At 53.5% G+C, this 47,101-nt stretch carries 45 protein-coding genes, 2 tRNA genes, 1 other RNA gene and 3 pseudogenes; 17 read left to right on the top strand and 34 right to left on the bottom strand.

Annotated features, from left to right (window positions below):
- The 5 genes and pseudogenes from GX147_03890 to GX147_03870 all read right to left on the bottom strand — a co-directional run.
- Positions 1 to 370 (bottom strand): BREX system P-loop protein BrxC (locus tag GX147_03890; protein ID NLN59841.1); only part of this gene is annotated, 370 nt, incomplete at its 3' end.
- Between the two features lie 14 nt (positions 371 to 384).
- Positions 385 to 975 (bottom strand): DUF1788 domain-containing protein, encoded by a 591-nt coding sequence (locus GX147_03885; GenBank protein NLN59840.1) that lies wholly within the window; start codon positions 973 to 975, stop codon positions 385 to 387.
- A gap of 17 nt (positions 976 to 992) precedes the next feature.
- Entirely contained in the window at positions 993 to 1,607 is a 615-nt protein-coding gene (locus GX147_03880; protein NLN59839.1) for a DUF1819 family protein, read from the bottom strand.
- A 6-nt stretch (positions 1,608 to 1,613) separates the two neighbouring features.
- A complete protein-coding gene (locus tag GX147_03875; GenBank protein ID NLN59838.1) occupies positions 1,614 to 1,817 on the bottom strand; it encodes a helix-turn-helix domain-containing protein in 204 nt (67 codons plus the stop codon).
- Between the two features lie 164 nt (positions 1,818 to 1,981).
- Positions 1,982 to 2,299 (bottom strand): annotated as a pseudogene (locus GX147_03870) (gamma-glutamylcyclotransferase).
- On the opposite strand from GX147_03870, the gene GX147_03865 reads away from it, so the two are divergent.
- The gene (locus GX147_03865) at positions 2,283 to 2,615 is read left to right on the top strand and encodes a hypothetical protein (protein ID NLN59837.1); all 333 of its coding nucleotides are present in this window, start codon (positions 2,283 to 2,285) and stop codon (positions 2,613 to 2,615) included. The pseudogene GX147_03870 and the gene GX147_03865 overlap by 17 nt on opposite strands.
- Here GX147_03865 and GX147_03860 read toward each other — a convergent pair.
- The 10 genes and pseudogenes from GX147_03860 to GX147_03815 form a co-directional block, all read right to left on the bottom strand.
- Positions 2,575 to 3,233, bottom strand: a pseudogene (locus GX147_03860) (nucleotidyl transferase AbiEii/AbiGii toxin family protein). The gene GX147_03865 and the pseudogene GX147_03860 overlap by 41 nt on opposite strands.
- Positions 3,230 to 3,823, bottom strand: a complete 594-nt coding sequence (locus tag GX147_03855; GenBank protein NLN59836.1) for a transcriptional regulator — start codon at positions 3,821 to 3,823, stop codon at positions 3,230 to 3,232. The pseudogene GX147_03860 and the gene GX147_03855 overlap by 4 nt, the downstream one beginning before the upstream one ends.
- Positions 3,824 to 4,222: 399 nt before the next feature.
- Positions 4,223 to 4,579: a transfer-messenger RNA gene (ssrA, locus tag GX147_03850) on the bottom strand.
- Between the two features lie 272 nt (positions 4,580 to 4,851).
- Positions 4,852 to 5,319, bottom strand: a complete 468-nt coding sequence (gene smpB / locus GX147_03845; protein ID NLN59835.1) for an SsrA-binding protein SmpB — start codon at positions 5,317 to 5,319, stop codon at positions 4,852 to 4,854.
- Positions 5,320 to 5,340: 21 nt separating this feature from the next.
- Entirely contained in the window at positions 5,341 to 6,102 is a 762-nt protein-coding gene (locus GX147_03840) for a tRNA 2-thiocytidine(32) synthetase TtcA (protein NLN59834.1), read from the bottom strand.
- Between the two features lie 267 nt (positions 6,103 to 6,369).
- Positions 6,370 to 6,456, bottom strand: a tRNA-Leu gene (locus tag GX147_03835).
- A gap of 136 nt (positions 6,457 to 6,592) precedes the next feature.
- A complete protein-coding gene (gene secG, locus GX147_03830) occupies positions 6,593 to 6,967 on the bottom strand; it encodes a preprotein translocase subunit SecG (GenBank protein ID NLN59833.1) in 375 nt (124 codons plus the stop codon).
- Positions 6,968 to 6,987: 20 nt separating this feature from the next.
- Complete coding sequence (locus GX147_03825; GenBank protein NLN59832.1) at positions 6,988 to 7,749, bottom strand: triose-phosphate isomerase; 762 nt, start codon at positions 7,747 to 7,749, stop codon at positions 6,988 to 6,990.
- A 121-nt stretch (positions 7,750 to 7,870) separates the two neighbouring features.
- Entirely contained in the window at positions 7,871 to 8,527 is a 657-nt protein-coding gene (locus GX147_03820) for an endonuclease III (GenBank protein NLN59831.1), read from the bottom strand.
- A gap of 38 nt (positions 8,528 to 8,565) precedes the next feature.
- Entirely contained in the window at positions 8,566 to 9,465 is a 900-nt protein-coding gene (locus GX147_03815) for a formate dehydrogenase accessory protein FdhE (protein NLN59830.1), read from the bottom strand.
- Positions 9,466 to 9,744: 279 nt separating this feature from the next.
- Here GX147_03815 and GX147_03810 point away from each other — a divergent pair, with 279 nt between their 5' ends.
- The 4 genes from GX147_03810 (at position 9,745) to GX147_03795 (ending at position 14,359) form a co-directional block, all read left to right on the top strand.
- On the top strand, positions 9,745 to 11,865 hold the full coding sequence (locus tag GX147_03810) for a DEAD/DEAH box helicase (protein NLN59829.1): 2,121 nt from the start codon (positions 9,745 to 9,747) through the stop codon (positions 11,863 to 11,865).
- 116 nt (positions 11,866 to 11,981) lie between these two features.
- A tRNA-Glu gene (locus GX147_03805) sits at positions 11,982 to 12,057 on the top strand.
- Between the two features lie 385 nt (positions 12,058 to 12,442).
- Positions 12,443 to 13,780: a diguanylate cyclase gene (locus GX147_03800; GenBank protein ID NLN59828.1), complete on the top strand. Its 1,338-nt coding sequence runs from the start codon at positions 12,443 to 12,445 to the stop codon at positions 13,778 to 13,780.
- Positions 13,781 to 13,855: 75 nt separating this feature from the next.
- Complete coding sequence (locus tag GX147_03795) at positions 13,856 to 14,359, top strand: hypothetical protein (protein ID NLN59827.1); 504 nt, start codon at positions 13,856 to 13,858, stop codon at positions 14,357 to 14,359.
- An 85-nt stretch (positions 14,360 to 14,444) separates the two neighbouring features.
- Here GX147_03795 and GX147_03790 read toward each other — a convergent pair whose 3' ends face one another.
- The 7 genes and pseudogenes from GX147_03790 to GX147_03760 all read right to left on the bottom strand — a co-directional run bounded on the left by GX147_03790 (position 14,445) and on the right by GX147_03760 (position 19,473).
- Positions 14,445 to 14,987: an NUDIX hydrolase gene (locus GX147_03790; protein ID NLN59826.1), complete on the bottom strand. Its 543-nt coding sequence runs from the start codon at positions 14,985 to 14,987 to the stop codon at positions 14,445 to 14,447.
- Between the two features lie 36 nt (positions 14,988 to 15,023).
- Positions 15,024 to 15,515, bottom strand: coding sequence for a thioredoxin (gene trxA / locus GX147_03785; protein ID NLN59825.1), 492 nt, complete (start codon positions 15,513 to 15,515; stop codon positions 15,024 to 15,026).
- Positions 15,516 to 15,768: 253 nt separating this feature from the next.
- Entirely contained in the window at positions 15,769 to 16,785 is a 1,017-nt protein-coding gene (gene mutY, locus GX147_03780) for an A/G-specific adenine glycosylase (protein ID NLN59824.1), read from the bottom strand.
- Positions 16,786 to 16,868: 83 nt separating this feature from the next.
- Complete coding sequence (locus GX147_03775) at positions 16,869 to 17,408, bottom strand: peptidylprolyl isomerase (GenBank protein NLN59823.1); 540 nt, start codon at positions 17,406 to 17,408, stop codon at positions 16,869 to 16,871.
- Positions 17,409 to 17,508: 100 nt separating this feature from the next.
- A pseudogene (locus GX147_03770) lies at positions 17,509 to 18,447 on the bottom strand (GGDEF domain-containing protein).
- 2 nt (positions 18,448 to 18,449) lie between these two features.
- A complete protein-coding gene (locus GX147_03765; protein ID NLN59822.1) occupies positions 18,450 to 19,094 on the bottom strand; it encodes a chemotaxis protein CheC in 645 nt (214 codons plus the stop codon).
- Positions 19,095 to 19,104: 10 nt separating this feature from the next.
- Positions 19,105 to 19,473, bottom strand: a complete 369-nt coding sequence (locus tag GX147_03760) for a response regulator (protein ID NLN59821.1) — start codon at positions 19,471 to 19,473, stop codon at positions 19,105 to 19,107.
- 212 nt (positions 19,474 to 19,685) lie between these two features.
- Between GX147_03760 and GX147_03755 the strand changes: the two genes are divergently transcribed.
- Positions 19,686 to 20,141 (top strand): LEA type 2 family protein, encoded by a 456-nt coding sequence (locus GX147_03755; protein NLN59820.1) that lies wholly within the window; start codon positions 19,686 to 19,688, stop codon positions 20,139 to 20,141.
- Positions 20,142 to 20,183: 42 nt separating this feature from the next.
- Here GX147_03755 and GX147_03750 read toward each other — a convergent pair whose 3' ends face one another.
- The 5 genes from GX147_03750 to thiM all read right to left on the bottom strand — a co-directional run bounded on the left by GX147_03750 (position 20,184) and on the right by thiM (position 23,464).
- Positions 20,184 to 20,675, bottom strand: coding sequence for a DMT family transporter (locus GX147_03750; GenBank protein ID NLN59819.1), 492 nt, complete (start codon positions 20,673 to 20,675; stop codon positions 20,184 to 20,186).
- A 27-nt stretch (positions 20,676 to 20,702) separates the two neighbouring features.
- Positions 20,703 to 21,053 carry a hypothetical protein gene (locus GX147_03745; GenBank protein NLN59818.1) on the bottom strand — a complete coding sequence of 117 codons (351 nt, stop codon included), beginning with the start codon at positions 21,051 to 21,053 and terminating at the stop codon, positions 20,703 to 20,705.
- Positions 21,054 to 21,138: 85 nt separating this feature from the next.
- On the bottom strand, positions 21,139 to 22,011 hold the full coding sequence (locus tag GX147_03740; protein ID NLN59817.1) for a hypothetical protein: 873 nt from the start codon (positions 22,009 to 22,011) through the stop codon (positions 21,139 to 21,141).
- A complete protein-coding gene (gene thiE / locus GX147_03735; GenBank protein NLN59816.1) occupies positions 22,008 to 22,661 on the bottom strand; it encodes a thiamine phosphate synthase in 654 nt (217 codons plus the stop codon). The genes GX147_03740 and thiE overlap by 4 nt, the downstream gene beginning before the upstream one ends.
- On the bottom strand, positions 22,661 to 23,464 hold the full coding sequence (thiM, locus tag GX147_03730) for a hydroxyethylthiazole kinase (GenBank protein ID NLN59815.1): 804 nt from the start codon (positions 23,462 to 23,464) through the stop codon (positions 22,661 to 22,663). Before thiM ends, thiE begins: the two co-directional genes overlap by 1 nt.
- 528 nt (positions 23,465 to 23,992) lie before the next feature.
- Between thiM and GX147_03725 the strand changes: the two genes are divergently transcribed.
- Entirely contained in the window at positions 23,993 to 24,157 is a 165-nt protein-coding gene (locus GX147_03725) for a hypothetical protein (protein NLN59814.1), read from the top strand.
- A gap of 60 nt (positions 24,158 to 24,217) precedes the next feature.
- Here GX147_03725 and GX147_03720 read toward each other — a convergent pair whose 3' ends face one another.
- The 3 genes from GX147_03720 to hydE all read right to left on the bottom strand — a co-directional run bounded on the left by GX147_03720 (position 24,218) and on the right by hydE (position 28,362).
- A complete protein-coding gene (locus GX147_03720) occupies positions 24,218 to 25,474 on the bottom strand; it encodes an OFA family MFS transporter (GenBank protein ID NLN59813.1) in 1,257 nt (418 codons plus the stop codon).
- A 315-nt stretch (positions 25,475 to 25,789) separates the two neighbouring features.
- Positions 25,790 to 27,082, bottom strand: coding sequence for an OFA family MFS transporter (locus tag GX147_03715; GenBank protein NLN59812.1), 1,293 nt, complete (start codon positions 27,080 to 27,082; stop codon positions 25,790 to 25,792).
- 260 nt (positions 27,083 to 27,342) lie between these two features.
- Positions 27,343 to 28,362, bottom strand: a complete 1,020-nt coding sequence (hydE, locus tag GX147_03710; GenBank protein NLN59811.1) for a [FeFe] hydrogenase H-cluster radical SAM maturase HydE — start codon at positions 28,360 to 28,362, stop codon at positions 27,343 to 27,345.
- Between the two features lie 247 nt (positions 28,363 to 28,609).
- On the opposite strand from hydE, the gene hydG reads away from it, so the two are divergent.
- The gene (gene hydG, locus GX147_03705; protein NLN59810.1) at positions 28,610 to 30,016 is read left to right on the top strand and encodes a [FeFe] hydrogenase H-cluster radical SAM maturase HydG; all 1,407 of its coding nucleotides are present in this window, start codon (positions 28,610 to 28,612) and stop codon (positions 30,014 to 30,016) included.
- 30 nt (positions 30,017 to 30,046) lie between these two features.
- Positions 30,047 to 31,336, top strand: coding sequence for a [FeFe] hydrogenase H-cluster maturation GTPase HydF (hydF, locus tag GX147_03700; GenBank protein NLN59809.1), 1,290 nt, complete (start codon positions 30,047 to 30,049; stop codon positions 31,334 to 31,336).
- An 85-nt stretch (positions 31,337 to 31,421) separates the two neighbouring features.
- Here the strand turns inward: hydF and GX147_03695 are convergent, their stop codons facing one another.
- Both GX147_03695 and GX147_03690 read right to left on the bottom strand, forming a co-directional pair.
- On the bottom strand, positions 31,422 to 32,882 hold the full coding sequence (locus GX147_03695; GenBank protein NLN59808.1) for a catalase: 1,461 nt from the start codon (positions 32,880 to 32,882) through the stop codon (positions 31,422 to 31,424).
- A 153-nt stretch (positions 32,883 to 33,035) separates the two neighbouring features.
- A complete protein-coding gene (locus GX147_03690) occupies positions 33,036 to 33,476 on the bottom strand; it encodes a transcriptional repressor (protein NLN59807.1) in 441 nt (146 codons plus the stop codon).
- A 233-nt stretch (positions 33,477 to 33,709) separates the two neighbouring features.
- Here GX147_03690 and GX147_03685 point away from each other — a divergent pair, with 233 nt between their 5' ends.
- A complete protein-coding gene (locus tag GX147_03685) occupies positions 33,710 to 34,138 on the top strand; it encodes a peptidylprolyl isomerase (GenBank protein NLN59806.1) in 429 nt (142 codons plus the stop codon).
- Positions 34,139 to 34,184: 46 nt separating this feature from the next.
- On the opposite strand, the gene GX147_03680 is transcribed toward GX147_03685, so the two are convergent.
- Entirely contained in the window at positions 34,185 to 35,165 is a 981-nt protein-coding gene (locus tag GX147_03680; protein ID NLN59805.1) for a hypothetical protein, read from the bottom strand.
- A gap of 11 nt (positions 35,166 to 35,176) precedes the next feature.
- Positions 35,177 to 36,556, bottom strand: coding sequence for a cytochrome ubiquinol oxidase subunit I (locus GX147_03675; protein ID NLN59804.1), 1,380 nt, complete (start codon positions 36,554 to 36,556; stop codon positions 35,177 to 35,179).
- Between the two features lie 158 nt (positions 36,557 to 36,714).
- Here GX147_03675 and uvrB point away from each other — a divergent pair, with 158 nt between their 5' ends.
- The 7 genes from uvrB to GX147_03640 form a co-directional block, all read left to right on the top strand.
- Positions 36,715 to 38,703 (top strand): excinuclease ABC subunit UvrB, encoded by a 1,989-nt coding sequence (gene uvrB, locus GX147_03670; protein ID NLN59803.1) that lies wholly within the window; start codon positions 36,715 to 36,717, stop codon positions 38,701 to 38,703.
- Positions 38,704 to 38,956: 253 nt separating this feature from the next.
- The gene (mutL, locus tag GX147_03665; protein NLN59802.1) at positions 38,957 to 40,762 is read left to right on the top strand and encodes a DNA mismatch repair endonuclease MutL; all 1,806 of its coding nucleotides are present in this window, start codon (positions 38,957 to 38,959) and stop codon (positions 40,760 to 40,762) included.
- Positions 40,759 to 41,688, top strand: a complete 930-nt coding sequence (miaA, locus tag GX147_03660; protein NLN59801.1) for a tRNA (adenosine(37)-N6)-dimethylallyltransferase MiaA — start codon at positions 40,759 to 40,761, stop codon at positions 41,686 to 41,688. The genes mutL and miaA overlap by 4 nt, the downstream gene beginning before the upstream one ends.
- A gap of 124 nt (positions 41,689 to 41,812) precedes the next feature.
- Positions 41,813 to 42,955: a tetratricopeptide repeat protein gene (locus GX147_03655; protein NLN59800.1), complete on the top strand. Its 1,143-nt coding sequence runs from the start codon at positions 41,813 to 41,815 to the stop codon at positions 42,953 to 42,955.
- Positions 42,956 to 43,104: 149 nt separating this feature from the next.
- Positions 43,105 to 45,774, top strand: a complete 2,670-nt coding sequence (locus tag GX147_03650) for a valine--tRNA ligase (protein NLN59799.1) — start codon at positions 43,105 to 43,107, stop codon at positions 45,772 to 45,774.
- A gap of 1 nt (position 45,775) precedes the next feature.
- On the top strand, positions 45,776 to 46,615 hold the full coding sequence (gene nadC / locus GX147_03645; GenBank protein ID NLN59798.1) for a carboxylating nicotinate-nucleotide diphosphorylase: 840 nt from the start codon (positions 45,776 to 45,778) through the stop codon (positions 46,613 to 46,615).
- A 51-nt stretch (positions 46,616 to 46,666) separates the two neighbouring features.
- Positions 46,667 to 47,101, top strand: a 435-nt coding sequence (locus tag GX147_03640) for a type III pantothenate kinase (protein NLN59797.1), incomplete at its 3' end; no start/stop codon positions are given.

The raw sequence follows: 47,101 nt of genomic DNA, 5'->3' as shown, positions 1-47,101 counted from the left end.
TGTTGAACAGAATGCTTTTCGACGGAATGGCGACGGCTCGTTTGAGATCACCGCGCAGGATTTCGTTGTCGCCACACTTGGGCAGGAACAAGTCAAGTGCGGAGGCCCCGTCGATCTGCCGGTTTTCCAGCAAGAGCGCCAGCATCTTCAACAGGTGAGATTTACCGGACCCGAAGAAGCCGGAAACCCAAACGCCATTGGCACCTTCATAGTTGTTGTAGGCGTCCAGAAAGGACTCAAGCCGCTTCTCGACTTCGTTGGTCAGAACGTATTCTTCAATCTCGAGGCGAAGGCTGGCTTCATCGTCAGCTTTGATGACCCCTTCAATCGGGCGATCAACTGGCTTGTTAAAAATGGTCTTAAGAGTCATCACGCTTCCCTCGTTTATGCTTCGCAGTGAAAGATGTTGAATGCCCGGTAGTACTTGTCGTCATGCAGCCTTCCAAAGAGATCGAGCGATGCTCCGGACTCCAGGGAGTGGGTGTAGGCTCCCGGGAAAAACATGACGGTCGGCTTTTCTTTCGCCGTACTCTGCAAATTGTTCAAAACGTTGTGCGAGCGGATGTAGGGGAACACCTCGCCAACACCGGACAAAAAAAGAACCTCGAAATCGGTGCTTGCCAATTTGGCTGCAATGGCCGGAACGAGATGCGCTTCGGAGTCCAGTACGCCTTGCAACAGTTCTTTCAGTTCCTCTTTTGACACTGTATGCTCAATTTCCAGAACCTGCTCCCAGATGCCACGCTCTTTGAGAATTTCAATCGAAAGATCATACAGATTGACTTCAAGAACCTGAACACCTGCCTGCTCAAGGCGATTGACAAGCTGGCGCTGAAGTCGCTCCATTTCAACGTATTCTTCCAGCCTGTAGGGGCATATAAAAAACGGTACCTCATTACCAAGCCCCTGTTTGTTTAGAAAACGCTGACTTGAGATCACAGCAAAGAGATGCTGAAATCTATCCTGCATTGGCATCTTAGCTATATCAGTTATCAAAGCTTTATCCCTTCCACATCGGATTCAAATACAGGGAAGTGCAAAATATCCCTGCGGCTGCCTTGTTGGATCAGGCCCAGCAGTCTCGGACTGAGCATGGCAGCTTGTATCATGTTGTTGGCCGTTAGAAGATCAGCCTCACGAAGTATCTTGAACAGGACCTGCCGCAATTTGCCTCGTGTCGCCGGGGTGATCTCATCCAGTTCCAAATGCCACTCGGATTTCCGGTTGAAGAAGGAATCAAAATCCTCGTGAGTCAGATCACTTTTCAATGTGATGTAGCGCTCTCGCAGCACTTCGACGGCAAAATCAGCAATGAATCTGTACCGGCGGCAAACGGCAAGCCACAGGAGATAAGCCTGCTCTTGGTGGCTGCCCTTAACAAAGAATTCAAGTTCGCCTGGGCTCAACGTCCTGAGTCGAGAGATGACCTCGCGGCAGACTCTTTTGAGCGTATTCAATGTTCTGGTCTGCAGTAAATTTTCTGCGACGACCTTGTCCCGAACAGAGTTCCAGTCGCCAAGATCAAGATACAGCGCGGCCAGTTCCACCGATTCAAGGTGAAATAGACTGCCCGTTGTAAATGACATGCTGTATCTATCGTTACTCATTCTTGGTCAGGATTCCTTTTTATAATGTTCTGCCGCGCCACCGGCCTTCACCCACTCGTCGACCTCGTCTTTCTTGAACTTCCAAAGACGGCCCATGCGATGGGCGGGCAACGTGTGCTTGTCGATCCAGCGGTAAACGGTGTCACTGCTGACACCGAGGTATCTGCCTATCTCTTCTACTGACAACCAGCGATCTTCCATCTCGGTCATATCTCCAACTCCTCAAGGGCGATTGGTTCTCTTTCCACCCCAAAGACGTAACGGGAATGCTGTGCACAGCTTCCTCAAATAAAATATCGTCTAACATACTTTAGGCAGGGGCCGATTGTCAAACGCTTTGGTCCGGATAAGGCCGCAAAAATCGGCTCACGGCGTAACCACTGGCCACTGGCGACTCTCTCTGCGCAAGGCGGGCATGGCAAATAGGTACAGGCTGGTATCGAGGTGCGCCCGCACAGCACCGCCACCATCACCCGCTGGTACATGCTGTGCCCGCCGGGCCGGAAGCCTTCCAGTCGGTCGATGGGCGGCAGGTCGCGTCGCGGGTCGGTGAAGGTCACCAGTTCCCCATGGATCAGATCCCAATCGCCGGTCGGTCGTCCGAAGTGCGGCGTGCCGATCTCCTTCTGTCTGCGGGTGTCGGCCAGCAAATCGGTGGTGCCCCGGGCCACCACGATGTCTTCCTTCACCTCCTTGACCTTGTCCTCGACGTTGAACCTGTCCGTCGGTGCCGTGGGTTTCGACATTGACGTAGAACGGGACCATCAGACCGCTTTTCAAGTCCATCTTGTTGACCATGCCTCGGACCTGTTCGAGTATCCGCTGGTCCGGCATCACCTGGTCCGGCATCACCATTTTAGAGATGGAAGGCGTCGGGAGGAGCAGAATTGGATTGGCAGAGAATTGTTCAGGCCGGGATATGCAAAGCCTCCTCACTTGTCACGATGTGTAGAGGCTTTGCACCGAGTCAGCGCCATGGGCCTGAAGCAGGCCAGCTCAGAGATTTAGGGTTGTCTTGTGATAGCAGGGTCGTGAGTGGTGCAAGGAAATCCTCCACCACAGATACGACATCCTTGAGGGATTCGGGTACATGGTCTTGTTGAAGCCTCTTATGGAAAGCCGACCACTGAATCTGCTTGGCATCGATGAAAGGCTGTTCGAACGCTTCTATTCTCGGAAGAAGCGAAGTTCCTCTTTTCTGGAAGGTCAGACGAATTGTCTCGGCCAATTTGATCCCATCGAAATCGAACCCTGATCCCTTCGTAATCGGCATCTTCGGTAAATCCGTTCGGACTGGATCGATTCGGGATCAAAAGTGAGCCCATCGGGCTCCACATCCACGGCCATGACCTCCCTAATCTGAGCGACAATACTGGCTTCCTCGTTACTGGTTCTTCCCAGCATATCGATATCCATTGTTGGCCGGAATTCCGGTGAACGCCAAACCCTCAACATCAAAGCGCCTTTGAGGATGAAACGGTTCGCATGCTCTGACTGGGACAGGCGGAACAGAAACCGTTCCATGGCATAGTACTGGAGGAGTTCGTTGAACGGCCTTTTATCGTTTTTGGCGCGATTGAGAAGGCGTTGCTGGACAGATGCGGGGATATTCTTCGGGGATTTCATATGCTCGCCTCCAGATAGGGATGCATCACCTTTTCAACACGGCAGACTTTCGCGTATTTGAGCAGTGCCTCGAGATTGAATTGCTTGCGGGCTTTGTAGAGTTTCAGTGCCTCCAGTACCACATCCATGCCGATCTTGTTCCGAAATTTGAAACAATCGGCAAGCGTCTTTTCCGGACTGTAGATTTTGACGGGCACTTCGTCGATTTGGTGCTCTTCTATACCTGCACGGAATGCCAGGTCAGAGAACCGGTGAACACTGAGTGGCGGATAACCCAGGGACGGTTGGCGTGATTCCCTTGGAACGGCCACGGAAACACTGTGCGGAATCTGTGTGGTGATTTCGTGATATGCCAGTGCCGATACGAGGCAGATGACTGCATTTGGGAAGCGCAGTCCGACCGTTACCAGGTCGGGATTGCTGATGGGAGGAAGTTCCACCAGGCGGTACACCCCCCTGCTGACTTGCTCTATTACCCCTTTATCCCTAAGAGCATAGAGCATGTAACGGCTGATCCCGCGCTCAATAGCCTCGCTCATTCGTAGTTGGCCACCACATGAACGGAAAATATCTTCTGGCTTTTTCTGCATCTTTGGCTCCAGACAAATTGACTCCACTTATTCACAAGTGGTAACAATATGTCTGATTACGACCAAAAAATCAAGGGGAATCCCGAATCAGATAAAAATCGGATTGGTGAGCAGGGGCTTGAGCGATGACCTAAGACAACTGCCCAAAATGGCAATCAGCCGCAAAGCCATATCAATCAAGGATGCAGCTTTCCGGACGAACTTCGGACTTCGTCCGGAAGAAACAGAGAATCAGGGGCCAAACACAGAATGAAAGGCGGGATGGTGGGTAGAATCGATGGTGCTGAGAGGTGCTTTGAAAAGATATGAAACGGGCACAAACCCTTTAGAAACAAGGGGAAAAAGAAAACCCGTCACCCCGGAGAATGACCCCAGAGAGACGAGTCTGTCTTTTCTAATTGGTGGAGGCGGCGGGAGTCGAACCCGCGTCCGAAAATATTCCACTGCAGTTTCTACGTGCGTATCCTCTGGTTTAATCTCGCCTTTTCAAACCTCCCAGAGTCAGGATGTAAGGAAGGCCAGCCCGTAAGATTTCACCCCTTTACCCCCGGGCCTGGGTAAAGCGGCAATCCTGCCTGTTTGACGCCCTCATCCGACCCGACAGGCGAAGCCGGGAGAACGTTAGCCGTCTTACGCGGCTAAGGCGTAATCGTAGTTGTCTGCGATTATATTTATCCTACCTGTTTAACGAGGCCTGTAGGAACCTCGGCACGCTTCTACAGCTTCAACTATCCCCGTCGAAACCGTGACGCCCCCAAATTGAGAAAGACCTTGACATGTAAACGGAATATAGTGCCTTCTTCGGGCAAAGTCAAGGCGCAGCCAGAAAGCACAGGCTCCGAACCTTGTCGTTTCAAGGAGTATGATCGACGAAAAATCCCGCGTGAAAAGCCTACGCCAGGATTTCTCCCTTCGGTCGCAATGACAAAGGTGGAAAAGGATACCGGATTGTTTTAAGACGGGGTGGTTAATCCCGGTGGCGGAAACGCGGTGTCTCTCCCGCGCTCACCGACCATTTACGATCCGCGTTACTCCCGCTTACGGAAGTGCCGTTCGATATCCCTTTGATCCTCCCTGCGCTTGAGGTCTTCCCGCTTGTCGAAGAGTTTTTTGCCTCGGGCCAAACCGATTTCGACCTTGATTTTCCCGTTTTTGAAGTACATTTTCGTTGGGATCAGGGAAAAGCCCTTTTCCCGGGTCCGGCCATAGAGCCGCTTGATCTCCCGTTTATGCAACAGAAGCTTGCGCGGCCGGAGCGGATCATGGTTGTAGCGGTTTCCGTGTGTGTAGGGACTGATGTGAAGGTCGTGGAGGAACACCTCCTCATTGTTGACCTGGGCGTAGCTGTCCTTGAGGTTTGACCGGCCTGCACGCAAAGACTTCACCTCGGTGCCGACGAGAACGATACCCGCCTCGAAGGTCTCGGAAATATCATAATTGACCCGCGCCATCTTATTCCGGGCGACGATCTTGACGGGTGAATCCTTCCTCGTCACTTTTATCCTTTTCTGTTCCGCCTATTTGGCGGCCTTGACATATTTTTTGGGAAGATAATCCATCTTGACATGGGTCATCGCCCGAAGGATGTTGTCCCGGACCTTCCGGTTGTCCTTTTCCATCCCGTTCAACAGGTTTTTCACATAAAGCCGCTTTGAATCGTCATTTGAGGGACAGAGATTCTGGAAGACGGGCAAGCCTCTTTCCGCGGCGTATTTTTTGATCACGCCCTCCCGAAGAAAACTCAGGGGCCGGATGATGTGCATCTTCCCCCCGAAAACGGACTGGACGGGCATCATGGTGCTGATTTCACGGCCGTAAAACAGGTTGATCAACAGCGTCTCGACGATGTCGTCCCGGTGGTGCGCCAGGGCGATCTTGTTGCATCCTTTTTCCGCGGCGATTTCAAAAATCCGCTTCCGCCGGAGACGCGAGCAAAGAAAACAGGGGTTTTTCCGGTTGTAATCGCTCTGCGCCAGGGGACCGATGTCGCTTTTCTCGATCGTGTAATCGCAGCCTCTCTCTTCGAAATGGGTTTTCAGGGCATCATGGCATCCATAGGCCGGATCAAAGCCCATATCGATGTGCACCGCCGCCAGGGAAAAGGAAGGCACGAAGAGCATGGGCGTAGCGAGCAGGTCCAGCAACACCATGCTGTCCTTCCCGCCCGAAACGCCGACGAGGACCCGATCCCCTTCCGCTATCATGCCGTACTCCATGACAGCTTTTTCCAGCCATTTTTTCAGGTGCAGAAACAGTTTCGATCTCGCAGGTTTTTCCATCCGTCCGGCTCCGATTGCAGGGCGCCCATCCTATGCGAAATCCTCTTTTATGGCAAGTCCTTTACCTGATCGATACGCGAGAAGTACGACGCCTACATTCGGCATTATCAAGGGGATGAGGGTAACGTTTTCAGGGAAAGGGTCTTCAACCCGATAGCCGGTAAGTCAGATGGTGTAGTGACTTTGTGAAAGTGGACCCAAAAGACGATGGGGATTTAGAAGCGATTTCTAAACCCCCATAATCATTATAAATTACTTTTGTAAAAATGGTGCCGAAGCCGGGACTTGAACCCGGACGGGCGTGGCCCACTACCCCCTCAAGATAGCGTGTCTACCAAGTTCCACCACTTCGGCATCCTTATGAAAGATCCGTCCTCAGGGCTCGGTTCTTCGAGTTCACCACCTCATAATGCGGGAAGCACTCTACATTTTGAGCGGTTCCTTGTCAACACGAAATCAGGTTGACGGCCGTACCTTTCCCGCTGCGTTCCTATTCGACCGGCGTAGTCTGAGGCACCTGGGTATCAGACGCGGCAGGCGCCACGGGGGCAGCGCCCCGCACAGGAGACGGACCCTGTTTCGGCAGGGCCTGTTCCGTGGCCTGCGGAACCTTGTAACCCTTCACCACCGAAGAAGATTTTTCGGAAGTGAAATAGGACAAAGACAGGGTCGTCAGCATGAAAATAACCGCGACGACCGTCGTCATTTTGCCAAGAAAGGTTCCAGCGCCGGTGGAACCGAAAAGAGTCTGGCTCGCGCCGCCGAAAGCGGCTCCCATGCTGGCGCCCCGCCCGGCCTGGAGCAGAACCACCATAATCAGGATAAAGCAAATTACCACATGCAGGACAACAAACAAGGACCTCATCGTTTCAACACCCCTTTTTTTCAATCTAGTCTATCGAACATCACCATCTGAGAGAAGGAATCGAATTCGAGGCTGGCCCCGCCAATCAGGCCGCCGTCCACATTGGGCTGCGCCATCAGCTCGGCCATGTTATCCGGTTTGACACTCCCTCCGTAAAGAATCGGCAGGGAATTTGCTGTGTCTTCATTGTAAAGCCGGCTCATCAAACCTCGTATGAACGCGTGAACCTCCTCCGCCTGGGCGGGTGTCGCTGTTTTACCCGTTCCGATGGCCCAGACGGGCTCGTAGGCGATCACGAGGCGCCTTATATCATCGTTCCGGAGCGCCTTCAACCCTTCTTTGATCTGTCTTTCCACGACCTTGGTGGTTAATCCAGCCTCCCGCTCCTCCAGCGTTTCACCGATGCAGAAGATCACCTTCAGGCCATTTTCCAGTGCGGCGACGATTTTTCGGTTGATCCGGGTGTCGTCTTCCCCAAATAGCGTCCGCCGCTCCGAATGGCCGATAATCACGTAATCACACCCGGCCTCGGCAAGCATCGCCGCCGAAACCTCTCCCGTAAAAGCCCCCCGGGGCGCTTCGTGCATGTTCTGGGCGGCGATGTGAACCCCTGTTCCCCGAAGCGTCTCCGACATAGCGGAAAGAGCGGTAAAGGGCGGTGCGACAAGAACATCCCGGTCGGTACACCGCGGCGCCAGTTCCTTCAGCCGACGGGCAAAGGTCACGGCTTCCTCAATGGTTTTGTGCATTTTCCAGTTTCCGGCGATAAACGGTTTTCTCATATAATTTCCATCCTATCGAATATTCTCATGAACAGACAGACGGCATCTGCATTACGTTTTCTTTCGTGGTCGCAGTTAACGAAAGCCTGAGGCACTTTCAATCAAGTTCGGCATCGAGCCCCTATCTGCTGTATTGTACCCCCACCCGGTCGCAATCATTGTAAATCACGCATCGGCTGCAGAATGGAGAGACGGGACGGCAAACCGTCCGGCCAAAAGCCACCATCAGGGTATTATAACGGATCCAGTAAGGCCGGGGCAGTTTTTTTCTCAGGGCGAATTCCGTTTCATCGGGTGTCCGGGTCGCCACATAACCCAGCCGGTTGGAAATACGGTGCACATGCGTGTCCACGCATATCCCTTCTTTTCCATAACCCAGGGTCACCACGAGATTTGCCGTTTTCCGGCCGACCCCTTTCAGGGTGAGCAATTCCTCGATCGTATCGGGAACACGGGACTGGAAACGCACGATCAGATCACGGCATACCTCAAGAATCGTCCTGGCCTTGTTGCGGTAAAAACCAACGGGATAGATGGCCTTTATGATGGCCTCCTCCGGAAGCAAAACCATCGATTCCGGAGAATCCGCAAGCAGAAACAGCCGTTCCGACGCTTCCTCCGTTACCTCGTCTTTGGTGCGGAGGCTCAAGAGCGTCGAAATCAGAATGGCAAAGGGACTCCTCCGGTCATCGGCATACTGCGTGACAATGGGTACCTCCCATTTCCTGGCCTCATTCTCCAGCAGGGCAATGGCCTGCTCTATTCGGTCATCCTTCATGAAACGGAACCGCGGCGGCGTCTGACAGACCCAAGCGGCTAATTATATCCTTCTTCATAGGCCAGCATGTCCAAATGCAGGGTGGCGATATCCTCCACATCCAAATTGGCCTCCTCTTTCGTCTCCCTGAAATCGATGATCTTGATATAACGCTTGCACTCGTTACAAACATCGACACGGTAGCGGTCATCGCCCTCGACAGTAAAAAATGCCAGCGACTGCTGCTCTTCATTACCACAGAATGGACATTTAATCCGAACAAAATCCCATTCGTAGCCGCATTGATTGCAGAAAAGGTAACGCCGTTCCTCCTCTTCCCTAAGTTCGCCGATTTTTGGCTCCTTACCGCAAATCGGACAGTAACCTTCCAACCAATCGGACCGGTCAACGACCGGGCCGTATTTTTCGGCGATCAATTCGAGGTCGGGCCGCAGGCTCTCTTCGAGGAACAACTCAATCAAATCAAAGGATTCTTCAATTTCATCGTCTTCGTTCGTATCCCCCGGCGATGTCTCACAGGCTCCCTTCCCCTCCCTCTCCGGGTGTTCTTCTCCGTGTTCTTCACATTCGGCGCATCCATCGATGATATCACGAATCATATCCTCGTACACAACCGTTCCGTCTTCAAGATCCTTCAACAGAATCTGTGCTTCCACGGGCATGCGTTCCTCCGCGATCGTCAAAAGGGAGTGAAAATATTCCTTCGGCCCCGTCAGATTATACTGGCCGCCGCTCAGATCCACCAGCGGAAGACCCCCTTTGATTTTCTGAGGAATGAGCGCCTCATCGACGGAAAAAACGGGGGGATGTTTCTTCTTTTTGTACGCCTCACGCAGGATCAAAATCGCTTCCAGAATATCAAGGAGATCGACATAATGGGGATTGACCGCCTTGTAACTCTCTATGGTTTTCAGTGTTTCGTTCAGTTTTTTTGCCATCGGGCGGAAGCTCCTTACGTCATTTACTGAATGTTGCTGTCGCAGAGGCCGGAATCCTCCATCGGAACAGTCGCGTCTGTATATCCGCTTTTATCGCTGACTTCAAGTATTATTTGAATTTACAGAAGGTTGCGTTTACCTGATACTTTCCAGTCTCACTGTCATATTGTACTCGACGGAACAAGGGCAGGATCGATCGGCCACAGCCATTCTCCTTTACGCCTCGTTTGATATATGATAGCGTTTCCTAAGACAGATCGTCTTGACTCAGGAATTTTGATGGAACCAAGCTTGAAAACTCATCATCGCCGGAAGTATTGGCACCGCTCCCGTCCAGCGCCAAAAACCAGAACACAATCGGAGGCTGAGCGGCCGGAAAAGCATCGCCCCAAAAGAGAGGGCAGGCCCCACCGTCGAATGAAACCGGAAATGGACCCTGCCCTGCAATCCGTGTTCAAAAAAATCGGCAAACCCGTTAAGACGGACTTTGTACCGGACGCCTTCCAACTGGAGGCTATCGAAGCCGTCAAAAATGCTGACTGCCTGGTTACCGCCCCCACGGGTTCGGGAAAGACCTGGATTGCCCAGCAAGCCATCCTCTCCGTGTTCGAACAGGGAGGACGCAGCTGGTACGCTTCTCCACTCAAAGCCCTCAGCAACTCGAAATGGGTCGAATTCGGCGCCTGTTTTGATGAAGTCAACGTGGGCATTCTGACAGGAGACACGAAGGAAAACACAAACGCTCCCATCATCGTAGGCACAACGGAAATCCTCCGTAACCAACTCTACGATTCTATGCATCGAGGGGAAGATTTTCCCTGTGATCTTGTGGTTATCGACGAGGCACACTACCTGGGTGACCCAGACCGGGGAGTTGTGTGGGAGGAAATCATGATCTACCTGCCCTCCCGAGTCAATCTCCTCCTGTTATCGGCTACGATCGGCAACGATGAAGAGCTGGCAGGCTGGCTCTCCGGCCTCAGGGGAAAACCATGCACCGTGATCAGGGAGCGAAAGCGCTCGGTTCCGCTTTATCCGCTGTTTCTCCACCCATCGGGGCGGATCATGCCCTACCTGAAAAACAAAAAACTCTTCCATGGACTGGATGAGTACATGGAACAGGCTGAGCGGGAAAGACGTCTCCGCTTTTATTCACCCCATCTGGGCGAGATTATTCATGCCCTGGAACAATTTCATCTGACTCCGGCCATTTTCTTTTTGAAATCACGGGCTGAATGTGACAGCGCCCTCGCCCATTGTCACCCACCCACGCCGTCGACCGTCGATGAAGACTTCGACAAAGACCTGGCGGAGTTTTTGGAGCGCTTTCCCTATTTACGAAACCATCGCCACCTCTCCTCTCTCCAGAGGTGCCGCGTCGGTTCTCACCATGGAGGACAACTGCCGGCGTGGAAGTTCCTGATCGAAGCCATGATGAACAAAGGGTATCTGCGTGCAATTTTCGCAACCTCCACTGTCGCCGCCGGCGTAAATTATCCAGCCCGCACGATCGTACTGTTCAACTCCGATCGCTACAATGGCCATGAGTTCAGCCCCATGAACAGCATCGATTTTCACCAGATGACGGGCAGGGCAGGCAGGCGCGGCCAGGACAAAATCGGCTTCATGCTGGCCGTTGCGGGACGCTTTATGGACCTTCACCATATTAGAAAGCTCCTTTTTAAGAGACCCGAAGCCATTGAAAGCCAATTGAAAAGCGACTTTTCCATGATTCTGAATCTCCTGTTGTCACAGACAACGGACGATATCCGCCTGATTTTTGAACGTTCCCTGGCCTCCTTTCAGGAAGGCCCGGACATCGTCGGAAACGACGATCGATGGGAAAACTTCCTCAAACACCTCGTTTTTCTGAAGCAGGAGGGTTTTGTTGATGAACATGACCACCTGACGGAAAACGGTCTCTGGGCTTCGAAACTGAGACTCGATCAACCTCTTTTGATCGCCGAATGCCTGCGTAAGGACTCCTTTCCCCGTTACGACGCGAAAATGCTCGCCGCCCTGGTTGCCATATTTGTTTATGACGGTGATCAAGACATAAAACTGACCCGAAAAATCACCCCGCGAAAATTGACCCGCGGTTTCAACCGAGTTAAAGCAGACCTGGCCGACCTTGCGGAACGAATGATTGAGCATGGGTTTCCCGTCGCCCCCATGTATTTGTGGCCGGCCTGGACCATCTACGCCTGGAGCAGGGGAATGCAATGGGAAGTGATTACGGAACAGGTCGGCATCGCCGACGGCGACTTCGCCATGCTCATCAACCGGACCGGAGACAATCTCCGACAGATCGCCTCGCTCCGAGAGTCCCACCCCGAAGTGGCGTCACTTGCCTTCGATGCCATGGACACGATTCTCAGGGAACCAATCGTATTCGAATAAAAAAATATCCGTGGTGAAATCATTTGTTTCTTGACTTATTTATCGGCAATCATTATAAGCAAGCACCAATTCCATGTCGATGCCTTCCGGTCATTGATGTTGGCTTTGAAATCGCCGTCCCCATCGTCTAGAGGCCTAGGACACCGGCCTTTCACGCCGGTAACCGGGGTTCGAATCCCCGTGGGGACGCCACAATTATATCCATGATGTAAACTGGATATCACGCCCGGTTCTTTCTGCCTCAAACACCTCCCCCCGGATCTTTCCTCACATACAGGCCAAATTGGAAGTGGAACGATGAAAATTGCTCAGTTCATAACGTAGAGGCTTATGGCCAATGCTTTTCCAAAAATAAACCAAGGCCGAGTGATCGCCGGAAGCCGCACAGGGGAACAACCGAAAGCAGGCTTATCCTGTCTTTTCCGAAAGAAAAACCGTGTTGCCCGACCATGCTCCCCCAAAGCCCAGCCCACCCTGAAAAAACTTCTCCGGTATCTTCACTTTCCACTTTGCGGAACAATGACCTGTATGCTAATTTTTCCGATTAGATTAGGTGTGGATGCTAGGGAACCCTGATATGAGACTGACAATCAGCAGAAAATTACTGCTTATTTATTTTTTTATGGCGATGCTGACGGTGCTATCGAGCACCTATGCCATTGTCAGTTTGTACCGCATCAACGATCTGGCTTTTAATCTGGCAAACTGGGATTTTTCGCTTATGAACACCGCCAAACAAATGGCGGGGATTATTCTGGACCTCGAGGGAACGGGCAAGAAATATCTGATTCTAAAAGACCCTTCCATCGAAGCCATTTACTGGGCGAAACAGAAGGAACTGGAGGTTCTGCTTGTCAAAACCCGTCGTTCCTCTCAAGGGGATATCCGTAAAGATCTCGACCGGATTGCCGCGCTCAGCCGTCAGCACGGCGATATTTTTCGCGAACAGGTCGGCCTGATTCGGACAAACGGTCCGGAAGAATCGATGAATCTGTCCCGAGAAAAAGGCGACCGCCTGATGAGTAATTTAACCCAGGCAACAAAAAATCTTCAGAAGGCCGCCGAAGCCGGCATTCGTAGCCGACTGACGTTGATCAACAGGGAAGGTCAAAAATCTACGCGCATGACCATGTTTCTCAGCTCCATCAGCCTGACCGCAGGTCTCATCCTCGCCATCGCGATCACCCTCAACATCTCCCGACCGCTCGTTCAGTTGAAGCGCGCAACCGGGGCCATCGCCGAAGGGCAATTCGACTATCCCGTCAACATCATTCGTCATGACGAGATCGGCAGCCTGGCCAAGGCCTTCCGAATAATGAAAGATCGCTTGAAAATCCTCGAGACAAAGTTACGGGAAGAAAGCCCTCTGACCGGCCTTCCCGGAAACCTGGCTATCGAAGAGGCCATCGAGAGCCGTCTTTCGGCGGGAAAGCGCTTTTCCCTATGCCACGTGGATCTCGACCATTTCAAACCTTTTGCCGACAAGTACGGTTATGCCTGGGGCAGCGAAGTGATCAAGGAAGTCGCCCATATCCTGAGGGACCACAGCAGAACTGGAGGGAACGCGACTGATTTTATCGGCCATGTCGGCGGAGACGATTTCATCATCATTGCGGAACCCGAGCGGGCGGAAGAAATATGCCGTGCCGTCGCCCGTGATTTCGACTCGCGTATTAGCAAATTTTACAGTGGGGGTGATCGGGAAACCGGGTTCATCGTCGGGAAGGACCGACAGGGAATTCTACGCAAATTCCCCCTGATCACGGTGACCATTGCCATCGTCAGCGATGACGGCACCCGTTTTCAGAACTCCCTGGATATGGCGAGGAAGGCGGCGGAATTAAAGGAAATCGTAAAAGCCATGAAGGGGAACAACGTCGTCAAGCTGGAAGAGATAGAAACCCCGACCGGCTAATCGGCGGGAGCCCCTCCCCTTTTCTTGCTTAAGGGCGTGCCACAGGGAAATCTTTCTCGGTGAAAAGGATGAACCATGAAAAAAATCGCCGTGTTATTCACTTGTATCTTCTTGCTTGGTGCCTGCGCGGCAGACAGAACGGCGGTCACCAAAGAACCCGTCACGGAAACGAACAATTTAGATCGGGCGACCACTCCCCTCCCCCCGGCAGAGGACCTGCTGATCGAGGCGGCGACAGCACTCACGCAGCCAAACGGTACAGAAACCGGCAACGGCTTGAAAGCCCGGGCCCTCCTGGCCCGGTTGACTCAGTCTTATCCGGACAGCAAGTGGCTTAACACGGCCGAAGCTCTGATTCTGCTGATGGATCTGCAGCAAGCCTGTGAGGAAAAAATGAAAGGGAGCCTCAGACTCTGCGAGGGCCTTCTGTCCCAAAAGACAAAATGTGAGGAATCCGAAAACCAGTGCCGCCAGGAAACGATACGTCTGCTTCAGGAAAACGAACAATTGAAGAAGGATCTGCAAAATCTGAAAAACCTAGAAATCGAATTGGAAAAGAGGAACAGAGGCTTGCGTTGAACCCCTGCCGAGGATCCTGGAATACAGGTGAAACAGGGGGGTGAACCGGTTCCATACTCCGGCGCCGTCGGAACAGGGAGTGCGTTCATACGAAATGCCCGGCCAGGTATTTCCGGGCCATGCAGATCCCCAAGGCGGTCTTTGCATCAATGATATCGCCTCTTTTGATCATCGCCATCGCCTCCTCCGGTAAAACGGGAAGCACTTCAATACACTCATCATCGTCAGGCGGCAGGGGCGCCGGGAAAAGGCGGGTGGCGAGAAAGAAGTACATGTACTCGTTGCAGTATCCAGGAAGAAGATAACCTTCGAACAGCGGCATCCAGTTTGCGGCGTCGTAACCCGTCTCTTCCGCCAATTCTCTCCGGGCGCTCATCTCCGGCGACTCGCCTCCCTTGTCCATGCTGCCCGCCGGTATTTCCAACAGGTCCTGGTTGACGGCGTAACGGTACTGTTTGATAAGAAGAATCCGGCCCAGGTCATCAACGGGGACAACGGCCACACAGGGTTTATGTTCCACTCGGGTCTGCCGGTTTACGCGCCCGTCGGGCAATCGGTACTCACCCTCATAGACGGAAAAGATCCGGCACTGATACACCTGCTTCTCCTTGATGTGATAATCGGACATTGCCTCCCTCACCTTTTCCGCCAAGGTCTGGACGATTCAATTCATCCGCATAACGGCCAGAATATGGCGCTCGACATCCTCCCTCGGCAGGGCGCCGACCAAGGTATTGACCAGCTTTCCCTCCTTGAAGAGCAGCATGGTCGGGATATTCCGGATATTGTACTGGGAAGCGGTCAGGGGATTTTCATCAACATTGAGTTTCGTCACCTTGATTCCGCCGGCGTATTTGGCCGCCAGTTCCGCCATAATTGGTTCGACGACTCGGCAGGGTCCGCACCAAGGGGCCCAGCAATCCACCAAAACGGATCCCGAGTAGGTCAGAACTTCCCGGAGAAAAGTCGCGTCGGTGATTTCCATTGGTTTCGCCGGTGCGCCCTCCACAACCAACGGGGCGCCACAGCGGCCGCAGATGGGTCTCTCGTTGAAACGATTCTCCGGCATCCGGTTTTTTGCTCCGCATCGGAGACAGCGGATGATCATGTCATCCAGACAGGCCCGACACTTTCCACAGATCGGGCGGTCATTCATCCGCCCCTCCGGTATCCGGTTCTTCGTACCACAGTTAAGACAGCGGATCACCAACGCGTCCTCTTTCATCACCTGAAGCAACCTCTTGTCATCAATCGGTTTTTTTGCCATTCCTCGAGCTGTCGCACAGCCTGAGGCCGGTTCAAGTCGGATTCAGGATAACGGATTTTCCTAAGAAAGTAAAGTTTTCAGATTGGGTGGTATCGAAGCGCCCACCGGTGAAAAGACTTCAGGCACACCCCACCGCGCCTCGTCACGGGAGATGATTTCCGGCCAGTCGGTCGGCCCGGGAGAAGGGTAATTGCCCGATTGCTTTGGGGTCAATCCATCGGCAATCCGCGCACCCCGTCCTTTTGGCTTCCCCCGGGGAGACCTTTCCTGTAAAAATATGCAAGCACAGGCGAAAATGGGTGTAGGCGTGCTTGACCGTCCCCTGAAACGAAGCCTCGATAATGCGCAGGCCAACCTCCTCTGTTACGGTCCGCTTCAAAGCCTGAAATGGCGTCTCCTCCCGTTCCGCAAAACCGCCCGGGAATTTCCAGAGCGACCCGAGGAGGCCGGATGGAGGACGCTTGACCACCAGCACACACCCCCGGTCATCACGGATGAGGGCTGCAACGGCTGTCCGGACAGGGGTGATTTTCTTCTTCGCCGGCATCGGGAAGAAATCGGTCTGGCCGCGCCTCCGGGCCAGACATTGCTCCAGGAGGGGACATAAATCGCACAGGGGTTTTCGGGATCGGCACAGTGTGGCACCGAGTTCCATCAAAGCCTGGTTGAAACACCCGGGCTGAGAAGCCGGGAGGATCCGCATCACCCTGTCCGCCAGGCAGCGATACCCTTTCGGGTCCGCGTTAACACCGGGTAGGGCGTAAAAACGGCATAGTACACGCCGCGCGTTGCCATCGATCGCCGGGACGGTTGCTCCAAAAGCGATACTGAGTATCGCCCCGGCCGTATAGGCGCCGATACCGGGGAGCCGGAGCAAATTATCAAAATCCCGGGGAATTTCACCTCCAAATTTTTCCACAACCATGCGTGCAGCCCGATGCAGTTGCCGGGCTCGGTTGTAATAGCCCAGATTCTCCCAGATCTGGAGCACATCCTCCTCGGTCGCACGGGCCAGATCGCAAAGGGTCGGAAAGCGCTGCAGAAAACGCTCATAGTAAGGGATAACCGTCGCGACCTGAGTCTGTTGCAGCATGATTTCCGATAACCAGATCCGGTAAGGATCCCGTGTCTCCCTCCAGGGAAGGGAACGGCAATTCATCCGGTACCAGGACAGGAGCCTCCACACCGGAAAAGGGGCGCACTCCGGCTCTCGGCTACGAGCGCCATGGGACATGGGTCACGTCAGGTCGGTTTCAGTTTCGGGAAGCATTCGTCCAGGGTCCGGTTCCAGGCATCGAGGTCGCCCTTGATCCGCTCAAACAGGCTTGTACAATCTCCTTCGACCACCATCTGGCGGATTCGGTCACCCTGACGGATGCTGTTGACGACTTCCTGGTCCGCCGGAGATACCACCTCGCCAAACACGGTGTGATGCTGATCCAGCCACGGCGTGGGCACATGGGTGATAAAAAACTGACTTCCATTGGTCCCGGGGCCTGCGTTGGCCATGGAAAGAACACCCGGCCGGTCATGTTTCAGATCGGGCAGGAATTCATCGTCAAAACGGTACCCCGGACCGCCAGTCCCCGTGCCCAAGGGGCAGCCGCCCTGGATCATGAAATCAGCGATAACGCGGTGGAATGTCAGGCCGTCATAGTAGCCCCGTCGGCACAGATTGACAAAATTACCCACCGTCGCTGGAACGCGGTCGGCAAAAAGTTGAAGGCGGATCGTTCCCTTGTCCGTTTCAATCAGCACGAACAGGCTTTCTTCGTTTTCCATAGGCTTTCTCCTCAAGTCAAAAATGTGGTCCTGATCTACCAGATTTCACGGCTCATGTCAAAAAGATAGGGGGAAAAAGGTGAGGGAAAAGTCCGTAATTTCAAACCTGCATCTTGTCGTCCGTATCCTGCTTCTCTTCTAAGGTTCCGGATGGAGCAACCCGGTTACGGCCCCCCCTTTTGGCCGTGTAAAGAGCTTGGTCTGCACGATCAATCAGCTTTTCGGGGGTGTCCATTCCATCAACCATCTGTGTGATACCCAAACTGATGGTAATGCGGGCATCGATTCCCTGAAATCGGAACATGCTTTCTTCAACCGTACGGCGGCATCGCTCGGCTATCACCCTCGCTTGGTCCAGATTCGTCTCCGGCAGGATGCAACAAAACTCCTCTCCCCCATAACGCGCCAGGATATCGCTGTTCCGGATCAGGGTACCGATGAGCACCGTTACGGCCTGGAGAATATGGTCACCGAACGGATGGCCGTGTATGTCATTGACGGCTTTGAAGTGGTCCAGATCGAACATGATGAGACTGAGAGGATTCCCGTAACGAAGGGCCCGGTTGATCTCCTCCCGCAAACGGATATTGAGGAAACGACGGTTATATGTACCTGTCAAGCCGTCCTTCATGTTCATCTCGATCAGCCGTTGTTCATAAACGGCAATATCCGTCACATCCTGGACGGTGATGCAGATGTAGGTAATTTCACCGTTCTCATCCCGGATGGGGCCCATGTTGCATGACTGCTGCATGAAGGGAAAGCGTTTGTCCAGTGTACTGACGGGCTTGAACGGAAAGAGGTAACGATGGAGCTTCTGTGAAAAAAAATAGAGATTCCCCAAACCGACGACGCAACGGCAGCTGCGGAAAAAACGCGGATTATCCAGATCAGGGAAAAAATCAAAAAGGGACTGCCCGATGATACGGTCCGCCGCAATGCCGCTGTGCCGTTCCATCCAGTAATTCCAGCGAAAGACCTTGAGATCCCGATCCAAAATGACAATGCCGGTGTCAAGGATATCGAATACCTGAGAAAAAATCACTCATACTGCTCCATGAATTCTTTCAGGGCTTTTTTCAACCAAGCCACGCTCGTCTGACTGAAGAGCAAAACCAGCATACCGCTCACCGCCCTGTTTTCAAAGCGGAAAAGGGCCTTGAGAATAACGGCGCTGTCCTCGGGATTGAACATTTCGTCGGGAATAATATCTGCGGCGGATTTTTCCAAAAGCACAACCGGAGGTGAATAAACCATGACATCATTAAGAAGTTCCGCAATTTTTCCCACGCACGCCCCGACAACGATGTTGCCGATTTCCATGAGGGCTCCCTTGGCCAGTTCATCGCCGGCTTCATCATGAAACAGATGGGGGTCTTCACAGGACAGGATGGAGATCAGGTCGCTGTCTGCGCCCGAAGCGAAGAGAAGGAGAGCATAACCGCTGAATTTACCCCAGAATTTCTGTTCGACAATGCTGACTCGTTCCTGTCTCCCGATCATTTCCACGAAATAGGACGGAAGCCGGACGGCAGGAATCACCCGGACATCGGGAACACTCAATTTAACATAAATATCAATATGTTCTGCAAGATCAGCACTGGCTTTTCCGAAGGCGATGTTCATCACCTCCTGGAGAATGTCGAGTTCGTCGCTACGGATCACTGTGTTTTGATGGCCGGGCATAGTTGTCAATTCAGGTGGACCGGGACACTTCGTGCAATATTTTCGCAACGGATTCTTTCGAAGGGGGTTTTTTGAGGATATTCACGGCCCCCAGGTTTAAGGCCTGTTTCAGGGATTTGATTTGAATGTCGGCGGTACACATGACAACACGGGCCTGTTTGTCGGTTCTCATAATGAATTCCAGACATTCAAGCCCGTTCATGACCGGCATCGTGATATCCATGAAAGTTAAATCGGGGGCGAATTCCTTGAACGTCTCAAGGCCAGCCTGACCATCCGCCGCTTCAGCGATTTCATATTCCGGTTCTTTGGGTATACAGCTCTTTAGAATTTTTCTGGCCACCGGAGAATCGTCAACGATCAATATTTTTTTAATCATTGCACCCTAAAACCCCAGTTGTTGCGAAATAAAATGAATATTGACGCTTCAGGCGCCCCCCCACACCGGAATCACCTGAAACCTCACTTTCTATACCAGAAAATTCAGCATTCTCAAGCACTTTGTTTTGCGGCAACGGAGGTTTCTTTTTTGGTTTCAGTTCGCTATACTTGACACCGCTACATAACCCCCCGTCAAATGGAGGAAAGAGGATGTCCCGATATTTAAGAATGATATTCGTCCTGGTAATCCTGTGCCTGCACTGCGCATGTCTGGACCGGGTCGTGGAAAAGCCAGCCTTCACCCTGAAGAACGTCTCCCTGACCCTGCACAGCATGAAGGAGTTGAAGGCGCGGTTGACCGTCGAGGTTCAGAATCCCAACGGTTACAGCCTGAGTTTCAGGTCCCTGGAGTACCGGTTTGCCCTCGAGAACCGCGAGGCGGCGCAGGGATGTTATGCCGAGGCTTTCGAGGTCCCGCCGCAATCCACCAGGGAAATCACCATCCCGCTCACCATGGAGCTTGACGGCATGGGGTCGCCCTTGAAATCCTTCATCATGGGCAGGGACATTCCCTACAAAATTGAAGGCACCGTGCACCTCAAAATCCTCTGGGGGAGCCTTGCCCTTCCCTTCCTGAAGGAAGGGGCTTTCAATATCAAATCGTAAGCCGACCGGCAGCTTGTGACCGGGCATTTCGGCGGGGAAACGTCAGGGCTGGCCCATTTTCATCAGAGCGAGGGAGATCACGGTCAGGAGAATGGCCGCCGCTTTCAGCCAGGTCAGTTTTTCTCGGTAGAAGACCGCAGCCAGGATATTGGCGACCACGAAGTTCATCCCGACCACGGGAATGATAATGGACAGGGGGCCCTTTGCCATCGCCTGGAGCAGGGTATAAAAGGCCCCGAAATTGACCAGACCGATGAAAAACCCGATCCACAAAGCCTCGCCATACCGGGTGTTCGCCCCCCCTCTCTCGAAAGGTTTTCGCAATCCCAGGGAAAAGAACATGCTGAGCGTGTAAGTGAGGGCGATGAACGCCATCTGATTCGTGTACAGGGCGGCAAACTTGCTGGAAACGGCCGCCACGGCGCCGGTCAAAACGGCCAGGACAATCAGGAAAAGCCCCTTGCGGAGGTTGCGGTTTTCGTGCCGCTCATCCTCTGTAAAACGTGTCAGGGTCAGGATGACGCCGATGGCCACGATGATGACCGCCGCCTGATACGTGTTCTACCGATCATGGAAATAGAATACGGAAAAGAGGACCACGAGCACGGCGCTCATCCGGGTCAGGGGATAGACGACATTGGTCGGAAGGTACCGGAGTGCCTCGATGGTCACAATTGTGTCGATGAAAAAGGTCAGGCTGTTGATCAGGGAGAGAATCAGGAGCCAGGACGGGTTTTTCAATGTTTCATCGGATGCAAACCAGAGGCATGTGCTCAGCAAGGCCACCGTCCCCATGAAGGACAGGGTCGTCCAGGCGGTGTTGCAGTTACGCTCCGCGGACACCTTGTAAAGGAACCGCTGAATCCCGTAAAAAAACAGGCAGATAACGGTCAGAGAATACCAGTTCATCATTCTTTATCCCGGCTTCTGATGATCTCTACCCGTATCTTTTCCCGCTGGCAGCATCACCCTGCCGGACCACAATCCATCAGGAGGTTCACGCACCCTGCCTGGATGTGAGAAACAACTGGATATGCAATATGGCCCGCGCGATATGGGAACCGTAGAGGCCGTTCTTGTCTGACATATTGGAATGGCTGATTTCCGATCGGTCGATAACAAAGGGATAAATGTCGACCGGTCCGGGGAAAACCTCCCGGAGAACCCTCCCCGTTTCCATCCGGCGGGTCGTCACCCGCGCCGGGTCCCCGTAGGGATCGCTGCTGTCCTCGTTGCCCCCGAAATCGTCCACCAAAAGGATGCGATCCTGGCGACCCGGATCCAGAACCTGGCGGATGCGCTCCCAGTAACGGATATCCGCCTTGTGCCATCCCAGATCAGAGGAATTGGCAACGATGAAGGGATTCTTCATCCCCCGCGCCGCTTCGGAAAGACCAATGGCTTCGATGTTCCAGTCCGCCAAACGCGCCTTGATCAGCGGCGTCGCCTCGGCATAGTGGTCCGTGGCAACCAGAACTTGAACGGCAGGATTTTTCTGCAATTCGCGAAGGAGCGTTCTCCAGCGTCGGTCAATCCGGCACTGGTCGAAATAACGACGCAAGAGGTCCGTCACCGCCTTCTGAATGGAAGCCTCGGAATTGGAATCACCCGGGGCCGGGGCATGAAGGCCCAGTGCGGCGATCCGCTCCACGAGCACCGCCTGGTAGCCCCGCGATGTCGTGCTGCCCTCGCCCCAGGTCGGATAGACGATCTCATCCCAAAAGAATGACTCCGTCGTCACACCCATCGCAAAAAGGCCGCTTGCTTCCAGTGCCGGGACCAGATTCTCTGATCGGCTGAATTCAACAGCGGCGAGACTCAGGGTTCCGGAAAAATCAAATATGACGAATTTTGAAGGGAGTTTGTTCATCGCCGGCCCGTTGCCCATAAAGCCCGTTTTTGCAGGGCCCCATGGATGATTTCATTCAGATCGCCAGCCGCCCGGAACGGGTCTTCGGCAGCACAAATCGCGGACACAACTGCCACGCAGTCCGCTCCCGCCATGATAACCGATTCCACATTGGTCGTATTCAATCCCCCGATGGCAACCAGAGGATGACGGGAGTAGGTCCGGATGCGGGCCAGGCCCTCCAGGCCCCACGCACCCTTCGTGTCGGTTTTCGTCGGCGTGTCGAAAACGGGGCTCACCCCCAGATAATCTACATCAAGGCGCTCGGCGGCCACCACATCCTCCCAGGTTTCTACGGAGAGTCCGATGACAGCGGATGGTCCCAAAAGTCTGCGGGCCGTTTCATAGGGCATATCCTCCTGCCCCACATGGACTCCTTTTGCGCCGGACGCCAAGGCCACATCGACCCGATCGTTAATCAACAGGGACACCCCCATGGGCTCCAGGCGTTTTTTCAGGCGAACGGCCAGTTCAACGAAAGGCCGCGTCGGGAGATCCTTTTCACGGAGCTGCACATACCGGACACCGGCGGCCACAGCTCTTTCCACGACCGTTTCGATGCTTTTCGTCCCGCAGAGCCCGCGGTCCGTCACCAGATAAAGCCCTTCCATTACCCACCCTCCAGCCTGACTCCGCCAAGGTCCTGTTCCTTCATCCGGTACAGGGCATCCAGGAAGCGAACCTGAAAACTGCCGGGGCCGGAACAATCCTCGCCGGCAATTTCTCCGGCAACACCCATAACAGCCATGGCACAAACCGCGGCCGCCAGCCAATCGTTTTCGACGGCGGCAAATGCGCAGCACAGGACCGTTGCGGTACAGCCAAGACCGGTTACCATGGGCATCATGGAATGTCCGTTCCCGACCGCCACCGACTGTTCCAAACGGATGACATAATCCGTCTCGCCGCTGACGCAAACAACCGTCCCCAGATCGCGGCTGAGTAACTGCGCCGCCTGGAAGGCGCGGCGGGAGGTTATCAGACTATCGACACCCCCGGTTGACGTCTTTCCTTCCGCCAAGGCCGTGATTTCCGAGGCATTTCCCCGGATAACGGCGGGCGTGGCCGTCTTGATCAGGTCATGAACGATCCGGGTGCGATACGGGGTCGCCCCCGCTCCAACCGGGTCGAGAATAATCGGAATCCCTCTTTTCTTTGCCGCCTCCATGGCCCGATGCATCCCTTCGACCCAGTCCCGGCTCGGGGTTCCGATATTGATCACGAGACCGGAGGCAATCCCGACCATATCCGCCGCTTCCTCCGGCGCATGGGCCATCACCGGGGAGGCCCCCAGGGCCAGCAGCGCGTTGGCTGTGTTATTCATCACCACATAGTTGGTGATGTTGTGAATCACCGGTTTTGTTTCCCGTATCCGCCGCAAGGCCTGCCAGATGAACCCTTGGTCAATTCCCATTCAATCCTCAACTGATCTGATCATTTTCTTTTCAAACATGCGTAACCGTCACAATGTGACCGTATCACCACTGGTGGAGTCCTCCGTAATACACGCGGTCGGACAGCCCCCGACAGCTGCGAAGGAAACATGTTCCGAATACATGTATCTGCCGGATTTGCAGGAAAAATGCACGCCTCATTCTTCATATCCCAAAAACCCGCCGGCGGTTCCATCGGAATCACGGATTATTCATGATAACGAGGGCAAGAGAAGGAATCCATACGGGGACAACAAACCACAAGAAGAAATCCTTGAGGCGCCCCGAAGGGGCGGGGCAGGATTCCTTAATCAAGTTGTTACTCTTTACGGCACGGACAAATGATTTGTCAACACGAAAGGCTTTGTGTTATAGCGCCATCGATCTTTTGCAGGGTGGCCGCTCTTGTCACGCCGACTACACGGTGAATATTGCGAACGATCACTGGCGGATGAAGCCGTCGATATTTCTGGACAACATATTACACTGAAAGGATAAGCATACCCCACATGATGAATGAGGAAGACCTTGAGGAACTGCAGTCCCTGATGATTCTGGAATCCATTCAACTGGAAGCAATCATCAATCTTCTCGAGAAGAAGGGTGTTTTGACCAGGCAGGAACTGGAGGCGGAAATTCAGCAGCTTGAAGATTCCATGGATGCCCTGGGTTGATCGGAAAGTCTTGTGAAAGGGACAAAACGGGAGAGGCGGGGCAATCCTGTCTTTCCCGTTCTAGGCCCCCTTCACGCTAATAGGGCCCTTATGTTTGGGCGGCCGGCAACCGATCGCGATCAGAAAACCCAGGAACAGGATAGCCGACGTGAGATAAAATGCGAGCGGTTTAATCACCGGCAAGTTAAAAACGACGGGAGCGGCCACGCCGGCGCAGCCCCACGCCGTCAGCATGGTTCCGTAGATCTTTTCGATGTAGCCAGGGCCAAAGCAATCAGCCGCGTAAGCCGCTATTATTGCAAAGCTCCCTCCAAAACAGGAGAACAGAAAGCAAGCGATACCCGCAAATTGCATGAGATGCGACACATAGGGATAAAAAAGGAAAAACATGGATTGCACATAAAACATCGTGATCATGACGCTTCTACGACCGATGTGGTCGGATATGGCCGCCCAGAGCACGGGCCCTAAGGCGATAAAGACGGAGGCCAACCCTATAATCAAACTTTTCTGCCGGACCAGTTCTTCCGGAGTGATGGCGGGCGAGATTTTTTTGAGTGCAAACTGAGCAAAAGGGGAAAGCTGGGATACAAACCCGAGACCCACCATCACACTAAGAAAGAACATCACCCAGAACATCCACCACTGGGGTGTCCTGATTGCTTCACTGAAGCGAAAAGAATCGACGTCGGTCATCCTGGCATCAGTAGAGGCAAACCCTTTCGGCAGCCAATCCGCCGGAGGATTTGCAAACATCCGGGCTGAACCAGTTGCCAAAAACAAGAAAGCGGCCCCCAGGATAAAGCACGTTCTTGCCCCTCCGAAAAAGGTTAACATGGAGGGCTCATAATAACCCATCAGCGCAATACCCGCGCCAAAGCCCATAAACGCTAATCCCATGCTCAACCCGCGCCGGTCCGGGAACCAGCGAACCAGCATCCCAAGAGACGTGACACAACTCCATCCGAAACCACAACCAACAAGAACACCGCAACCGATATACAGCACCCAGAGGTTGCCCTGCGTTGCCGCAAATCCCGTCAGAAGTGTCCCCAGTCCCAAAAGAATGGCTCCAAGCGTGGCTGCCCGCCGCACAGCCCCCTTGTCCGCCCGGCTGCCGCCCACGAAGGCCCCCACACCCATGGACACCATCATGATGACTATCGTTGTCCGGGCGACGGGCTCCGTCCAACCAAGGGACTGAACGAGGGGGATCTGGAATATGACCCATGCATAAGCCGCCCCCAGGCACAGTTGCGTGACAACTGCCGCAGTCGCAATCAGCCATCTCCTTTCTTCCAGATTCTCAAAATCCACCGCTCTTTACCTTTCCAAATGTATTTTTTCTACAGCGATGCACCCGCCTGTCACCCCTTCGGATTCCGGCCTGCCGTTCCTTCTGATCCATTGAAGCTGTCAATCCCCGGTCAACCGTCTCCCCTGTTTGAAAGTCCGGTTTGAACAAGGGCTTTTCTTTTAGACACCGCCGCGTCCTTAATTGATCGAATCCGTCTGTGGCACAGAAAAAAAAAGAAAGTCAACAGGAAAATAAAATTACGACCCGTGCGTAAAAAGCATAAAAAAACCCTCCTGCGATTTTGTAACCGCAGGAGGGTTCAATCTTATACTTCACTATGCATTTTTGCCTCTGGGCGGTTTGTAAGCCATGGTAACAACAAAACCAGCGGTCAGCAAACCAGCGGCGATGAACAGGGCTTGCGATTTGAATGCCTCAAATACGAAAGGCCCAATGATTCCGGCGACGCTCCACGCGGTAAGCATAAACCCATACACCTTGCCAATATTGGCCGGGCCAAACGAATCGGCGGCAAAAGCCGGCATGGTGGCGAAGCCCCCGCCATAGCAGGCCAAAAGGTAGCAGGATACGATCATGAAAAGATAGTAACTGGAAATATAACCTTTGGCAATCAGCACATACAGAACCGCCTGGCTCGCAAACATGATCATAAAAACCATCTTGCGTCCGATATTATCGGATATTTTCGCCCAGAAAAGTCTCCCCAAACCATTGAATATGGCTGCATAAGCCACGACGGCACCACCCGCGGCGGCGACCACCGCGATGTTTTCCGGAGTTAAATCACCGGCCAATCCCATCGTTTTTTTATAAATATCTTGAGCCAATGGAGAGTGCTGTGAAATGAGACCAAGACCAGCGGAGATATTCAGGCACAGCATAGACCAGAGCATCCACCATTGGGGCCTTGATATGGCTTCGCCTAACGTGAACGAATCCGCAGCGGAAACAGCAGAAGCAGCGGGCTTGAAACCTGCGGGCAGCCATCCCTGAGGGGGATTCTTGAAAAATTGTGCGGCCCCGGTTACCAAGACAAAGAATATGATACCCCAGATGTACCAGGTGGTGGCCACACCAGAGGCGATGATATTTCCCGATGGATCAACTTGTTTAAAAGCGGTGATCATGGGAGGAGCGATTTTCCCCATAAAAAAAGCACCCGCTCCGAAACCCATAACGGCCAAACCGGTTACAAGCCCCCGTTTGTCCGGAAACCAGCGTATCAAGGTGGCGATGGGGGTAACGTAACCAAACCCATTACCCAGAGCGGCGATCACGCCGAAGCCCAGATAAAGGATGTAGATATTACCCACCTGATCAGCGTAACCCGCGATCAGCGTACCGATACCGAAGAGAATCCCACCAATTGTAGCCACAAAACGAGGGCCCCTCTTATCAACCAGTGTTCCACCAAAAGCGGCCGACAATCCAATGATCAGCATTAAAATCATGAAGGTGTACTGAACACTCGTCCCATCCCAGTGGTGCATCTCCATCAAAGGGTTTTTAAAAACAGACCACGCATAGACCGTACCCAGACACAGCTGTATCACGACCGCCGCAAGAGCGATCCACCATCTTTTCCCTTCCAAGTTTTCCTTACTCATTCTTCGCATCCCCTCCCCTTGTTTAATTACCGAGCCGCCCCTCTCCGTTTACTGCTGTCGTTTTCTCTTCCATAAGCGGAAAAAACCGGTCCGTATTTATCGAAACAATGCACAATCCGCAATGCTTACACCCCAACCAAGTGCCCGTTCCTATTGCATAGATGAACAGGAAAAGTCAATCGGAAAGATGTTTCCCTGACAGGCCCTGCCATCAGATATTGATCCGGCTGCGGCCGATTATTATCCGTGAACGCCGTATTTCATCCGACGGGTCGGCCAATGGCCGCGAGTTCTTCCCTCAGGATCGGCAGATACGTATCCATCTCAGTCAATGCGCGGGCCTTACCCGGATAAATATCATAGAACCGGCGGTATTTCACCGGGGTGAAGTCCAGCATCACGACATTGGCGCCGGCATGAAGGGCATTGATTCTTCCGCTTTTATCGAGAACTCCGAGAGCGGTGGTGGCCGGTATGTTCGCTTGCGGCACCAACAGGCGAGACAGAGCAACCACCCTCAGAGTCAGGGGGCTTGAGCCCGGTGGATATTGGGCCAGCGGTGTCTCCGGGTGGGGAATGAAAGGACCGATCCCAATCATGTCCGGTTGCAGCGCATTCAAGTAATGAAGATCCATGGCAAGATCGGTCATGCATTGCCCTGGAAGGCCGATCATATTTCCCGCTCCCGTTTCAAACCCCAATTCCTTTAACCATTGCAGACATTGCCTGCGATTCTCGTAGGACGATCCCGGCCTCATGGTTTCAAACAGGGGTCGCGAAGCCGTCTCATGTTTCAGAAGGTATCGTTCGGCCCCAGCCTCCCTGAAGCGCCGATAATCCTCCCTGTCCCGTTCGCCCAAGGACAGGGTCACGGTGAGACCGGTCTCCGACTTGATGGTTCTAACAAGCGTAGAAATCGAATCCGTCGTCGCCAGATCCTCTCCAGACTGCAGGACAACGGTGGAAATACCGCCGTGCATGATTCTTTTCGCCGCCTCCAAAACCTCCACGGCCGGCATACGGTAGCGATGGACACGGCGATTATCTTTCCTCAAGCCGCAGTACTGACAATTCTGAATACAAATATTCGATATTTCGATGATTCCACGCAAGAGAACGGCATCACCCGTCATATCCAGACGCTTTTGATCCGCTGCCGTATGCATCCCAGAAACAACGCCCGGATCACCGGCCGACAAAACATGGACCAGTTCGTCCGTCTGAACCTCCCGACCGGCAAACAGGCTTTGAATTATTTTCTCCAGGACAAGACGAGACATGGGGCACACTGTAACGGCGACGCGTTTCTCAAGTCGGACTAGCCGAACAACACAGAGACAACATCTGCATCGGCAAATCGGCAAGAGGTTTTCTGTGACGGCATCCTGCCGGCTCCTGCCATATTTCCCGTGACCTGTCAAATGCTTTATATGCCTTATAAAAAGCCATTCCAATTTTGGCTGTTTATTGCTACTCAATGTCCGGCGATTGGCAAAAACATTTTTATGATTCATCAGGACAAGAAACATGGCAAAAACAGAAAAAGGCAGAGGATTTTTTATTCAGGAAACGGAAATCAACGATATTTTGGCCAAAAAAATCTCCGGTGACGCCACAATGGTTCGGGAGGTGCTGCACAAATCAAAAGAGCTCCAGGGACTGTCGATGGAAGATGTCGCCACCCTGGTCGCCGTGAGTGACCCGGAACTGCTGGGAGAACTGTTCTCAACGGCAAGGTACGTCGAGGAAACCATTTACGGCCAGCGCCTGGTTATCTTCGCGCCGCTGTACATATCGAACTTCTGTAAGAACGAATGCACCTACTGCGCATTTCGGGCGAAAAACCCCCTGGTGCAGAGACGCGCCTTAACACAGGAAGAAATCGCCCGGGAAATCAAGATCCTGGTTGAACAGGGACACAAGCGCGTCCTCCTGGTGGCCGGAGAATCCTACCCGGATGAGGGCTTCGCCTATTTGCTGCATGCCATCGATACGATTTACGGCATCAAAAGCAAGAAGGGTGAAATCAGACGGATCAACGTCAATATCGCCCCCCTGACACTGCAGGAATTCAGGGATTTGAGGGATACCAAGATCGGCACCTACCAGTTGTTTCAGGAAACTTACCATGGAGAGACCTACAAAAAGGTCCACCTTGGCGGGAAAAAACGGGATTATGACTGGCGCATCACGGCCATGGACCGGGCGATGGAGGCCGGAATCAACGATGTCGGGATCGGGGTTCTGTTCGGCCTGTTCGACTGGCGCTTTGAGATCCTCGCCATGATGCAACATATCCGTCATCTGGAAGAGCAATTCGGAGTCGGCCCGCACACGATCAGCGTTCCCAGACTGGAGCCTGCGATGGGTTCCGATATGGCGGCCCAACCGCCCTACCCCGTCTCGGACCTCGATTTCCGTAAGATTGTCGCTATTTTACGTCTAGCGATACCCTATACGGGAATCATCATGTCAACAAGGGAGACGCCGAATATCCGGCGCGAAACCTTTGCCCTGGGGGTTTCGCAAATCTCAGCGGGCAGCCGTACGAATCCGGGTGGGTATTTCAAGGATGTGGAAGAACCCGTGGGCGAGCAATTTTCCCTCGGCGATCATCGTCCTCTGGGCGAAGTTATCCGGGATGTGGCGGCCTTGGGTTATATTCCCTCTTTTTGTACGGCCTGTTATCGCCTGGGCAGAACGGGCGCCGACTTCATGGATCTGGCCAAACCCGGTGAAATCAAGGAACATTGCGATCCCAACGCCCTGTCCACTTTTATGGAATATCTGCTGGACTATGCCACCCCGAACACCCGCCGGGAAGGAGAGAATCTCATTGAACATGTGTTATCTCAGATGACCGGCAAACAACGGAGCGTATCCGGGAAGATGCTGGAACGGATACGATCCGGGAAGCGGGATGTTTTCTGCTAACCCCTCAAGTCTCGTGGGAAAAACCTCCTCATGGATAAAACCCCCAAAGCCAATCGACTTCATGTAGCCATTTTCGGGCGGACAAATGTCGGTAAATCGAGCCTTCTGAATTACATTCTCGGGCAGGATATCGCCATCACGTCCCCCAAACCGGGCACAACGACCGATATTGTCGAAAAGGCGGCGGAACTGCCTCCCCTCGGTCCGGTCCTGTTTCTCGACACAGCCGGTCTCGACGATACTTCGCCCCTGGGACCATTGCGGATCCAAAAAACCGAGTCCGTTTTTCATCGTGCCGATATTATTCTTCTCGTCACGGAAGCGGGCCAATGGTCCCATGATGAGGAAGCGGTTCTACAGGAAGCACGGCAAAAAAAAATCCCCGTTATCGTCGTTATAAACAAGATAGACCTGACCGTCCCCGCCCGGTCGTTTCTGGAAAAACTGAAAAAATCGACAGGATGGGTGGTTCCTCTGTCCACCCAAAACGAGACCGGAAGAGACGGGGCCATTGGCCTGCTCACAAAATACCTGGCCGAAGCCGCTCCAGACAATTCGACGGTCAGCCCGTCCCTGCTGGACGGCCTCCTGCCACGGGGAGGCCTGGCCCTACTGATCACCCCCATCGATCTGGAAGCGCCAAAGGGGCGTCTTATTCTCCCGGAAGTTCAGACTATCCGGAACACATTGGACCATGACGCGGCCGCACTGGTGGTAAAGGAAAATCGACTGGCAGCCATGTTGAGTAACCTGAATCGGCTGCCCGATCTGGTTGTTTGCGATTCCCAGGTTATACGACGGGTGACGTCAGAGGTACCCCATCAGGTACCCTGCACAACCTTCTCTATCCTCTTCGCCCGGCAAAAGGGCGATCTCGCCGCGGCGGCCGAAGGCGCCGCCGCTATTGAGAACCTGCGTCCGGAAGACCGGTTTTTGATCGCCGAAGCCTGTTCCCATCATCCGCTTCAGGACGACATCGGTCGTGTGAAAATTCCCCGCTGGCTCAGGGAATACGTTGGAGGCGATCTGACAATCGATGTTTCTGCCGGACGTGATTATCCGAGGGATCTGACAAAATACCGGCTGGTGATCCATTGTGGGGGTTGCATGCTGAACCGACGGGAAATGCTCGAGCGTATCAGGAAAGCCAGGGAAGCCAACGTTCCCATCACCAACTATGGCATGGCCATATCCCTCACCCAGGGGGTAATCCGCCGTGTTCTGTCTCCTTTCCCCATGGTTTTGCAGGCATTTGACCAAAAGAGAGCGATACTGGCTCCCGACAACCGAGACAGGCCTTCGGAATCAGCCTTGTCTTGAAACGGTCCGCCATCCATTCAAACAAAAAGGACGCACCGTTACACCCCGGCACGTCCTTTCCTCCGATTTCAGTTTGACGGCTTAATCACTTTCTTATCTTGCTCTGTGGGATAGCCAGCGCTTCAGCCACGCCGATACCGTAAGCCGGTTCCGCTTTCATGCAATTGCCGATGTGCCTGAGCTTGACCGCCTCCGGGGCATCGGCCATAGCACGGGCCGTATTCTCGAAAAGCGCCTTCTGCTGCGCCGGATTCATAAGGAGAAAGAGCTTTCCGGGCTGGGTGTAATAATCATCGTCATCCTCCCGGAAATTCCAGTGATCCACAGCCCCTTGCAAAGCAAGCGGCGGCTCTCTGAAGTCCGGCCGTTCCTGCCATTCGCCAAAGCTGATGGGCTCATAACCCAAAGTGCTGCCGTAATTTCCGTCAACCCGCATGGCGCCGTCTCGATGGAAACTGTGATAGGGGCAGCGGGGGGCGTTGACCGGAATCTGGTGATGGTTGACGCCCAGACGGTAGCGCTGTGCATCGCCATAGGAAAAGAGCCGCCCCTGCAGCATCTTGTCCGGCGAGAACCCGATGCCGGGAACGACATGGGCCGGGGTGAAGGCCGATTGCTCCACCTCGGCGAAGTAGTTTTCCGGGTTGCGGTTCAACTCCAGAACGCCGACCTCGATCAGGGGGTAATCCTTATGATACCAGACCTTCGTCAGATCGAAGGGATGATAGGGACACGTCGCGGCGTCCTTTTCCGGCATGATTTGAACATAGAACGTCCAGCGGGGAAAATCCCCCCCTTCGATGCTTTCATACAGATCGCGCTGGTGGGTTTCCCGACACTTGCCGATGGCCGCTTCCGCCTCCTGATCGGTCAGGTTTTTGATGCCCTGCTGTGTTTTAATATGGAATTTGACCCAGAAACGCTGGTTCTTGGCATTGATGAAACTGTAGGTATGGCTGCCGAAGCCGTGCATGTGACGATAGGTGGCGGGAATGCCCCGATCACTCATGACGACGGTTACCTGGTGCAGCGCTTCCGGCAGGGAACTCCAGAAATCCCAGTTGTTCAGGGCGCTTCGCAGGTTTGTGCGGGGGTCTCGCTTGACGGCGTGGTTAAGATCAGGAAACTTCAGCGGATCGCGTAAAAAGAAAACCGGCGTATTGTTCCCCACCAGATCCCAATTCCCCTCGTCCGTGTAAAACTTGACGGCAAAGCCTCGGATATCCCGTTCCGCGTCGGCGGCACCACGTTCACCCGCCACCGTGGAAAAACGCACGAAAAGATCGGTTTTCTTACCGATTTTGGAAAAAATGCTGGCCCGGGTGTACTTGGTTATGTTGTGCGTTACCGTAAAAGTCCCATAGGCGCCCGACCCTTTGGCGTGCATGCGCCGCTCGGGAATGAGTTCACGGTCGAAGTGGGCCAGTTTCTCCAGGAACCAGACATCCTGAAGCAACTGCGGCCCCCTCGGCCCGGCAGTGAGTACGTTCTGATTGTCTACCACGGGCGCCCCGGCCCTGGTGGTCAATTTTTTTGTTTTCTTCATCCGTTTCCTCCTCCTTTATGTCATGTTTATGTCATGTCTTTTCCCCCCGCGGGGATAAACGGTCCCGTTACTCCCCAGAGGTAATGTTACGGCACACATTTCCTAAATAAGAATTTATACTATTCGACAAATAATGCAACGTTTCTTTTTGATCTAAATGGATTCGGAAAGGCAGGCTTGGCAGATGCCGTGAAGAACGACGCTCTTTTGATCGACTCTTCCCCATGTTCTGATTTCATCGGGAAGGGAAATCTCTTCCATGGCTGGCCATTGAAAATCCACAATTTTACCGCATTGGCAGCAAATCAGGTGATGATGAGGTTCCACGACCGCCTCGAAGCGAGCCAGGCTTTCCTTCGTTTCGAGACGACTGATCAGGCCATGGTGGGTCAGGGTGGCCAGCGTCCGATAAACGGTATCGAGAGAAAGGGTCGGCAATGTCGTGCGCAGCCGCCGATGTAAGGCCTCCGCCGTTGGATGGTCTCGCGCCGTGAGTAATTCACGATAGATTCCCAAACGTTGCGGAGTCAGCTTCAAGCCGGCTTTTCTGCAGGCAATTTCAAAACACCTCCGTCTGTGGGCCATGGATTCCATACCGAGCTTTCCTGAATCGACGAAATGAATAATAATTAATAGTAAAAATACGGACATATGTCAAGTTCATTGTCCGCCCATGTCTCGCCCCGGTTGCCGGAGAAATGATGGACAGGCGGGTTTAATTGATATAAACAGTCACATCATATAGAAAGTGCATATGGTGGGCTTTCGCCTTCGGCGGATCGGCCGTCATGTTGCAACCTACCCCGGAAGGAGGACTCAGAAAAGAGATGTCACAGGCGAGGAGAGGCAGTCGGGTAAAAATTTTCTACACGGGAAAACTGAAGGACGGCCGTGTCTTTGAAACAAACGTCGGCAATGCGCCGCTGGCATTCACGGTTGGGAAAGGCAAGGTCATCCGGGGCTTTGAAAACGCCGTTATGGGAATGAAGGCGGGTGAAACCAAAACGGTCACGATCAAGCCGGTTGACGCCTATGGAGCAAAGGATCAGACCCTGGTATGGCATGTCCCCCAATCGGAATTTCCCGACGGAATGATAATCGGCATCGATAACGATGTGGCCTTCACCCGTGCCGACGGTGTCGAAATAGACGGTCGTATTACAGACATGGAGGGGGATCTCGTCACGATTGACGGGAACCACCCTCTGGCTGGACGCAATCTGACCTTTGAAATCACGCTCATCGATATCGGATGACTGCAAGGCCTCAATGCCGGGGAAAAGCTGTACCTTGCCAGTCCTTTCATGAACCGGCATTTTTACGGGCCTCGCCGAGAAAAACCCGGTACTGAAACACATTATACATGATGATGACGGGGAGGATGAGGCAAAAGACTATCAGCATCACATACTGGGAGCGGGGAGAAGAAACAAACAGCGAAATGGACGAAAGGGCGGGGATAAACCCCGGGTAGGTACTGAACAGGGCGAAAGAAAGACTGATGAAAGAGAAAACCGCCAGAAAGAACAGGGGTTTTTTCTTTCCATGCGTCAGGCAGCGGAACAGGATGACAGACAGAAGCAGAGCGATCCCGAAAGCCGTGTAAAGGATTAGGGGGTGCTGCGGCCGTGGAATGCCAAGCAACACAATCACGCAGGCGACGGTCACGACGAGAGCGGATGACGCCTTGCGGGCAACGGCGTAGAAAAGGCTTTCACTGTCTCCCGATGTCTTGGTGATCAGATAGGTGGCGCCAAAAAGGATATAGGAAAAAATCAGGGTCAAGGTCAGGCCGAGGGTAAAGACGTTCCCGGGCAGAGCCGATGCCGGAAACTGAAAAAAGGCGTAATAATAAATGACCTTGAGGGTGAAAACGGCGAGCAGCGCCTGGGAAAATGTCAAAATGATACTGCCCAGGGAAAAAAGGAATGTCCAGAGTCCGGGGGATTCGTTTAATTCGAGCAACTCCAAAGAGATGCCGCGAATGGCGATCCCCACGATGAGCAGGAAGACGGGCAGATAGAGAAACGGCAGCATGCGGCCGAATACCATGGGAAAGGACCCGAACAGAAGACCGGCGAAAACGACCAGCCAAGTCTGATGGGCATGCCACACTCCGGAAAAGCTTTCAACCATTTCCTTCCGCAAACGGGGCTCACGAATCCACAAGCTCAGCATTCCGATACCGGAAACGAGCCCGTCCAGAACCAGGTAGGTCAGGAAGATGAGAGCCAGAACGAAAACCCAGGCGTATCCGATATAAGGCTGCCAGTATCCAGTCACTATGAGATCCCTCACCGTCTAAACGCAGTGCCCGTTCCGGGCGGCGGTTTTTCAAATTCAGGTCCCCGGCCGATGATACGGCCTCCCGCATAAAGAAATATCAGAAACAGCAACGCATACCCGAGGACATAGGCAAACAAGGTAAATGCCACGTGGTCGGCCGGCAACCGCGATACCCCTTCACCGGTACGCATCACCCCGTATATGATCCAGGGCTGGCGCCCCATTTCCCGTACAATCCATCCGGCCTCCACGGCAACGTAAGCGGCGGGGATGGCGAACAGCCAGGCGTAGAGGAACCACTTGTTCCGTGTGAGGCTTTTTTTCTCGAATCCTCCTTTACGCCAGAGCCAGCCCGACCAGATCACCAGAAACACGAGGGCGAAACCCACGGTAAACATGATCCGGAAGCTGTAAAAGGGTATGGTGACGGGGGGAATGTCTTCTCTGGGGAATTCGTTCAACCCGGTCACCTTGCCAGTTGGGCTGTAGGTGAGAAGGAAACTCAGCAGGTATGGGAATTCGATCGCCCAGTCGTTTCGCCCCTCGTCCGGATTCGGCCGTGCCAGAAGAATCCAGGAGGCCCCTTCGCCCGGAGCATTGGTATCCCAGTGTGCTTCAATGGCACCCAGTTTGGCCGGCTGGTGTTCCGCGACGGCTTTTCCTGAAAAATCCCCCTGAACGACCTGGATAAAAGCCAGGAAAAAGGCTGTAACAACGGCGATCTTGAAGGAGCGAAGGAAAAAATCGACATGCCGCTGCCGGAGCAGGTACCAGGCGGAGATACCGCCTATGACAAAAACGGTCGTTTCCAGACAGGCGATGTACATATGTAGAAAACCGACCCAAAAATCTGGATTGAAAATCGCCTGATAATAATCCGTCACGACATACCGGCTCCCTTCGAATACGACACCGGCCGGGGTTTGCATCCAGGAATTGGCCGACATGATCCAGAACGCCGACATGGTGCTGCCCAGAGCAACCATCCCCGTGGAAAAAAGGTGCAGGCCCGGGGGCAGCCTTTTCCAACCCCAGATCATGATACCGAGAAACGCCGACTCAAGCATAAACGCCATGGTGGCCTCGAGTCCGATGAGTTCACCGATGAACCCGCCGCGCTCTGCAGCAAAACGAGCCCAGTTTGTACCGAACTCGAAGGACAGGGGGATACCCGTAACCACTCCCATGGCAAAATTCAGAAGGAACAGCCGCGTCCAGAAACGGGCCTGCCAATAGTAGAACAGGTCCTTTCGTTTGAGCCAAAGCAGCTCCATGCAGAAAATATAGATGCTGAGACCGATGCCCAGGATGGGCCAGAGAATATGGAACAGAGCCTTGAAGGCGAACTGCATTCTTGACAGGATCAGGGTATCGGAAAGGAAATCCAAGGAGCCTCCATGATGAAAAAACTCGGCCAAGCCTTATGCACGCAACCGAAACCGCTCTTGGAAAATTCGACTAACAGCTTTATCTGCAGGCGTCAAGGCCTTTGTGGTAAAAATCCGGTTCATGGTGTAATCAACACAAATCAGGAGAAGACGTCATCATGCAAGAATTCAGGTTGGTAACCGATTTTGAACCTCGGGGCGACCAGCCGGCTGCCATCACGCAACTTGTCGACGGTATCCAGGCGGGCAAAGCGCATCAGGTTTTGCTGGGTGTAACGGGATCGGGGAAGACCTTTACCATCGCCAACGTGATTGCTGCAAGTCGAAGACCGGCGCTCGTGATTGCGCCAAACAAAACCTTGGCGGCGCAACTCTACGGGGAGTTCAAAAACCTTTTCCCGGAAAACGCCGTCGAATACTTCGTCAGTTACTACGATTACTACCAGCCGGAAGCCTACATCCCGAGCACGGACACCTATATCGAAAAGGACTCCTCCATCAACGACATCATCGACAAGATGCGTCATGCGGCAACACACAGCCTGTTCGAACGAAATGACGTCATCATCGTGGCCAGCGTCTCCTGTATTTACGGTCTTGGTTCACCCGAAGCCTATTCGGGTATGCTCGTCCGCCTGGAGGAGGGAATGGAAACGGATCGGGAGGCGGTCCTGAGGAAACTGATCGAAATTCAATACGAGCGAAACGACGTGGATTTTCATCGGGGCACCTTCCGGGTACGGGGGGATGTGGTGGAAATCTTCCCGCCTTACGAAGAGGACCGGGCCTACCGCGTCGAGTTCTTTGGAGACACCGTTGAAGCCATCTCCCTAACCGATCCGCTCCGAGGGAAAAAACTGGAAACCCTCAAGCGTATCGCCGTCTATCCCGGCAGCCACTACGTGACAACGCGGGACAATCTGGATCGAGCGATTCGCGACATACGAATAGAACTGGGCACGACCCTCCAGGATCTGAATAAACAGAATAAACTGCTTGAATCCCAGCGTCTGGAACAGAGAACCCACTTCGATATTGAGATGATGGAAGAGATGGGCTACTGCCAGGGAATCGAGAATTATTCGCGACATCTGACGGGACGAAAACCCGGCGAGCCGCCGCCGACACTGATGGAATACCTGCCCCGGGACGCTCTGATTATTCTGGACGAAAGCCATGTCACCGTTCCACAACTGATCGGCATGTACCGGGGCGACCGGTCACGAAAGGAGACACTGGTCAAGTTCGGGTTTCGCCTGCCCTCCGCTCTGGATAACCGACCTTTGCGCTTTGAAGAATACGAACGGTTTCCACAACAGCGGATTTATATTTCGGCCACCCCGGCCCAATATGAAATCGGTAAGAGCGGGGGCAAAGTGGTTGAACAGATCATTCGTCCAACGGGGTTGATCGACCCGGAAATTGTGATTAAACCCGTGAGCCAACAGGTGGATGATCTCCTTGAGGAAATTCGGAAGCGGGTGAAAAAGGGGGAGCGGGTTCTCGTCACGACATTGACGAAAAGGATGGCGGAAAATCTGACGAGCTATTATCACGACCTGGGCGTGCGGGTGAAATACCTCCATTCCGATGTTCAAACTCTGGAACGCGTGGAAATCATACGGGATCTTCGCCTGGGGATCTTCGATGTCCTCGTGGGTGTGAACCTGCTTCGGGAAGGGCTTGACCTCCCGGAGGTTTCCCTTGTGGCCATTCTCGACGCGGACAAGGAGGGTTTTCTCCGGTCCGAACGATCACTCATCCAGACGAGCGGGCGTGCGGCCCGCAACGTGGGCGGACAGGTGATCATGTACGCCGACCGGCTTACGGGATCAATAGAGGCCTGCCTGCGTGAGACGAACCGTCGTCGGGAGATACAGAGCCGATACAATATGGAAAACGGCATCACTCCCGAAACGGTGACGGCCAACATTCACGATATTTTGGGTTCAATTTATGAAGCCGATTACGTGGAGCCGGGGAAGATCGAGGAAAGAAAACGCCCCTACGACTCAACGGGTGATCTGAAGGAAGAAATTGAAAGACTGACCCGTGAAATGAAAAAGCTCGCCAAGAATCTGGAGTTTGAAAAAGCCGCCGAAATACGGGATCAGATTGCTGAACTGCGCGACTGGATGCTCAGATAAGGGGAACGCGGAAGATTTCGTTGAAACCCGCAGGGGTTTTTGTTAGCTTGCCATCGATGAGTTTCAGTTCCCGCGTTCTTGTGTCCGGGGCCATATCGAAGAATGCATTCATATCAGCCTGACGTGCTTACAGTTTAGAGATTTTTCTCTTTGCCAGGGCTTCAAGCCCGACACAAACCTTACGGCATGACCTCGCACAGGACAGACAAAAGGGGACATTCAGAGCGCCTTATTAAAGTAAATGCAGGAGAATATGGAAAACAGAATTGCCGTTCTGTCCCGTGAGGTGGCAGACCAGATCGCCGCCGGGGAGGTGGTTGAAAGACCCGCATCCATACTGAAAGAACTGCTGGAAAACGCGATCGATGCCGACAGCACCGAATTGAGCGTTAATCTGGAGCAGGGCGGATGCAAATCGATCCGGGTGAGCGACAACGGACAGGGCATTGATGCCGGTGAGGTCGGCCTGGCTTTTCAGCGACACGCGACCAGCAAAATCCAGTCGGTTGACGATATCTTTCACATCATCACCTATGGGTTCCGTGGAGAAGCCCTGCCCAGCATCGCCTCCGTCGCCCGCGTTGAAATGATCAGCCGCAAACGCAATGCGCTGTCCGGGAGCCGGGTCGTGCTTGACGGCGGCAAGGTCGAAACGATTCAGGAAATCGGGTGCCCCGAAGGCACGACAGTGAGCGTCACCCATATTTTCGATCATGTCCCGGCACGCAAAAAATTTCTAAAATCGGTTTCGAGGGAACAGGCGGCCTGCATGGAGGTCCTGGTACGAATTGCCCTGAGCCGGCCGGAATTAAGGCTGAACGTGACAGCGAATGGCCGGGAAGTGCTTCGGGTGCCCCATGTGAAAAAAATCTCCGATCGCCTTGCCCTGGTCCTGGGAGAGGACGTGGCAGAGCATATGATCAGGGTTCATGCTGAAAAGGGAAACGTACGCCTGGACGGGATGATCACGCGACCGGATTATTCACGTGCCAACACGAGGGGCTATTACTTTTTCGTTAACGGACGCTTCGTCAGGGATCCCCTGATCAGCCATGCCGTCATGACGGGTTATCGGCGGGTGATCCCGGAAAAACGCTATCCCATACTCGTATTCTTCATCGATTTGCCACCGGAGGATGTGGACGTGAATGTTCATCCGGCCAAAACGGAAGTGCGCTTCCGCAATCCCCGGGATATCTACGACTGCGTCGTTGAAGCCGTCGTCTCCGGGCTTGGCGCCGGATCCGCAACAGAAGGGATATGGAAACACGCAGGCGAAATAACGGCGGACCCCTCCTACAGACAGCGGGTGGAGGAAGCGCTCAAGCGTTACACCCTGGTAACAGGCGCCAAACGTCCTGTCTACCATTCGAGCGCCGGCCCCAAACCGGTGTCGTCCTTCACCGGTTTATGGGATGGTTCCGGACTACGGGACTTGCATGAAAAAACCGCGGACGGCTCACCCTTGCCGGGTATTCGTTTTTCAGACCTGGATTACCTGGGGCAGGTTGGAGCGGCCTATCTGGTTTTTTCCGGTGGAGACAAAATGGTGGTCATTGACCAGCATGCCGCCCATGAACGGATCCTTTTCGAAAAAATCCGCGCCGCGGCCCAAAAGCGGGCCGATTTTCGTCAGGCCCTCCTGGTGCCGGAGGTCCTGAGCCTCTCCCCGTCGGAATATGAACAGTTCCTCAGCGCACAGGACATCCTTGCCGAAGCCGGGATCGACATCGAACCTTTCGGCGACAACACCGTCCTGTTGAAATCGATTCCCGCACTGCTGACGAATCTTTCACCCAAGCAATTTCTACAGGATCTCGTCACGGAAACGCTGGCAGGGGGGAAAATTCTATCGACCACGGCTCTTAAAGAAAAGCTGTTCATCATGATGGCCTGTAAAGGAGCGGTCAAGGCCAATCACACCCTCACGGACGACGAGGTAAAATCACTCTGTGCGGAAATGGACACCACCCCCTTTAACGCCACCTGTCCCCATGGCCGACCTGCTTATCTTGTCTACAATCTGTCGGATCTGCAAAAGCTCTTCAAGCGGACATGAACCCCCCTCGCCCCCTCCTGCTGGTCATCGTTGGTCCCACCGCTTCCGGAAAAACGGCGGTCGTCCATACCCTGGCAGACGAGGAACCGGGCTCGATTATCAATGCCGATTCGATGCAGGTTTACCGCCACATGGATATCGGCACGGCCAAACCGTCCCTCCAGGAACGCAAGACCCTGCCCTACCACCTGATCGATGTGGTAAACCCCGATGAGCCATTTAACGCCGCTATCTTTCTGGACATGGCACGCAAGGTGATAGCCGGCCGCCGGATGGATGACCGGCCTGTTTACGTGGCCGGAGGCACCGGGCTTTATGTACGGATCCTGCTGGGCGGGCTGATTACCGGCCCGGGGCCGGATGACGCGCTACGGAAGCAATATAAAAACATGATCGCCCAATTTGGAAAGGGATATCTTCATGATTTGCTCAGGCAACGGGATCCGCAGGCAGCCGGACAGATCAACCCCAACGACGCCGTGCGTATGATCCGAGCCCTTGAAGTACTCGATCTGACAGGCGAATCGATCATAAAAAAGCAGACGGAACATGCCTTTCAGGCAAACAGAGAGTATCGTTATCTGAAAATAGGCATCCGGCAGGAAAGGGAAAGGCTGCGGCAACGAATTGAAAGACGGGCCGATGAAATGATCGAAGCCGGTCTCCTGCACGAAGTGGAAAGCCTCCTGGCAATGAACTACGGGGAAGACCTTAAAGCGATGCAATCCCTGGGGTATCGTCATATGGTCCGGCATCTCAAGGGTGACTGTACCCTGGAGGACGCCGTAGCGGAAATGAAGCGGGATACCTGGAAGTATGCCAAGCGCCAGATGACATGGTTCAAGAGGGATAAAGAAATCCTGTGGTTCGACCCGGACAGGCTGTCGGAAATCCGCCGCCGGATCAGCACGTTCAGTTCCGGATGAACCGGTAAAAGAGCTGAAATGCCTTGACTTCAAGCAATGATAAATATATGGATTTAGCCGAACTCAAGCGGGTTGTCGTGGGTTTCAGGATCTCATGTGGCAGCCGGAGGAGAAGACGTTGACCATGCAAGGAAAAGGCTCACAGTGGTTCATGCTGATGCTGGCCGTTTTTATGGCTGCGGCCTTAATATCCTGTGGAAGCAAGAACAAAAAGCCGACCGTGAAGATGGTGGAATCGTCGGACATTTACACTGATGCGGGCATGAAGCTTCTGAATGATGGGCAATACGAGGATGCGGAACGCGAATTTTCCTGGGTCCTTCGAAAAAACCCGAAGGATCCGAAAGCCGCCATCGGTCGCGCCATCGCCAGAATCCATCAGGCCCAAAATGACGATGCCCTGGGTGATCTGAAAAATGGCTGTAAACATGCTAAAATAAGTGATGATAAGGTTTTTTGCCGGGTTGCCGGGATCAGGATCCATTCTCAGGACAAGCGGGACAAACGATGGTTTCTGAAAACAAAAGAGGCCTTCGACGCGGCCATAAAAATCGATCCGCAAAACAGCGAGGCCTACTACTACATGGGCCTGGCCTGCAGGGATAATCTGAGTTTCGACGAGGCGGCCAGGATGTTCAGGCAGGTTATCGCAATCGGCGGCAGACTTGCGAGGGATGCGGAAGAACAACTGTTTCAGATCCAAACAATTCAAAAGGTCATGGCTGTCACCAAAACCGGAAGGAAAATCGTCCTGGTCGAGCATATCACGCGGGCTGATTGTGCCGCGATCATCATGGAAGAAATAAAACTGGAGAAGATATTGACCGGGCAGCCTCAGGCGGCCGAGGGGAAAAGCAAACATCCCGAAAAAACAGCCGCCGCCAAGGATATCGAGGGTCAGCCTTACCGGATCCATATTGAGAGCGTTTTGCGTTTAGGTGTCAAGGGCCTGGAAAAATATCCCGACGGATCGTTCCGGCCCGAAGAAATCGTCAATCGGGCGACCTATGCCGTTGTCATGGAAGATGTTCTGGGGCGCCTGGCCGGCAACACGGAACGGCGAAAATCTTTTGAGGGGACCCCATCGCCGTTTCAGGATGTGAAACCGGATCATGCCTCCTATGAAGCCGTGATGACGGTGACCACACGGGGAATCATGGGAATGAAAAACCCGATTGCGGCTCTTTTTTCTCCCCTGTCCTCGCTATCGGGAGTGGAGGCTCTTTTAATCGCACACAAGTTGAAAGAAGATTTGAACATAGACTGAAAAAATCGCCGAGATCGGAAAACAAGACCCGAGAAAGAAGCTCCCCCATTTCATTCCCTCTGAATCCGCCGTCGGCGTCGATCTCAGGGGGATCGTGATTTTTGAGCATTTTCCCCAGGGGATATCCGAAGACGAACCAGGAGCAGATTATGGCAAGTGAAGAACTCAGCAAGAATTTTGAACCCCATCAGGCAGAAGAACGCTGGTATGCCTATTGGCTGGAAAACCGGTTTTTTCACGCGGAGGATACAAGCGAAAAACCTCCCTTCTCAATCGTGATTCCCCCTCCCAACGTGACGGGCATTTTGCACATGGGTCACGCTCTGAACAATACCCTGCAGGATATCATCATCCGTTACAAAAGAATGCAGGGCTACAACACGCTGTGGATGCCTGGAACGGATCACGCCGGGATCGCCACCCAGAACGTCGTGGAGCAGGAGCTCGCCAGGGAAGGGATTTCCCGTCATGATCTGGGCCGGGAGAAATTCATTGAACGCGTCTGGGAATGGCGGGAAAAATACGGCGGCGCCATTATCAATCAGCTGAAGAGACTGGGCAGTTCCTGCGACTGGGAACGGGAACGTTTCACCATGGACGAAGGTCTGAGCAAAGCTGTTCGGGAGGTTTTTGTCCGTCTGTATAACGAGGGGCTGATCTATCAGGGAGATTACATCGTCAACTGGTGTCCCCGTTGTCACACGGCCATTTCCGACCTGGAAGTCGAATATCATGAGGAGGCGAGTTCCCTCTGGAATATCCGTTACCCCTATGCTGATGGAAGCGGTGATATCATCGTCGCCACGACACGGCCCGAAACCATGCTGGGAGACACGGCCGTGGCCGTCCACCCCGATGATGAGCGCTACAGGGATAAAATCGGCAGGGAAGTCATCCTGCCCCTGGTGAACCGGAAAATTCCCGTCATCGCCGATGATTATGTCACAATGGAATTCGGTTCCGGCGCGGTGAAAATTACCCCGTCGTCGGACCCCAACGATTTCGCCATCGCCTTGCGGCATAATCTGGAGATTATCAAGATCATGGACGGGAACGCGATGATCACCGAGCATGGAGGGGCCTACTGCGGCCAGGATCGCTACACCTGCCGGGAAAACGTGGTGCGGGATCTTCGGGAGCAGGGATACCTCGTGGACACGGAACCCTACGCGCATAACATCGGCAAGTGCTACCGCTGCAAAACAGACATTGAGCCGATGGTTTCCAAACAGTGGTTCGTCAGGGTCACCCCCCTCGCCAAGGAGGCCATCGCCGCCGTTGCCTTAGGCAATACGCGCATTGTACCCGCCACTTGGGAGGCGACCTACTTCGAGTGGATGAACAATATCCGTGACTGGTGTGTTTCGCGGCAGATCTGGTGGGGGCACCGGATCCCGGTCTGGTACTGCGATGCCTGTGGGAAGGTCATAGTCGACATGACCGATCCGGACCATTGTCCCGACTGCGGATCGGGGAAACTGTGCCAGGAAGAGGACGTCCTCGACACCTGGTTCAGCTCCGCATTGTGGCCCTTTTCCACCCTCGGCTGGCCGGAGGAAACAGAGACACTGAAAACCTTCTATCCCACATCACTCCTCGTTACCGGGTTCGACATTCTTTTCTTCTGGGTGGCCCGGATGATGATGATGGGGCTATACAACATGAAGGATGTTCCCTTTCGGGATGTTTATCTCCATGCCCTGGTACGGGACGAAAAAGGGGACAAAATGAGTAAATCAAAGGGCAATATCATCGATCCCCTGCACATGATCGACAAGTACGGCGCCGATGCATTCCGTTTCACCCTGGCAGCCTTCGCCGCCCAGGGGCGGGATATCCGAATGTCTGAAGAGCGGATTGAGGGGTATAAGTATTTCATCAACAAGATCTGGAACGCCACCCGCTTCACCATGATGAATCTCAACGGCCGTATGGAACAATATGAGACACCCGGTGAAGGCAGCAAGCTCCTTCCCGATCGCTGGATACGGGCCCGTTTGAACCGGACCGTCGATGATGTCAACCGCCACCTTGAGGAATACCGTTTTAATGATGCCGCCGCCAGTATATACCAGTTCATCTGGCATGAGTTCTGTGACTGGTACCTAGAGATGATCAAACCCACACTCTATGGCAGGGAGGAAGAAGGAAAAAGAGGGGCCGTCCAGAAAACCCTTGTCATGGTCCTGAAGACGTCCCTGAAGCTCCTTCATCCTTTTATGCCCTTCCTCACCGAGGAAATTTGGCAGAAATGCATCCATGACGGGACATCCGTCATGGTGAACCCTTTCCCCGAACCGAATGAAGCGCTGAAGGACATCTCGGCGGAAAAAGAGATGGCCCTGCTCATGGAAGTCGTTACGAAAATTCGTAACATCCGTAGCGAGATGAACGTGTCCCCCTCCAGGAAAATTACCGTTACGATTTCCGTACCGGACCCGGCAGCCAAGTCCGTCATGAACCGGGACCGTCACTACATCATCAATCTGGCGAATTTGGAATCCCTGAATATCGCGGGGGATATGGCCGAACCGAAGGGAGCCGTAACCGGGGTCGTCGCCGCCATGCGCATCTTTGTTTTCCTGGAGGGGGTGGTGGACATTTCCGTCGAAAAGCGCCGTTTGCAGAAGGAGATGGCCAAAATGGAAAAAGATCTCAGGCAGGTATCCAATAAACTCGCCAATCAGGATTTTATCAAGAAGGCGGCACCGATGGTAATCGAAAAGGAAGAATTAAAATACAAAAATCTTCGCGATAAATTCACCATTCTTGAAAACCTGTACAAAAAATTCGAAGGGATACAGGGGGCCGACCATTAAGGTGAATGCAACGCAACTGAAAAAGCTTATTGAAACCGCTCTCGCCGAAGATCTCGGGTGGGGGGATGTCACAACATCGTCCGCCCTGACGGGCAGTGAAAAGGGTAAAGCGGTGGTCATGGCAAAAGATGATATGATTGTGGCCGGTTTGGAAGTATTTGCCACCGTATTTCATTGTGTTGACCCCTCCCTTGTGCTGCAGAAAATAAAAAATGACGGCGACCTCGTGATCAAGGGGGAGATTATTGCGGAAATCAGAGGTAATCTCGGTCACATCCTCCGGGCAGAGCGGGTGGGGCTGAACATCCTGCAGCGTCTGTGCGGTATTGCCACGGAAACCGGTCGATATGTCACCGCGGTCAAGGATACACGGGCCAGAATTGTCGATACAAGAAAGACACTCCCGGGATTCCGCGTGCTGGACAAGTATGCCGTGACGGTCGGGGGCGGACATAATCATCGTTTCGGTCTGAGCGACGGTATCTTGATCAAGGACAATCACATCGATGCAGCGGGAGGAATCACCGAGGCGGTTTCCCGTTGCCGACGAAAGGCGCATCATCTGCTGAAAATCGAAGTGGAATGTCGTAATCTGGATGAGGTGAAAGAGGCGCTTGCCTGTGGGGCCGATGTACTCATGTTGGACAACATGTCCGTCAGCCAGATGAAAGAAGCCGTGGCTTTGGCAAACGGAAAGGTTCCGCTCGAGGCATCGGGCAATGTCAACCACGAAACGGTCAGGGATATTGCCGCCACCGGAGTCGATTTCATCTCCGTAGGGGCGATCACCCATTCGGTGAAAGCGGCCGATATCTCCCTTCTGATCGAAAAGGAAGGCTAGGTCCGGCTGATATCGCAACAGGACTGGACAGGGACAAGGAAGGAGAGACCTATGCTACTGGTCATTGATGTGGGCAATACCAATACGGTGCTGGGGGTCTATGACGGTGATGTCCTGGTTCATGACTGGCGCATCAGAACCGTCATCGATCATACGGTGGATGAATACGGCATGCTCATTTATTCACTCTACAAATCCAGCAACATCAGCTCCAAACAGATCGACGACATCATCATCTCCTGCGTTGTTCCACCCATGCTGAATATCCTGGAAACGGTCTGCCTGAAGTACTTTCAGACCACTCCGTTGATTGTCGGACCAGGCGTAAAAACGGGTATGCCGATTTTTTACGACAACCCAAGGGAAATCGGCGCGGACCGTATTGTCAATGCCGTGGCCGCATACGAAAGGTGCCGGAGGGACCTGATCGTTGTTGACTTTGGAACGGCAATGTCTTTCGACTACATTTCCCCCAGGGGTGAGTAC

The sequence above is a fragment of the Deltaproteobacteria bacterium genome, from assembly GCA_012522415.1.
Taxonomy (GTDB): Bacteria; Desulfobacterota; Syntrophia; order Syntrophales; family JAAYKM01; genus JAAYKM01.
This window is presented reverse-complemented; position numbering and strand designations above follow the sequence as displayed.

What these genes read in the sequence shown, in the direction of transcription:
- GX147_03885 (NLN59840.1), bottom strand. Translation starts at nt 975, where the DNA reads ATGCCAATGCAGGATAGATTTCAGCATCTCTTTGCTGTGATCTCAAGT.
- GX147_03880 (NLN59839.1), bottom strand. Translation starts at nt 1,607, where the DNA reads ATGAGTAACGATAGATACAGCATGTCATTTACAACGGGCAGTCTATTT.
- GX147_03875 (NLN59838.1), bottom strand. Translation starts at nt 1,817, where the DNA reads ATGACCGAGATGGAAGATCGCTGGTTGTCAGTAGAAGAGATAGGCAGA.
- GX147_03865 (NLN59837.1), top strand. Translation starts at nt 2,283, where the DNA reads ATGTCTTCCTTCACCTCCTTGACCTTGTCCTCGACGTTGAACCTGTCC.
- GX147_03855 (NLN59836.1), bottom strand. Translation starts at nt 3,823, where the DNA reads ATGCAGAAAAAGCCAGAAGATATTTTCCGTTCATGTGGTGGCCAACTA.
- GX147_03840 (NLN59834.1), bottom strand. Translation starts at nt 6,102, where the DNA reads ATGGAAAAACCTGCGAGATCGAAACTGTTTCTGCACCTGAAAAAATGG.
- secG (NLN59833.1), bottom strand. Translation starts at nt 6,967, where the DNA reads ATGAGGTCCTTGTTTGTTGTCCTGCATGTGGTAATTTGCTTTATCCTG.
- GX147_03825 (NLN59832.1), bottom strand. Translation starts at nt 7,749, where the DNA reads ATGAGAAAACCGTTTATCGCCGGAAACTGGAAAATGCACAAAACCATT.
- GX147_03820 (NLN59831.1), bottom strand. Translation starts at nt 8,527, where the DNA reads ATGAAGGATGACCGAATAGAGCAGGCCATTGCCCTGCTGGAGAATGAG.
- GX147_03815 (NLN59830.1), bottom strand. Translation starts at nt 9,465, where the DNA reads ATGGCAAAAAAACTGAACGAAACACTGAAAACCATAGAGAGTTACAAG.
- GX147_03810 (NLN59829.1), top strand. Translation starts at nt 9,745, where the DNA reads ATGGAACCAAGCTTGAAAACTCATCATCGCCGGAAGTATTGGCACCGC.
- GX147_03800 (NLN59828.1), top strand. Translation starts at nt 12,443, where the DNA reads ATGAGACTGACAATCAGCAGAAAATTACTGCTTATTTATTTTTTTATG.
- GX147_03795 (NLN59827.1), top strand. Translation starts at nt 13,856, where the DNA reads ATGAAAAAAATCGCCGTGTTATTCACTTGTATCTTCTTGCTTGGTGCC.
- GX147_03790 (NLN59826.1), bottom strand. Translation starts at nt 14,987, where the DNA reads ATGTCCGATTATCACATCAAGGAGAAGCAGGTGTATCAGTGCCGGATC.
- trxA (NLN59825.1), bottom strand. Translation starts at nt 15,515, where the DNA reads ATGAATGACCGCCCGATCTGTGGAAAGTGTCGGGCCTGTCTGGATGAC.
- mutY (NLN59824.1), bottom strand. Translation starts at nt 16,785, where the DNA reads ATGAATTGCCGTTCCCTTCCCTGGAGGGAGACACGGGATCCTTACCGG.
- GX147_03775 (NLN59823.1), bottom strand. Translation starts at nt 17,408, where the DNA reads ATGGAAAACGAAGAAAGCCTGTTCGTGCTGATTGAAACGGACAAGGGA.
- GX147_03765 (NLN59822.1), bottom strand. Translation starts at nt 19,094, where the DNA reads ATGCCCGGCCATCAAAACACAGTGATCCGTAGCGACGAACTCGACATT.
- GX147_03760 (NLN59821.1), bottom strand. Translation starts at nt 19,473, where the DNA reads ATGATTAAAAAAATATTGATCGTTGACGATTCTCCGGTGGCCAGAAAA.
- GX147_03755 (NLN59820.1), top strand. Translation starts at nt 19,686, where the DNA reads ATGTCCCGATATTTAAGAATGATATTCGTCCTGGTAATCCTGTGCCTG.
- GX147_03745 (NLN59818.1), bottom strand. Translation starts at nt 21,053, where the DNA reads ATGATGAACTGGTATTCTCTGACCGTTATCTGCCTGTTTTTTTACGGG.
- GX147_03740 (NLN59817.1), bottom strand. Translation starts at nt 22,011, where the DNA reads ATGAACAAACTCCCTTCAAAATTCGTCATATTTGATTTTTCCGGAACC.
- thiE (NLN59816.1), bottom strand. Translation starts at nt 22,661, where the DNA reads ATGGAAGGGCTTTATCTGGTGACGGACCGCGGGCTCTGCGGGACGAAA.
- thiM (NLN59815.1), bottom strand. Translation starts at nt 23,464, where the DNA reads ATGGGAATTGACCAAGGGTTCATCTGGCAGGCCTTGCGGCGGATACGG.
- GX147_03725 (NLN59814.1), top strand. Translation starts at nt 23,993, where the DNA reads ATGATGAATGAGGAAGACCTTGAGGAACTGCAGTCCCTGATGATTCTG.
- GX147_03715 (NLN59812.1), bottom strand. Translation starts at nt 27,082, where the DNA reads ATGAGTAAGGAAAACTTGGAAGGGAAAAGATGGTGGATCGCTCTTGCG.
- hydE (NLN59811.1), bottom strand. Translation starts at nt 28,362, where the DNA reads ATGTCTCGTCTTGTCCTGGAGAAAATAATTCAAAGCCTGTTTGCCGGT.
- hydG (NLN59810.1), top strand. Translation starts at nt 28,610, where the DNA reads ATGGCAAAAACAGAAAAAGGCAGAGGATTTTTTATTCAGGAAACGGAA.
- hydF (NLN59809.1), top strand. Translation starts at nt 30,047, where the DNA reads ATGGATAAAACCCCCAAAGCCAATCGACTTCATGTAGCCATTTTCGGG.
- GX147_03695 (NLN59808.1), bottom strand. Translation starts at nt 32,882, where the DNA reads ATGAAGAAAACAAAAAAATTGACCACCAGGGCCGGGGCGCCCGTGGTA.
- GX147_03690 (NLN59807.1), bottom strand. Translation starts at nt 33,476, where the DNA reads ATGGAATCCATGGCCCACAGACGGAGGTGTTTTGAAATTGCCTGCAGA.
- GX147_03685 (NLN59806.1), top strand. Translation starts at nt 33,710, where the DNA reads ATGTCACAGGCGAGGAGAGGCAGTCGGGTAAAAATTTTCTACACGGGA.
- uvrB (NLN59803.1), top strand. Translation starts at nt 36,715, where the DNA reads ATGCAAGAATTCAGGTTGGTAACCGATTTTGAACCTCGGGGCGACCAG.
- mutL (NLN59802.1), top strand. Translation starts at nt 38,957, where the DNA reads ATGGAAAACAGAATTGCCGTTCTGTCCCGTGAGGTGGCAGACCAGATC.
- miaA (NLN59801.1), top strand. Translation starts at nt 40,759, where the DNA reads ATGAACCCCCCTCGCCCCCTCCTGCTGGTCATCGTTGGTCCCACCGCT.
- GX147_03655 (NLN59800.1), top strand. Translation starts at nt 41,813, where the DNA reads ATGCAAGGAAAAGGCTCACAGTGGTTCATGCTGATGCTGGCCGTTTTT.
- GX147_03650 (NLN59799.1), top strand. Translation starts at nt 43,105, where the DNA reads ATGGCAAGTGAAGAACTCAGCAAGAATTTTGAACCCCATCAGGCAGAA.